We start from the raw sequence: 57,671 nt of genomic DNA on the forward strand, positions 1-57,671 counted from the left end.
ATTGATTTGTAGGTGAAAAGCCCGATTGATGACCGATGTTGGTGACGAAGATCCGGCTTCGGTCGGGTGCAGTCAGGTTTGACATTGAAATGCAGATGTGTTTTAATGGCAGGCTCGACGAGAGGATGAAGATCTTCTGGTCAGATTGCTGGAAGGGTAGAGATTTCACCGGTTTACCGATGTTGATTTTTCCCCGACAGCGATTTGACAAGAACAAAAAACTTCTTCATAATCTCGTTTCTCTGCTTCACGCAGATTTGTTCTTTAAAAACTTAACAGCCGATAAGTGTGGGCGCTTGATAACAGGCAGCACAGCCCGGCAGTACGCTGATTCTCACGAATCGCGCATTGTTCGGAAATGCACACATGTTATACCAAGTGCTCACATAGATAGAAATGAAGAAGTAAGGTTTAAACCAAGCTTAGTCATTTCTTTTGAGTGATGCATAGCGAACGTAGCTTTCCGTCCCTTCGGGGACAAGAAACTACGATTACAGGAATTAAACTGAAGAGTTTGATCCTGGCTCAGATTGAACGCTAGCGGGATGCTTTACACATGCAAGTCGAACGGCAGCACGAGAAAGCTTGCTTTCTTGGTGGCGAGTGGCGAACGGGTGAGTAATATATCGGAACGTGCCCAGTAGCGGGGGATAACTGGCCGAAAGGTCAGCTAATACCGCATACGCCCTACGGGGGAAAGGGGGGGATCGCAAGACCTCTCACTATTGGAGCGGCCGATATCAGATTAGCTAGTTGGTGGGGTAAAGGCCTACCAAGGCGACGATCTGTAGCTGGTTTGAGAGGACGACCAGCCACACTGGGACTGAGACACGGCCCAGACTCCTACGGGAGGCAGCAGTGGGGAATTTTGGACAATGGGGGAAACCCTGATCCAGCCATCCCGCGTGTGCGATGAAGGCCTTCGGGTTGTAAAGCACTTTTGGCAGGGAAGAAACGGCCTGGGATAATACCTTGGGCTAATGACGGTACCTGCAGAATAAGCACCGGCTAACTACGTGCCAGCAGCCGCGGTAATACGTAGGGTGCAAGCGTTAATCGGAATTACTGGGCGTAAAGCGTGCGCAGGCGGTTCGGAAAGAAAGGTGTGAAATCCCAGGGCTTAACCTTGGAACTGCACTTTTAACTACCGGGCTAGAGTACGTCAGAGGGGGGTAGAATTCCACGTGTAGCAGTGAAATGCGTAGAGATGTGGAGGAATACCGATGGCGAAGGCAGCCCCCTGGGATGATACTGACGCTCATGCACGAAAGCGTGGGGAGCAAACAGGATTAGATACCCTGGTAGTCCACGCCCTAAACGATGTCAACTAGCTGTTGGGGTTTATTAACCTTAGTAGCGCAGCTAACGCGTGAAGTTGACCGCCTGGGGAGTACGGTCGCAAGATTAAAACTCAAAGGAATTGACGGGGACCCGCACAAGCGGTGGATGATGTGGATTAATTCGATGCAACGCGAAAAACCTTACCTACCCTTGACATGTCTGGAATCCTTAAGAGATTAGGGAGTGCTCGCAAGAGAACTGGAACACAGGTGCTGCATGGCTGTCGTCAGCTCGTGTCGTGAGATGTTGGGTTAAGTCCCGCAACGAGCGCAACCCTTGCCATTAGTTGCTACATTTAGTTGAGCACTCTAATGGGACTGCCGGTGACAAACCGGAGGAAGGTGGGGATGACGTCAAGTCCTCATGGCCCTTATGGGTAGGGCTTCACACGTCATACAATGGTCGGGACAGAGGGATGCCAAGCCGCGAGGTGGAGCCAATCTCAGAAACCCGATCGTAGTCCGGATCGCAGTCTGCAACTCGACTGCGTGAAGTCGGAATCGCTAGTAATCGCGGATCAGCATGTCGCGGTGAATACGTTCCCGGGTCTTGTACACACCGCCCGTCACACCATGGGAGTGGGTTTCACCAGAAGTAGGTAGCCTAACCGCAAGGAGGGCGCTTACCACGGTGGGATTCATGACTGGGGTGAAGTCGTAACAAGGTAGCCGTATCGGAAGGTGCGGCTGGATCACCTCCTTTAAGAGCAAGCTTGTGTGCTTGTTGTTGTAGCGTCCACGCTTATCGGCTGTTGGTAGTACATGGTCTGAAGTCCAGGCCTGCAGTCACGCAGACTTAAGGGGTCAGTAGCTCAGTCGGTTAGAGCACCGTCTTGATAAGGCGGGGGTCGATGGTTCGAATCCATCTTGACCCACCACGGTTTTGCCGCCGGGCCGCCCCAAGGCAAAAGCGCCCCCTCGGGGGGCAGCAAGCCGCAGGCGCAGCGTGGGGGCATTTTCAGCGATAAGGCTGAAAACGGGGGATTAGCTCAGCTGGGAGAGCACCTGCTTTGCAAGCAGGGGGTCGTCGGTTCGATCCCGTCATCCTCCACCATTGCGGTGGGTCTGATGTGAATGCGGCAGGTGGACACGATCGATCAGTCAAGAATGTCTTGGGGCCTGTTATCAGGTGTTCAGGGCATTGCTGACTGAATGAACATCTTCGGGTGTTCAGGCAGTAGAAGTACCATGTTCTTTAACAATCTGGAAGAAGCACAACAATGTAAATATCATGAATCGGCTTTATTGTCGATGATGGGTAATTTACGGGTTGTGATTGCAAAATCAATTGTTCAAATGTTCTTAAGATTCAAACAGAAGAAAATCCTATGGATTGGATTCTGGTTGGCCTTTAATGGAATTGAACGGCACAAACACGCGAAACTCATATTCCTATAACCTGCAAAGTTATAGGATCAAGCGAATAAGTGCATATGGTGGATGCCTTGGCGATTACAGGCGACGAAGGACGTTGTAGCCTGCGAAAAGCTGCGGGGAGCTGGCAAACAAGCTTTGATCCGCAGATGTCCGAATGGGGAAACCCACAGCAGCGATGCTGTACCGTACACTGAATACATAGGTGTACGGGGCGAACCGGGTGAACTGAAACATCTCAGTAGCTCGAGGAAAAGAAATCAACCGAGATTCCGGTAGTAGCGGCGAGCGAAACCGGATGAGCCTTGACGATTTAGCACTTCAATTAGTCGAATGATCTGGAAAGGTCAGCCGTAGCATGGTGATAGCCCTGTAGACGAAAATTGGAATGTGGAACTAAGCGTCAGACAAGTAGGGCGGGACACGTGAAATCCTGTCTGAACATGGGGGGACCATCCTCCAAGGCTAAATACTCGTAATCGACCGATAGTGAACCAGTACCGTGAGGGAAAGGCGAAAAGAACCCCGGAAGGGGAGTGAAATAGATCCTGAAACCGTATGCATACAAACAGTAGGAGCCTCCTTGTGGGGTGACTGCGTACCTTTTGTATAATGGGTCAGCGACTTACATTCAGTGGCAAGCTTAACCGAATAGGGAAGGCGTAGCGAAAGCGAGTCCGAATAGGGCGATTCAGTCGCTGGGTGTAGACCCGAAACCAGGCGATCTATCCATGGTCAGGTTGAAGGCACGGTAACACGTGCTGGAGGACCGAACCCACTAATGTTGAAAAATTAGGGGATGAACTGTGGATAGGGGTGAAAGGCTAAACAAGCCTGGAGATAGCTGGTTCTCTCCGAAAACTATTTAGGTAGTGCCTCACATGATTACTGCCGGGGGTAGAGCACTGTTATAGCTAGGGGGTCATGGCGACTTACCAACCTATGGCAAACTCCGAATACCGGCAAGTACAGTGTGGGAGACAGAGCACCGGGTGCTAACGTCCGGACTCAAGAGGGAAACAACCCAGACCGCCAGCTAAGGTCCCTAAAACGGGCTAAGTGGGAAACGAAGTGGGAAGGCATAGACAGTCAGGAGGTTGGCTTAGAAGCAGCCACCCTTTAAAGAAAGCGTAATAGCTCACTGATCGAGTCGTCCTGCGCGGAAGATGTAACGGGGCTCAAGCCAGTTACCGAAGCTGCGGGTGTGCAATTTATTGCACGCGGTAGGAGAGCGTTCTGTAAGCCTGCGAAGGCAGATCGAGAGGTCTGCTGGAGGTATCAGAAGTGCGAATGCTGACATGAGTAGCGATAAAGGGGGTGAAAAGCCCCCTCGCCGTAAGTCCAAGGTTTCCTGCGCAACGTTCATCGGCGCAGGGTGAGTCGGCCCCTAAGGCGAGGCAGAGATGCGTAGCTGATGGGAAGCTGGTTAATATTCCAGCACCGTCGTGAGATGCGATGGGGGGACGGATGGCTGCAAGATCATCGGGGTGTTGGATGTCCTCGTTGCTGCATCATAGAAGGCGCTTAGGTAAATCCGGGCGCGTAATTCAAGGGTGTGGCTGGACAGAGACTTAGGTCTCTGGACTGATCGGAAGTTGTCCCAGGAAAAGCCTCTAAGCTTCAGTCTCACGAGACCGTACCGCAAACCGACACAGGTGGACGGGATGAATATTCCAAGGCGCTTGAGAGAACTCAGGAGAAGGAACTCGGCAAATTGATACCGTAACTTCGGGAGAAGGTATGCCCTTGTAGTGTGAAGCGCCTGCGCGCTGAGCATGAAGGGGCCGCAGTGAATCGGTGGCTGCGACTGTTTATTAAAAACACAGCACTCTGCCAAGACGAAAGTCGACGTATAGGGTGTGACGCCTGCCCGGTGCCGGAAGGTTAAGTGATGGGGTGCAAGCTCTTGATCGAAGCCCCGGTAAACGGCGGCCGTAACTATAACGGTCCTAAGGTAGCGAAATTCCTTGTCGGGTAAGTTCCGACCTGCACGAATGGCGTAACGATGGCCACACTGTCTCCTCCTGAGACTCAGCGAAGTTGAAATGTTTGTGATGATGCAATCTACCCGCGGCTAGACGGAAAGACCCCATGAACCTTTACTGTAGCTTTGCATTGGATTGTGAACCGGCCTGTGTAGGATAGGTGGGAGGCGTTGAAACTGTGTCGCTAGATGCAGTGGAGCCAACCTTGAAATACCACCCTGGTCTGTTTGCGGTTCTAACCTTGGCCCGTTATCCGGGTTGGGGACAGTGCATGGTGGGCAGTTTGACTGGGGCGGTCTCCTCCTAAAGTGTAACGGAGGAGTACGAAGGTACGCTAGGTACGGTCGGAAATCGTGCTGATAGTGCAATGGCATAAGCGTGCTTGACTGTGAGACTGACAAGTCGAACAGGTGCGAAAGCAGGTCATAGTGATCCGGTGGTTCTGTATGGAAGGGCCATCGCTCAACGGATAAAAGGTACTCTGGGGATAACAGGCTGATACCGCCCAAGAGTTCATATCGACGGCGGTGTTTGGCACCTCGATGTCGGCTCATCTCATCCTGGGGCTGTAGCCGGTCCCAAGGGTATGGCTGTTCGCCATTTAAAGAGGTACGTGAGCTGGGTTTAAAACGTCGTGAGACAGTTTGGTCCCTATCTGCCGTGGGCGTTGGATACTTGACGGAGCCTGCTCCTAGTACGAGAGGACCGGAGTGGACGTACCGCTGGTGTATCGGTTGTCATGCCAATGGCATTGCCGAGTAGCTATGTACGGAAGAGATAAGCGCTGAAGGCATCTAAGCGCGAAACTCGTCTGAAGATTAGGTATCCCGGGGGCTTGACCCCCCTAAAGGGTCGTCCGAGACCAGGACGTTGATAGGCTGGGTGTGGAAGCGCAGTAATGCGTGCAGCTAACCAGTACTAATTGCCCGTGCGGCTTGATCCTATAACCTTGCAGGTTGGCCAATTGGCTGACTCCAAGCGAATAGAGGATCGTGTGTACGCCGATTTAATTGAAACGCCAAGAACAACCTAAACCGTGTGCCGCAAACCTGCTACAATGCAGCCCGTCCCAAAGACGGCGCATCAACAGCAGCATCGCTGCCACGTGTGCTTCTTCCAAATTGGTGGTCCAGTCCCAGACTGAACCACAACCAGTTATGCTTGACGACCATAGCAAGGTGGCCCCACTCCTTCCCTTCCCGAACAGGACAGTGAAACGCCTTCGCGCCGATGATAGTGGGTGGACACCTGTGAAAGTAGGTCATCGTCAGGCTTCTATACCGCAAAGCCCCTGCAGAGTTCCTCTGCAGGGGCTTTGTCCTTTGATGCGCCGGCTTTTACCGTGTGCCCCGCCGGTTCCAGAACGTCGTCTTGAACCGTGTGCCTCACCGATCCTAGAACGTCGCCTTGAGGAGAGCAGCAGAGCTCCCCGCAGGGAGCTCTGGATGGAGGCTTTGCCTTTATTTAGAACAGCTTGCCAAGCTGATCGCTCAGCAGGTAGAGCGAGAACCCGCCATAGAACAGCACGGCCCACAGGATGGCTACGTAACGTACGCCGGTCAGACCGATGGCGCGGGGCAGCATGCAGCGGTTCAACTGGATCAGCAGGACCGAATACACAAACATCACCAGGCCGTTCAGCGCAGAGGCGATCACCAACAGCAGCAGCGGCTGGCTGACGCCCGACAGCAGGATGATCGATCCGAAGGCCACCATCAGCCAGACCACCAGGAAGTACAGGCGGCTTTCTGACCACGCCTGGCTGTCGCGCAGCCAGTTGTTCTTGGCGATGTCGGCGACGATGCGGCCGATCATGTCCAGTACGGTCAGATTGGTGGAAAGCAGCACCACGACACCGGTGAACCAGAAGGCCGGGCCGGCCCAGCTGCCGACGCTTTCATTCAGCGTTTGACCCAGCAAGCGCACGAAGTCGAAGTTCTTGGCTTCGCCGCCGACACCCAGATAGGTGTAGGCCAGCATCATGAACAGCAGGATGGCGAGCAGGCCCAGCACGAAGAAGGTCAGGAACTGTTCGCGGTCGGCCACACGCCACCAGCCGCGCCAGCGTTTCATATTGGCTTCGTCCTGGGGGAAGAAGTGGCCGATGGCTGCCCCGGTGGTTTCTTCGCCGGTAATGGGCGAGACGATCTTGGGCAATAGCGCCCCCATGCCCATGCCTTTGTCGCGCACCCAGTTGGATTGCGCCAGATTCATGACGCCGCCGGCGCCGGCGAAAGCGATGGCCCCCAGCAGCAAGGCGATGGGCAGCTTGCCGATGGCTTCAGGGATCTGGGGGACTTCAGTGGTGAAGCCGGACACCAGCGCAGACCAGGATTCGCCGGTCAGCAGCCCGAAGACCATATAGAGCATGAAGAGCACGATCAGGGCGACCAGGAAGAACTGGATTTTTTCGACGGTCTTGTAGACCACCGGAGAGACCGTCAGGATGATGCCGATCAGGACCAGGGACGCGATGGTGATCGGAATCACGGCGCCTTCGGACAGGCCGAAAGCATAGGTCAGCGCAGTGGAACTGCCGGTGGCCCATCCCGGCCACATCCAGGGGACGACTGCCATGATGATGAACAGCCAGCTCCAGGGTTTCCATAAGCGGGTAAAGCCGGTGACTGCCGTCTCGCCTGTTGCCAGGGTGTAGCGGGTGATTTCCATATTCAGGAAATACTGGGTCAGGATACCGATCGTGGCCAGCCAGACCAGCGCCAAGCCGGTCTGTGTGGAGATATAGGGCCACAGCACGAATTCGCCGGATCCGATCGAGCCGGCCAACAGCAGGACGCTGGGGCCGACGACTTTTTTGAGGGATAGGGGCTCGGGAAGGTCGCGGTAAGTGACGGGGGGCAGATTGCCGCTGCGAATTTCAGAAGCGGTCTGGCCTGATGCGGTGGAATTGACGGCTGGGTCAACCATGTGCAATACCTCTTTGGAAGGTAGGATGTTTGCAACGATGGCCCTGCATGCAGCCACGGCCATCACCGAGGGCTTGCGATGTTCAGCAAGTTGTCAAAATATGCTAGGGGTCCGGACCAGACTGGTCAAGGATGACAAGAGAAACCAAGGGATAACCCCTGGGAGCCTGGATATTGCCCAAGCTGTCCCTGGATTCAGCGGCTGGCTGGGGCGCTTGCCTGCTGCAGCAAGCGCATGGTGTCGTGGGCGGGCAGACCCATGACGCCGCTATGGCTGCCGGACAGATGTGTGATGAACGCGGCGGCGCGGCCCTGGATGGCATAGCTGCCGGCCTTGCCGAAGGGTTCGCCGGTCGCGCAATACTGCGCGATGTCGGCGGCATGCAGCGCCTGGAAGCGCACTTCGCTGATCTGGCAGGTCTCCAGCAGCCGCCCGCCGGCAGCCAGAACGACGGCGGTGTGTACCTGATGCGTGCGGCCGGATAGCCGGCGCAGCATGGCGGCGGCTTGTACTGCGTCGGCGGGTTTGCCCAGCACATCGTCATCCAGAATGACAGTCGTGTCGGCGCACAGGATGGGCGTTTGTTCCCAGCCCTGGGGCCAGTCGGCGGGGATACTGCCGGGTCGTCCGCCAGCTGCCAGCCAGGCCAGCGCTTGTTGCGCTTTGTCCCGCGCGGTGCGCCGGACGTAGTCTGCAGCAGACTCGTCCGGCAAGCGCGGCTCGTCCTCGCCAGCGGGAGGCGGCACGCGCAGTATGCCGTGCCGGACGCCCAGCTGGTCCAGGATTTCGTGGCGGCGCGGGCTGGCCGAGGCCAGCAGGACGAAGGCCGGGATCATCAGGACACGCGCAGGATCTTCAGGCCGTTGGTGCCGCCGCTGTTGCTGTAGAAATCGCCCTTGGTCAGGATGATCCAGTCGCCTGACTGCAGCAGGCCGCGCTGACGCAGAATATCGATAGCGGCTTCGCTGACCTCGGCCGGCGGCAGCGCAGCTGCGTCAAAGGGCACCGTATACACCCCGCGGAACATCGCGGCCCGTCGTTGGGTGGCGACGTGCCGGGTATAGCAGTAGATGGGCACCCCTGAACGGATGCGCGACATGATCAGCGGCGTGTGGCCGCTTTCGGTCAGGCTGATGATGGCTTTGACACCGGGGAAATGGTTGGCTGCGTACATGCTGGCCAGCGCAATGGTTTCGTCGCAGCGGGTAAAGGTCTCGTTCAGGCGGTGATGAGAACGAATGCTGGTGGGTTCTTGTTCGGCTCCCAGGCAGATGCGGGCCATGGCCTGCACGGCTTCCACCGGATACTGGCCGGATGCCGATTCCGCCGACAGCATCACGGCGTCGGTGTAGTCCAGCACCGCATTGGCGACGTCGGAAACCTCTGCGCGGGTGGGGATGGGGCTGGAGATCATGGATTCCATCATCTGGGTGGCCGTGATCACCACTTTGTTCAGTGTGCGTGCGTGCTGGATGATGCGTTTCTGGATGCCGACCAGGCGGGCATCGCCGATTTCCACCCCCAGGTCGCCTCGGGCGACCATGACGCCGTCGCTGGCACGGATCAGATTGTCCATGGCCTCGTCGTCGGCCACGGCTTCGGCGCGTTCGATCTTGGCGATGATCCAGGCCGCGCTGCCGGTTGCACGAACCAGGCGCCGGGCCTGTTCCATGTCGGCTCCGGAACGAGGGAAGGAGACGGCCACGTAGTCCAGGTCAAGCTCGGCGGCCAGGCGGATGTCCTGGTGGTCTTTGTCGGTCAGGCTGGGAGCCGAGATGCCGCCGCCGCGCCGATTGATGCCCTTGTTGTTGGAGAGCGGCCCGCCCACGGTCACGACGGTATGGACGGCGTCGCTTTCGACGGAGGTCACCTGCAGGATGACGCGGCCGTCGTCCAGCAGCAGCTCGTCACCGGGAGCACAGTCCTGGACCAGCGGCGGGTATTCGATGCCCACGATGGATGTGGTGCCGGCATCCACGGGATGATGGATGGACAGGGTGAAGGGATCGCCGACGTGCAGCTCGATCGGGCCGTCGCGAAAGCGGGCGATGCGGATTTTGGGACCTTGCAGGTCGCCCATGATGGCGACGTGCCGATCAAGACGCGCCGCAATATCACGCACCAGGCGGACGCGTTCCCGGTGGTCTTCTGCCGAGCCGTGCGAAAAATTCAGGCGGGCGACGTCCAGGCCCGCCAGGATCAGCGCCTCGATGCGTTCCGGGCTGGAAGTAGCCGGACCCAGGGTGGCAACAATTTTGGTGCGACGGCGAGCAGTCATGAAATGTCCTTAATCGCGGTGGTAGGGGTGACCGGACAGAATACTCCAGGCACGATATAGTTGTTCGGCCAGCAGCACGCGGACCAGGGGATGCGGCAGTGTCAGCGAGGACAGACGCAGCGTTTGCCGCGCAGTCTGTTTCAGGGTGGGGTCCAGGCCATCAGGGCCGCCGACAATGAGGGCGATGTCCTGACCGCCGGCGCGCCAGTCTTCCAGGTGAGCGGCCAGGTCGCGGGTGCTGAGGTCACGCCCATGCTCATCCAAAATGACACGCCAGGCGGGTTCGTGCAAGGCGGCTTCGATGCGTTGGGCTTCAGCCAACATCAGCTGGGCCGTGGTTTTTCCCTGGGTGCGGGGTTCAGGGCGGATTTCATGCAGTTCGATGGCGCAGTCTCGGGGCATGCGCTTGGCGTAGTCCTGCCAGGCGTCCTGTACCCAGGCGGGCATGCGGGTACCCACCGCGTAGACGCGTAGTTTCATTTCTCGAAGAGATCGTCGTCGAAGCCCGATGCCCGCGCTGGGCCAGTGGACAGCAGTTTGACGCGCACGGGTTTGGCGCCCCAGATTTCTTCCAGGTTGTAATAACTGCGGATGGCCGGCTGCATGCAGTGCACGACAATGTCGCCCAGATCAAGCAGTACCCATTCGCCGGAGTCTTCGCCTTCCAGGGCGATCACTTCCAGACCTTGCTTTTTAGCCTGTTCGGCCACGTGGCTGGCAATGGCCCGGGTCTGGCGGTTGGAGGTGCCGCTGGCGATGACGATGCGGTCGAACAGACTGGTCAGGCCGGTGGTGTTGAAGACCTTGATGTCCTGGGCTTTGATGTCTTCCAGGGCATCGATGATGAGGCGTTGCTGTTTTTGTAGATTCATGGTGTTCGGGAACTGTCCGGGGTAAGGGCCGGGCGTTGATAGAGCTGGTGGGTACGAATGTAACCCAGCACCAGCGGATCGAGTTGTGATTCGGGGAGGCATCCCTGGGTCAGCGCCTGACGGATCGCCGAGGCGGATACATCTTGCGGCGGCAAGGGGATACGCACAAGGCCTTCCGGCGCCAGCGCCTGCGCCAGTTCCATCGGGGGTTCCAGGGGTGAGCCCGGTCGTTGGACGACGGCCAGGCGTACATGCTGCAGAATATCGCGCCAGCGATGCCAGGTGCAGAAATTGGCCAGTTGATCAGACCCCAGAATCCAGGTGTAGCGGGCGGTGCGCGGCAGGGCCGTCAGGGTGTCGATGGTGTAGGTGGCGCCGGGGCGCTGCAGCTCGATGGGGTTGATGCGCAGCTGCGGATCGTCGCCGCAGGCCAGCTTCAGCATGGCCAGACGGTGTTCAGGTGACGCGCTCAGGCGCCCGCGCTGCCAGGGCTGGCCGACGGGCAGCAGTTCGACATAGCTTAGTTGCAGCGCCTGGCAAGCGGCCCTGGCCATGGCGATGTGGGCCAGGTGGACAGGATCGAAACTGCCACCCAGCAGGCCGACCTGAGGCATTACAGCCATGTGCGGGGTTTCAGATAATCCGCCAGAGCGGCTTCGGGGGACCCGGGTTCCGGTGTCCAGTCGTAGCGCCATTGGGCGACCGGCGGCATGGACAGCAGAATGGATTCGGTGCGGCCCCCCGATTGCAGGCCGAATAGCGTGCCGCGGTCGTAGACCAGGTTGAATTCCACGTAGCGCCCGCGGCGGTAGGCCTGGAAGCTGCGCTCACGTTCGCCGTATGAGGTCTGCTGACGAGCCTGGACAATGGGTACGTAGGCGGGGATGAAGCAGTTGCCGACGGACTGGGTCAGGGCGAAGCAGGTATCGAAATCCGGCGCGTTCAGGTCGTCGAAGAACAGGCCGCCCACCCCTCGGGTTTCCTGGCGGTGGCGCAGCAGGAAATAGTCGTCGCACCAGGCCTTGTAGTGCGGGTATTTGTCGGCCCCGAACGGGGCCACGGCATCGTGGCAGATCTGGTGGAAATGGCGCGCGTCGGCTTCGAAGGGATAATAGGGCGTCAGGTCCAGGCCGCCGCCGAACCAGAACACATCCTGATCGCCGCCGCTGCCGTGGGCGACAAACAGGCGCACGTTCATGTGCGTGGTGGGGACGTAGGGGTTGCGCGGATGCAGCACCATGGAGACGCCCATGGCTTCCCAGGCGCGGCCCGCCAGTTCCGGCCGGTGGGCGCTGGCCGACGGCGGCAGGGTATGCCCGTGCACGTGGCTGAACAGCACGCCGGCGCGTTCGAATACGGCGCCGTCCTCGCAGTAGCGGGTCAGCCCGCCGCCGCCTTCGGCGCGGGTCCAGGCATCGTGGCCAAAGGGTGCGCCTTCCAGGTCTTCAAGAGCGCCGACGATGCGCGCCTGCAGGGCGGTAAAGGTCTCGTGGACGAGATCGACGGGAACGTGCATGGGGGCTCCGAGGGCAGGACGTCAGTCCTGCCGTTTGCTGCCGGTCAGGGCGCGCCAGCCGATATCCCGGCGAAACTGACGGCCTTCGAAAAGCGTCTGGTTGACGGCGTCGTAGGCGGCCTGCTGGGCGCGGCGAACGGAATCAGCCAGCGCCGTGACGCACAGGACCCGGCCGCCGCTGGTACGCAACTGGCCGTCCTGGATCACCGTGCCGGCATGAAAAGTGACGCAGGTGTCGGTGTCGGGCGCCAGCTTGGTGATGGCATCGCCCTTGCGCGGGCTGTCGGGATAGCCGGCAGCTGCCAGCACCACGCCGACAGCGGTGCGCCGGTCCCATTCGATCTCTGCTTGATCCAGGGTGCCGTTCAGGGCGTGTTCCAGCGTTTCAGTGAGATCGTTCTTGACGCGCAGCATGATGGGCTGGGTTTCCGGATCACCCATGCGGCAATTGAATTCCAGGACTTTCAGGGGACGGCTGGCATCCGATCCCGAGCCGATCATCAGGCCCGCGTACAGGAACCCGGTATAAGGGATGCCGTCGTGCGCCATGCCCTGGATGGCGGGCTGGATGACTTCGCGCATGATGCGATTGTGTAGCGCCGGCGTGACCAGCGGCGCGGGGGAATAGGCCCCCATGCCGCCCGTGTTCGGACCGGTGTCGGCGTCTTGCAGGCGTTTGTGGTCCTGGCTGGTGGCCAGGGGCAGCACGTGTTGGCCGTCGCACATGACGATGAAGCTGGCTTCTTCGCCATCCAGGAATTCTTCGACGACGACGCGGGCGCCAGCTGCGCCAAAGGCGCCATCGGTTCCCAGCATGTGATCGATGGCCTGCAAGGCTTCGTCCAGCGTCTGGGCGACGACTACGCCTTTGCCGGCGGCCAGGCCGTCGGCCTTGATGACGATGGGTGCGCCCAGCGCTTGGATGTAGGCTTTGGCCTGCAGCGGATCGGTAAAGGTCTGGTAGGCCGCCGTGGGGATGCCGTGGCGCTGCATGAAGGCTTTGGCGTAGTCCTTGGAGCTTTCCAGTTGTGCTGCTGCCTGGGTTGGCCCGAAAATGCGCAGGCCCGCGGCGCGGAAGGCATCGACGATGCCTGCGGCCAGCGGGGCTTCCGGCCCGACGACCGTGAAGGCGATTTTTTCGCTGCGGGCGAAGGCGATCAGGGCCTCGGTGTCCTGCAGCGGCAGGTTTTCCAGCAGCGAGGCATCAGTCGTGCCCCCATTGCCCGGCGCGACATAGATTTTCTGCACCCGGGGGGAATGGGCCAGACGCCATGCCAGAGCGTGTTCGCGGCCTCCCGAGCCGATCACCAGGAGCTTCATTCGACGTCGTCCATGACGGCGGTGGTAAAGACTTCCTGCACGTCGTCCAGGCCCTCGAGCAGATCAATGATTTTCTGCATGCGCTCGGCGTCTTCGCCGGCCAGCTGGACTTCGGACAGGGCTTTCATGACGACGCCATGGACTTCCGCTGCCAGGCCGGCAGCGTCGAAAGCCTGTTTCACGGCCGGGTACTGACCCGGTTCGCAGGTGACTTCGATCACGCCTTCTTCATCAGACTGCACGTCGTCGGCGCCGTTTTCCAGGGCGACGTCCATGACTTGTTCTTCAGGGGTGCCCGGGGCGAAGATGAACTGGCCGCAGTGTTTAAACATGAACACCACGCTGCCGTCCTGTCCCAGGTTGCCGCCGTGTTTGGTCAGAGTATGGCGGACTTCGGAGACCGTGCGCTGGCGATTGTCCGTCATGCAGTCGATGATCAGCGCCGCACCGCCGATGCCGTAGCCTTCGTAGCGGATTTCTTCGTAGTTGGCATCGTCCCCGCCGCCGGCGCCGCGCTGGATGGCGCGCAGGATGTTGTCCTTGGGCATATTGGCGGCGGTCGCTTTGTCCCAGGCCAGGCGCAAGGCCGGATTCGCGTCGGGGTCGGGGCCGCCCGCACGGGCGGCGACGGTGACTTCACGGATGATCTTGGTCCAGAGCTTGCCGCGCTTGGCGTCCTGACGCCCTTTGCGGTGCTGGATATTTGCCCATTTACTGTGTCCGGCCATAATGTGTCAACTAGGATAAAACAGGGAATCCGCCATTTTAACCGCTTGGGGCGGATCAGTCCGCTGGTGGCGTTTTCGGCGCGCTGGGCGCTGTCGCCGCGGGTTCGGATCCGGATCGGCGCAGGCCGGACCAGACGATGGCGCCGATGATCAGGGCGCCGCCGGCCAGCGCGCGGAGAGTCGGATACTGGGCAAAGAGGATGGCGGCGAACAGGATGGCGTAGACGGGTTCCAGTGCGATGACGATACCCGCTGTGCGCGCCTTCAGTCGGGCCAGGCTGGAGACCAGCAAGGCATGCGACAAAGCGGTGCAAAAGACGCCCAGGATGAATATCCACAGCCAGTCCAGCGGACGCAGCGCCGTGAATTCCATGAAGCACCAGGGCAGGGTCAGGGCAGTGACAACCAGATTTTCCCAGCAGGCCAGTTCGCGCCCCGGCATGAGGCTGACCGCCTTGCGGTTGGCCAGGGTGAACAGGGCGAATGCCAGGCCCGACAGCACGCCCCAGGCCAGACCGATGGTGGCCTGGTCGCGGAGATCGAAGGACGGCGTCACCAGAACCAGGCCCAGTGTGACCAGCCCTACGACCGCCCATTCGGATGGCTGGGGGCGTTCGTGAAACAGGACGCCCTCCAGCATGGTGATGAATGCCGGGAAGCTGGCGAACCCCAGGGTGGCGATGGCGATGCCCCCGACCTTGACGGCGACGAAAAAACTGGTCCAGTGGATCGCCAGCAGGATGCCCGCCAGCGCCAGCGCCAGCCAGGACCGGCGTTGCGGCCAGGCGATGCGGTGTCCTGCATGGCCGATGAACAGCAGTAGCGTCACCGTGGCGAACAGGGCGCGTCCGGCGGTGATCAATGTGGCGCTGGCCTGGATCAGTTCGCCGAAGATGCCGGTCAGGCCGAAGAGGAGCGCCGTCAGGTGGATGGCGAGCTGGGCTTGGCGAGAATTCATGCTAGTCTGATCGGATATAGTGATACAGGGCCCGTCGCAGGCCGGAGGAAATTGCAGTGGAAAAGGCACAGATCATTCAAATCAGCCAGCATGGGGGGCCAGAGGTCCTGCAACTGGCGCAGATCGACGTTCCCGCACCTGCGCCTGGTGAAGTGCAGATTCGCCAGAAGGCCATCGGCCTGAATTTCATCGATATCTATTGTCGCACGGGTCTGTATCCGCATGCCTTGCCGCACGGTCTGGGATTCGAGGCATCCGGCGTCGTAGCTGCCGTCGGCGCGGGCGTCAGCCATGTCCGGGTGGGGGATCGCGTGGCCTATGGCCAAGGGCCTATCGGCGCCTACGCCACGTTGCGCAATGTGCCGGGTGACAAGGTCGTGGCCATCCCGGATGCCGTCAGTTTCGAACAGGCCGCCGCGCTGATGCTCAAGGGGCTGACGGTGCAGTATCTGTTTCGCCAGACCTATCGTCTGCAAGGCAACGAGACCATCCTGTTCCACGCCGCGGCGGGCGGCGTCGGCCTGATTGCCTGCCAATGGGCGCGGGCGCTGGGGGTGCGGCTGATCGGCACGACTTCGTCGCCAGAAAAGGCGGCATTGGCGCGTCGCTACGGCGCCTGGGAAATCATCGACTACACGCGGGAAGACGTCCCCGCGCGGGTGCTGGAACTGACCGGCGGCCAAAAGGTGCCGGTGGTGTATGACGGCGTCGGCAAGGCGACCTGGGAAATGTCCCTGGACTGCCTGCAGCCGCGCGGCATGATGGTCAGCTTCGGCAATGCGTCCGGGTCGGTGGAAGGCGTGAACCTGGGGCAGCTGGCGGCCAAAGGATCGCTCTATGTGACGCGCCCGACAGTATCGTCCTACACGGCGACGGCACAGGCCATGCAGGCCGCCGCCGCCGATATCTTCGAGCTGGTGACGGCCGGGAAGCTGGACATCGTGATCGGCCAGCGCTTTGCCCTGAAGGACGCGGGGCTGGCCCATGAAGCCCTGAAGGCGCGCCAAACCACGGGCGCCACCGTGTTGACGCTGGATTGAACCCAGCCTTAGGCGTCCAAGTGGTAGCGTTGCAGACGTTCGACTTCCTGCTTTGATCCCAGGATCACGCCGACGCGCTCGTGCAGGGCCTGGGGCTGGATGTCGAGTACCCGGTGCTTGCCATCCACCGCGCATCCGCCGGCCTGCTCGACCAGAAAGCTCATGGGGTTGGCTTCGTACATCAGGCGCAGCTTGCCCTTGCGCCCGGATGCCCGGGAATCGCGCGGGTACATGAACACGCCGCCGCGTGTCAGGATACGGTGGACATCGGCCACCATGGACGCGATCCAGCGCATGTTGTAGTTCTTGCCCAGCGGTCCGGTCTCGCCCTGCAGGCATTCGCCGATGTAACGCTGCACCGGGGCTTCCCAGTGGCGTGAGTTCGACATGTTGATGGCGAATTCGGCGGTTTCTTCGGGCAGACGGATGTTCTCGTGCGTCAGCAGCCAGGAGCCCATTTCGCGATCCAGCGTGAATCCCATGACGCCTGCGCCGACGGTCAGCACCAGCATGGTTTGCGGGCCGTAGATAGCATAGCCTGCCGCCACCTGGCGCGTGCCGGGTTGCAGGAAATCGGCTTCGGCGATTTCACGCCCAGCGGCTTCGTCCGGGGCCTGCAGGACGGAAAAAATGGTGCCGATCGAGACGTTGACGTCGATATTCGAGGAGCCGTCCAGGGGATCGAACAGCAGCAGATTCTGGCCTTTCGGGTATTGGGTGGGAATGCGGTGGATGGTTTGCATTTCCTCGGATGCCATGGCAGCTAGGTTGCCGCCCCATTCGTTGGCCTCGAGCAGGATTTCGTTGGACAGGACGTCGAGTTTCTTTTGGATTTCACCCTGCACGTTTTCTGTGCCTTGGCTGCCCAGCACGCCGCCCAAGGCGCCCTTGCTGACCGTGTGGCCGATGGCCTTGCAGGCCCGAGAGACGGTTTCGATCAGCAGGCGGACGTCAGGTGACACCGCCTTGTGTTCTCTTTGCTGCTCGACCAGGTACTGGGTCAATGTTTTGAATTTCAAAGTGTTCCCCATTGAAAAAATAAAGCAGGTCCGGGCGCCGGCATGAGTCTCAGGATGCCAGCGCCTTGGAAATGATTTCGTGCACGTTGCGCGACAGGCCTGGGCTGGCCAGCACCTGCTGCAAGGCGGCTTGCATGCCGCTGCGGCTGGCGGGTTCGAAGCGCGCCCAGTTGTCGAAAGCGCGCGCCAGGCGTGCCGCCACTTCCGGATTGAGTCCATTCAGGGCCAGCACCTGTTCGGCCCAGAAGTCATAGCCTTCCGGCGTGTGCAGATTGGCCGGATTATCCATGACGAAGCGGAAAATCACGGCGCGCGCGCGGTTGGGGGTGCGCATCGTGAAGTCGGGCAGGGCCATCAGCGCCCGGACCTTGGCGACCGAGGCGGACGGCGCGCTGGCCTGTACGCTGAACCAGCTGTCCAGGACCAGGGGGGCGTGTTGCCAGCGGGTATGGAAATCCTGCAGCAGGTCGGCGCAGTCCTGGGGCGCATGCTGCAGCAAGGCGCTCAGGGCTCCCAGGCTTTCCGTCATGTTGCGCGCCTGGGTGTATTGATGCCGAGCGCTCTGGATGGCCTGGGTTTCCTGGCCGGCCAGCAGATAGGCCAGCGCCAGATTGCGCAGTGCGCGGCGGCCAGAGGCCACCGGGTCGGGAGAATACGGGCTGCCATCGTCGGCCAGCGCATCGTATAGGGTGCGCCAAGCGGCGGCCAGATGCTTTCCCAGCGCTGCCTGGGTGCGGTTCCAGACGGCTACGGCGGCCTGAGGATCCATGGGCGTGCTGCGTTCGATCAGCTCGCGCAGCGCCGGCAGGGCCAGCAAGCGGGCGCGATAGGCGGGCGACAGACTGTCGTCTTCCAGGGCGGCCTGCCACAGCGCCTGCAGCGGGGCGGTATCCAGAGAGGGCGCTTGTGTCTGATGGGCGTGGATGCCGGCCAGCAGGTGGCGCAGCGCCGTTTCCTGAGTGGCATCCCAGCGGGCGAAGGGATCCGGGTCGCAGCGAGCCAGCAGGGCCAATTCTGCCGCGGGGCGTTCGGTGTCGATGATGACGGGGGCTGAATATCCGCGCAGCAGCGACAGGACAGGGGCCTGGGGGACATCGTCCAGCGTCCAGGATTGGCTGGGCTGGCGCAGTTCGAGGACCAAGGTGTCTCGGGTCTGGCCGTTCAGGACAATCGGCAGCGGCTGGCCGTTTTGATCGAGCAGGCCGATGGCGACGGGAATGTGCAGCGGGGGTTTCTCGGCAGGCGGTTGCTGGCGGGCTTCCAGGCCTACCGGCGCGCAGTGCTGGCTCAGCGTCAGGTGCAGCTGGCGTGCGGCGGGATCGTAGCGTTGTTCGATGTGTACGCGCGGGGTGCCGGCCTGCTCATACCAACGGCGGAAAATCCGGAAATCCTGCCCAGGGTGCTGGCGGGTGTAGACCGATTCCATGGCGTTGACGAAATCATCGCAGGTGACGGCCTGGCCATCGTGGCGGCGGAAGTATTCGTCGATGCCCGCCCGAAAGCCGGCTTCGCCCAGCAGCGTGTGCTGCATGCGGATGACTTCGGCGCCCTTTTCGTAAATGGTGGCGGTGTAGAAATTGCCGATTTCCTGATAGCTGTCAGGGCGGATGGGGTGGGCCATGGGGCCTGCATCTTCGGGAAACTGCATCATGCGCAGCAGATGTACATCGTCGATACGTTTGACGGCGCGAGCGCTGGCGGCGGCTTGTGCCGGCAGGCCCTGGGCCAGCATGTCGGCGGAAAATTCCTGTTCGCGAAATACCGTCAGGCCCTCTTTCAGGGATAGCTGGAACCAATCGCGGCAGGTGACGCGGTTGCCGGTCCAGTTGTGGAAGTACTCGTGGCCGATGACGGCCTCGATGTGGCGGTAGGTCCCATCGGTGGCGCTGGCCGGGTCGGCCAGAACATAGGCGGCGTTGAAGACGTTCAGGCCCTTGTTTTCCATGGCGCCCATATTGAAGTCGCGGGCAGCCACCACCATGAAGCGATCCAGGTCGAGTTCCAGACCAAAGCGCTGTTCGTCCCAGTGCAGCGCGTGCGCCAAGCAGTCCAGCGCCCACCGGGTCTGTTCGAGGCAGCCCCGGTCGCTATAGACCTGCAGCAGGACGGATCGGCCGCTGCGGGTGGTTTCCGTGCGCTCGAGGCAGTCGAAATCGCCCGCCACCAGGGCAAAGAGATAGCAGGGCTTGGGGTGTGGATCGCGCCAGAGCGTCTGCAGGCGGCCATCGGGCAATACGGTCTGCTCGATCAGGTTGCCGTTGGACAGCAGTGCGGGATAGATCGCCGGGTCGGCGCGCAGAACCACGTCGTAGCAGGACATGACGTCGGGGCGGTCGGGAAACCAGGTGATGCGCCGGAAGCCCTGGGCTTCGCACTGGGTAAAGAGTTTTCCGCCCGATACGTACAGGCCCATCAACGTCGTGTTTTGCGCTGGGTGGCAGCGGCTGGTGATGTCGATGACAAAGGGCTTGCCGTGGGCTGGCGGCGTCAATTGCAGCGTGGACTCGTCCAGCCGGTAATCTGTGGCGCCCATGAGTTGCCCGTCGATGCGAACGGCGACCAGTTCCAGGTCTTCGCCCTGCAGGATCAGCGCGGCGCCAGGGGGCGTGTGTTGGCCAGGTTCGAAATGCAGTGTGGAATGGACTTGTGTCGCGTTGGCATCCAGATCGAATTCCAGCCGGACCTGGGACAGGCGGTAGGGAAACGGGGTGTAATCGTGGCGGTAGATCGTCTGGGCAATGTCGGTGCGCATGGTTCCTTCCCTGAAGCCTTCATCAAGGCATCATTGTAGTCGGCTGAATAGGTCTTGGCGGGCGTGCGACTGCCTGGAACCGCTTGTGTCGGAGTGCAACCGACGGCTTCCACCGGACAGGGGCAGCGCCTATGATGAAGCACTTATTGTTTGCAGATGTCGGGTGTCATGAAACGCTTGTCGGTTTGGGCGCGTGTGCTCCGGTTCTGGCTGGGACCGGTATTCGTGATGATGGCCCTGGGCGGTTGCGCCAGCGTCTTTTCCGCGCAGGTGACGCGCTATCAGCAATGGCCGGCGCAGACTGAGGGCGCTCATTACTGGATCGAGCCTGCGGCGGCCCAGCAAAATAACCTGCAGTTCCAGACATTCGCCGATACCGTGCGTGCGGCGCTGGGGCCTACCGGGCTGGTCGAGGCGCAATCTGCCGCGCAGGCGCGGTTCATTGTGCATGTGGATTATGGCAGCCGCCAGGAACAGGAATGGCGCCAGCGTGTCGTGGACCCGTATTTCTATAGCGGATTTCCGGGGCCGGGATTCGGCTACCGCCATGCTTGGGGGGTATGGGGGCCGGGGCCGGTGGTGGAAACCGTGCCGGTCGTCGTCAGCCGCCTGCATCTGTCCGTGCGGATCGACGATCAGACCCAACAGGGGCGTGAAGTCTATCGGGCGACGGCCATGACGACGGGGCGGGATAGCCAGCTGGATGCCGCCATGCCCTATCTGGCACGTGCCTTGTTTGATCATTTTCCCGGCCGCAACGGCCAGGTCGTGCCGGTGCGCTACCCTTTGGAATAGCGCACCAGTCAGGAATTGATCAGGCGGCTGTTTGATCAATCAGGAATGCCGTGCGCGGGGTGCCAGCGGCTTCGGCGTCGGAGATCCAACGCGGCGGTTTGCCACGACCGGTCCATTCTGCCTTGGTGTCGGGATGGCGGTATTTCGGCGCAATGACGCGCTTGGCGCCAGCGGCCTTGCGGGGCGCTGCGGTGCCGCGGGTGGCGGATTTGCGGTCAAAGACGGCGGAGATTTCTTCCGGAGTAATGCCATAATCACGCATGGACCGGACGATGGACGTAATGACCGGTTTGCGTTGTTTGGCTTGCAGGGTTTGCAGCTGTTTTTCGATTTTGGCTTTTTCTTTTTCCAGCCGGGTTTTTTGCGAGGCGTAACTGGTACGGGCCATTCGATGCTCCGAGGGTAGGGATTTAGGCCTGGCCGATATTCAGGGATGCCGTATCCAAAGATACCCGGCAGTCCTTATCCAGGGCAACTTGGGATTTTAATCGGATTTTGATCTGTGTGTGCAAGATAAATCATTATGGATTATGTATCAGATATTGAATCCCTCTTTCTGAAGGTCAGGAATCATTGAATATGCAGGATATTTCTCTTTCAGTCGCCGCCGTGCAGATGGTGTCGGGTTTGTCGGTGCAGGATAATCTGCAGCAGGCTGCGCATGGGATCGCTCAGGCGGCTCAGGGCGGCGCCCGTTTGATTGCCTTGCCTGAATATTTTTGTTTCATGGGGCGGCACGATCAAGACAAACTGGCGCTCGCGGAAACCCCCGGCGATGGGCCGATTCAGGATTTTTTAGCGCAACAGGCCCAGCAGCACGGAGTTTGGCTGGTGGGCGGGACCTTGCCTTTGCGTAGTCCGGACGCCCATCGCATTTACAATGCCTGCCTGGTCTATGGGCCGCAGGGCGATTTATGCGCCCGCTACGACAAGATTCATTTATTCGGCTTTCAGAAAGGGGCGGAATCCTACGATGAATCGGTCGCTATCCGGCCAGGCGATGCACCGCCCCAGGTATTTGAACTCCCGTTCGGGCGGGTGGCGCTGGGCATTTGCTACGACCTGCGATTTCCGGAATTTTTCCGGGCCCAGGGAGAAGTGCGTTTGATGGTGCTGCCCGCCGCTTTCACGTACACCACGGGTTCTGTACACTGGGAAGTGCTGCTGCGTGCGCGCGCGATCGAGAATCAGTGCTACGTGTTGGCCAGCGCTCAGGGTGGCGTTCATGAAAACGGGCGTCGCACCTGGGGGCATTCGATGCTGATCGACCCCTGGGGGGATGTGCTCAGCCGTCTGCCCGAAGGCCCCGGTATTGCTGCGGGGGTGCTGGATGCCGCTCGTCTGGCGTCTGTGCGCCAGTCGCTGCCGGCCTTGCGCCATCGGGTCATGTGATGTTGTATATGGATTGTTTCTGATGAAAGTGATTGAACCGGGCCTGGATGCCCTGAATACTGCGCGCTCCCTGTTGTTGGACCCCTGGGGGCTGGATGAATCCCATCTCGCCCGTGCGCTGTCCGAAATTCACACCCATCGGGTCGATTATGCCGATCTGTATTTTCAATACAGCTGCTCCGAGGGCTGGAGCCTTGAAGAAGGCATCGTCAAAACAGGCAGTTTCTCGATCGATCAAGGCGTCGGGGTGCGGGCCGTCAGCGGTGAAAAGACCGCTTTCGCCTATTCCGACAGCCTGTCCCCGGCTGCCTTGCTGTCTTCGGCCCAGGCGGTGCGCACCATTGCTCGTCAGGGGGCAGGGCGCCGCCGCGTGGATGGCGGGCTGGAGTCGCCCCATCATTTATATCCGGCAGTCAATCCTGTGGATTCCCTGTCCGCGCCCGATAAGGTCGCCCTGCTGGAACGCGTCGAGTCCATGGCGCGCGCGGCGGATCCGGAAATCATTCAGGTCATGGCGGGCCTGGCGGCAGAATATGACGTCATCCTGGTGGCCGGCAGTGACGGTCGCCTGGTGGCCGACGTGCGTCCGCTGGTGCGGCTGTCCCTGACGGTCATCGCCGAGCGCAAGGGCCGGCGCGAAATGGGTCATGGCGGCGGGGGCGGTCGTACCGGCCTGGCCTACTTTACGGACGACATTCTGCGCGGCTATGTGGACCGTGCCGTGCACGAAGCCCGGGTCAATCTGCAGGCGCGCCCGGCCCCGGCAGGGCAGATGACGGTGGTGCTGGGGTCTGGCTGGCCCGGCATATTGCTGCACGAAGCCGTCGGCCACGGTCTGGAAGGCGATTTCAATCGCAAGGGGTCCAGCGTGTTTTCCGGGCGTATCGGAGAACGCGTCGCCTCGCGTGGGGTCACGGTGGTCGATGACGGTACATTGGCGGATCGGCGCGGCTCTCTGAATGTGGACGACGAGGGTCATCCCACTCAGCATAACGTGCTGATCGAAGACGGCGTATTGCGCGGCTATATGCAGGATTCTTTGAATGCGCGGCTGATGAAACAGGCGCCTACCGGCAATGGCCGGCGCGAATCCTATGCGCACCTGCCCATGCCTCGCATGACCAATACCTATATGCTGGCAGGCAAGGCCGACCCGCAGGAAATCATCGCATCCGTCGATCGAGGGCTATATGCCGCCAATTTCGGCGGCGGTCAGGTAGACATCACCAGCGGGAAATTCGTGTTTTCCGCCTCCGAGGCCTATCTGATCGAAAAGGGCAAGATCACCCACCCGGTCAAGGGCGCTACGCTGATCGGCAGCGGTCCGGAAGCCATGCGCCGCATCGGCATGATCGGCCATGATCTGGCGCTGGATTCGGGGGTCGGCACGTGCGGCAAGGAAGGCCAAAGCGTCCCTGTCGGGGTTGGCATGCCGACGCTGCGTATCGACGGTCTGACAGTAGGGGGCACGGCCTCCTGATCTTGCCGGCACGGCGGCAGGCGCGGGCCCCGATCGGGCCCGCTGTGCATTCAGCTTGCGAGCTGCGGGTTCCGGCCGAATACCTGTCGCAGATAAGCCAGGAAAGTCGCATCTGTGCAGTGTTCCTTGCCGGGGCTGTCGGGTAGTTTCGCGGTAGGCATGCCATTGCATTCAAACAGCTTCATGACGATATTCAAGGGGCGGGGACCCAGGTCGTTCGTCAGGTTCGTGCCGATGCCGAATCCCAGTTGAACCTGATCTGCAAAGTGATGGTAGATATCCAACGTTCGCGGTAGATCCAGGCCGTCGGAAAAGACGAATCGCTTGCTGGCGGGGTCGATACGCAAGGTTCGATAATGCGCCAACGCCTTTTCGCCCCAGGCGATCGGGTCGCCTGAATCATGGCGCAAGCCGTCAAACAGCTTGGCGAAATACAGGTCGAAATCCGCCAGGAATGCGTCCATGCCCACCACGTCGGTCAGAGCGATGCCCAGATCCCCCCGATATTCCTGCACCCAGTCTTCCAGGGCGCTGCGTTGAAAATCCCGCAGGCGGACCTTGCCGAAAGCTTGGTAGGACTGCAGATATTCATGCGCCATGGTACCCACCGGCACCAGTTCGTGGGATTTTGCCAGCGCGACATTCGAGGTGGCAGTGACGATATGCGGGACGGCGGCTCGGAGTTGTTCCACGACCTCGATCTGCCAGGCGCGGGAAAAGCGCCGCCGCAGGCCGAAATCGGAAATCTGCAGCGGGAAACGGCGGGCGGGCTGTGTGGAAAAATCCTGCAGCAAGGCGATTTTTTCCTGCAAGCGGCGGCGGCCTTCGGCCATGACGTCAGGTGTCTGGTGACGACGGAAATACAGTTCGTTGACGATGGCCAGTATGAATATTTCAAACGCCATGACATGAACCTGCGGGCCTCTGGCAACGATATCCAAGGTATCGCCTTGCGTGCTGACCTGGATGAAGCGCCGCTGAAAATGAAAGAGCGAGAGAAAATCGACAAAATCGGATTTGATATAGCGCAGCCGGCCCAGATAATCCAGTTCCGCCTGACTGAACCGCAGGCTGCATAGGTGGTCGATCTGGGCTTCGATGGCTGGCGCCAGATCGGCCAGCGGGTGCTCGGGCGCTTGGCGGCAGATGAAGCGGTATTCCGCCTGGGCCGCCGGATGGCGATGCAGCATGGCCTGCCACATCGTGAACTTGTATAGGTCGGTATCCAGCAGGGATTCGATCACAGGCTGGAAAGCAGCGGAATTCATGGGTGTCGCCGGAAAAATAGGGATAGGTTCATCTTAGCGGATTTCAAACGCGGGCCTGGGGTATAAACCCATAACACACGTGTTATCCACCAGGAGGCCTGTCCATGATCGCTGATTCCCCGATGGCCGCATCGTCGGCCTACGGCTATCCTTTGCTGATCAAGCAACTCTTTGAGTCGGCTCGGGCGACTGCCAGCCAGAATGAAATCGTGTATCAGGGCCGCCGTTTGCGCTATGCGGATTTCTTCGACCGGGTGGTGCGCCTGGCCCGCGCGTTGGGCAATATGGGGGTGCGCCAGGGCGATACCGTGGCGATCATGGATTGGGACAGCCATCGCTATCTCGAGGCATTCTTTGCGGTGCCCATGATGGGTGCGATCCTGCAGACCGTCAATGTCCGCCTTTCGCCCGATCAGATCGCCTATACCCTGAATGATGCCGGAGCCGGCGTGCTGTTGATCCACGACGATTTCGTTCCCATTCTCGGCGCGATCCGGCCGCAGCTGCAGACGGTGCGTCATTATCTTTCCTTGACCGATCAGCCGGATGGCGGTCGCTCGGGCCCCGATGGTGAATACGAAGCCCTCTTGTCGCAGGCTGGGGCGGATTTTGAGTTTCCCGAGCTGGATGAGCAGACCCGCGCCACCACTTTCTATACGACCGGGACCACCGGTCGTCCCAAAGGGGTGTTCTTCAGCCATCGGCAGTTGGTCCTGCACACCTTGTCCGTTGCGGCGGTGCTGGGCAGCCCGCTGGCGCAGGGGCGGTTGCATCGGGACGATGTCTATATGCCCATGACGCCCATGTTTCACGTGCATGCCTGGGGACTGCCGTATGTCGCCACGATGCTGGGACTGCAGCAGATCTATCCGGGGCGTTATCTGCCTGAAGCGCTGTTGCGCCTGATCCGGGATGAACGGGTCACTTTTTCCCATTCGGTGCCGACCATCCTGCATATGCTGCTGGGTCATGCCGATGCGGCAGACATGGATTTTTCCGCTCTCAAGATGATCATCGGCGGCTCCGCCCTGCCTCAGGGGCTGGCGCAGGCGGCGTTGGATCGCGGCATGGATGTGTTCACCGGATACGGCATGTCCGAAACCTGCCCGATCCTGACGCTGGTGCAATTGCGGGATGCGGCGGCGGATGCGCAGACGCAGTTGCGTGACCGCACGCGCACGGGGTATGCCATTCCCCTGGTGGCGCTGCGGGTGGTGGATGAGCGGATGCAGGATGTGGCGCACGATGGTTTCAGCGTGGGGGAAATCGTGGTCCGCGCGCCCTGGTTGACGCAAGGCTACCTGCACAATCCGCAGGCCTCTGAGGCCCTGTGGCAGGGCGGCTGGCTGCACACAGGAGACATCGGCATGCTGGATGCCCGGGGCATGTTGACGGTCACGGATCGCCTGAAGGACGTCATCAAGACCGGCGGCGAATGGGTGTCGTCCCTGGCGCTGGAAGATACGATTTCCCGCCACCCCGCCGTCAGTGAAGTCGCCGTGGTGGCTGCGCCCGATGAGCGGTGGGGGGAACGTCCTCTGGCTCTGGTGGTGCTGCGGCCCGGACAGTCCGCCGATGCGGCGCAGATCCGGGCGCTGGTGCAGGCGGAAGTCGATGCGGGCCGATTGTCCCGCTATGCCGTGCCTGAGCAGGTGCGTTTCATGGATGCCTTGCCGCGCACCAGCGTCGGCAAACTTAATAAGCGCGTCATGCGCGAAGGGCTGTAGGCAAAGGGCAGGGGGCGCGGTGCTTGCCGCCCCCCGCGCCGTCGCTCAGTCCTTCAAGCGGTCCCGCTGTACGCGGACGCGCTCCAGGGTTTCACCGAACTGGACCATCCGGGCCTTTTCCTGCTCGACGACGGCTGCTGGGGCGCGTTCGACGAAGCTGGCATTGGACAGTTTGTGCTCGGCCTTGGCGATTTCCTTTTCCAGGCGGTCGATTTCCTTGTCCAGGCGGGCGCGTTCGGCCGCCACGTCGATTTCCACGTGCAGCATCAGCTGGGTCGTGCCCACGACCTGCACCGGGGCGCCCAGGTCAGGCAGGCTGTCCACGGCCTGGACGTTGTCCAGTCTGGCCAGCGCCATCAGGTAGGGGCTCAGCTCGTCCAGACCGGCGTCGGCTCCCTGGACCAGCAGGGGCACGCGCTGACCCGGCGCCAGGTTCATTTCTCCGCGTAGCGCCCGGATCGCGTCGGTCAGCGACTTGAAGGTCGCCATGCGGCGGGTGGCGTCGGCGTCCAGCAGCGTGTCGCGGGTTTGCGGATAGGCCTGCGTGCTGATGCTGGCGGTGTCGTCGTCGCGGCGCACGCCCGCCGCCACCGAGACTTTCTGCCAGAGCTCTTCGGTGATGAAGGGCATGATCGGGTGCGCCAGGCGCAGCAGGGTTTCCAGCACATGGATCAGGGTGCGGCGCGTCGCCGCCTGCTGGATGGCGTCACCGGTTTGCAGGCGGACTTTGGCCAGTTCCAGGTACCAGTCGCAGTATTCGTCCCAGATGAAGTGGTACAGGCGGTCGGCCACCTGATCGAAGCGGTATTGATCGAATCCTGCGTGGACGTCGCGGATCAGTTGCTGCAGGCCGTCGATGATCCAGCGATCGGCAAAGGACAGATCGCCTGCCTGAGGCTGGCCCAGGTCGTGGCCCTCGACGTTCATCAGCACAAAGCGGGTGGCGTTCCAGAGCTTGTTGCAGAAATTTCGATAGCCTTCGCAACGCTTCAGGTCGAAGTTGATGTTGCGCCCCAGGGTGGCGTAGGCGGCCATGGTGAAGCGCAGCGCATCGGCGCCATAGGCGGGGATGCCATCGGGGTAGTCCTTGCGGGTGCGTTTGCGGATCGCGTCGGCCTGCTTGGGGTTCATCAGGCCCGCCGTACGCTTGGCCAGCAGCGGGTCCAGCGAAATGCCGTCGATCAAGTCCACCGGGTCGATGGTGTTGCCCTTGGATTTGGACATTTTCTTGCCTTCCATGTCGCAGACCAGGCCGTGCACGTAGACCGTGTGGAAAGGCACCTGGCCGGTTTGGTGCATGCTCATCATGATCATGCGCGCGACCCAGAAGAAAATGATGTCGAAGCCCGTCACCAGCACGCTGGAGGGCAGGTAGCGGGCCAGGTCAGGGGTCTGTTCGGGCCAGCCCAGGTCGGTGAAGGGCACCAGCGCCGACGAGAACCAGGTGTCCAGCACGTCCGGGTCGCGGATGAGCGGGCCGGTGACGCCGGCGGCGCGGGCCTGCCGTTCGGCGTCTTCGGCCGAGCGGGCGACGAAGATGCGGCCGTCTTCAGCGTGCCAGGCGGGGATTTGGTGGCCCCACCACAGCTGTCGGGAAATGCACCAGTCCTGGATTTTTTCCAGCCACTGGTTATAGGTGGTCGTCCAGTTTTCGGGGACGAAGCGCACGCGGCCATCGGCCACGACGTCCAGGGCGACCTCGGTGATGCTCTTGCCGGGGTGCAGGCTGTCCTCGGGAGCGGCTTTGCTCATGGCGACGAACCATTGGTCCGTCAGCATGGGTTCGATGATGCTGTTGGTGCGATCGCCGCGCGGTACCATCAGTTTATGGTCGCGCACCTGTTGCAGCAGGCCTTGGGATTCCAGGTCGGCCACGATGCGTTTGCGGGCCTCGTAGCGGTCCAGGCCGCGGTAGGCGGCAGGGGCGTCGTCGTTGATCCTGGCATCCAGGGTCAGCACGCTGATCATGGGCAGGCCGTGCCGCTGACCCACGGCATAGTCGTTGAAATCGTGCGCCGGCGTGACTTTGACGACGCCGGTGCCGAATTCACGGTCGACGTAGTCGTCGGCGATGATGGGGATTTCCCGCCCGACCAGGGGCAGGGTGACGGTGCGTCCGACCAGGCGGGCGTAGCGTTCGTCGTCGGGGTGCACCATGACGGCCACGTCGCCCAGCATGGTTTCCGGCCGCGTGGTGGCGACGACCAGATGGGTCAGGCCATCGGCCGGAGTGGTCAGCGGATAGCGGATTTCCCACATGTGGCCGTTTTCTTCGGCGCTGACGACTTCCAGATCGGAGACGGCGGTACCCAGTACCGGATCCCAGTTCACCAGGCGCTTGCCTCGGTAGATCAGGCCCTGTTCATATAGACGCACAAAGGTCTCGACGACTCCGCGCGACAGGCGGTCGTCCATGGTGAAGTATTCACGCGACCAGTCGCACGACGAGCCCAGGCGGCGAAACTGACCGGTGATGGTGCTGCCGGATTTTTCCTTCCAGGCCCAGACGCGTTCCAGGAATTTTTCCCGCCCCAGGTCGTGGCGTGAAATGCCTTCGGCATCCAATTGACGTTCGACCACGATCTGGGTGGCGATGCCCGCGTGGTCGGTGCCGGGAATAAAGACCGTGTCGTCGCCGTTCATCCGATGGTAGCGGATCAGGCCGTCCATGACGGTCTGGTTGAAGGCGTGGCCCATGTGCAGGGTGCCGGTGACGTTGGGCGGCGGAAACTGGATGGCAAAGGGCGTGGACGCGCGCCCAGCAGCCGGTTCGACATGCCGTCCCCCGGCGAACAGCCCCCGTCGATTCCATTCGTCATACCAGCGGGATTCGATATCCTGGGGTTCAAAGCTTTTGGGAAGGGAGTGTGAATCGCTCATGGGTTCTGACGACGAAAAAACGATCATTGTAGGCGGATGTGGTGGAAATCGCGCATGGTAAAATGCGCGGTTGACCGTTAGCATCCGCAACGCCTGCTTTTTGGCTGGCTGCGCGTCGCGCGGGATTCATTCTACCTTTGCATCGGGAAAATCCCTTTTCCCGTTTCTTTACCGGAAATCTTTTCATGGCTATCGAACGCACTCTTTCCATCATCAAGCCCGACGCCGTAGCGAAAAACGTCATCGGCCAGATCGTCGCCCGCTTCGAGCAGGCCGATCTGAAGGTCATCGCCGCTCGTTTGCAGCAGCTGTCGCGCAGCGAAGCCGAGCGCTTCTATGCGGTTCACAGCGCGCGCCCCTTCTTCAAGGATCTGGTGGACTTCATGGTATCCGGCCCGGTATTTGTCCAGGTGCTGGAAGGTGAATCTGCGATTGCCAAGAACCGTGACCTGATGGGCGCCACCGATCCGAAAAAAGCGGCTCCCGGCACCATTCGCGCCGACTTCGCCGACAGCATCGACGCCAATGCCGTGCATGGTTCCGATGCGGCGGAAACGGCTGCGGTTGAAATCGCGTTTTTCTTTCCCGAAAGCAATGTGTTCAGCCGCTGATGCCGGCTGACGGGGCACGGATATCCGGGCCCTGGGTGCCCTGCTGAAAGGGCATCGGTTTTTATTGGTTGATCGTTCATGTCTGGCACCGAATCCGTCAATGTCCTGGGTCTTGACCCGGCCGCCCTGGAAGCGCTGGTCGCACAATGGGGCGGCAAGCCCTTTCGTGCGCGGCAGCTGTCCCAATGGGTACACCAGCGCGGTGTGGATCGGTTTGCCGACATGAGCGATCTGGCCAAGGATTTTCGTGCGCAATTGGATGCGCACTGCGTCGTGCAGGCGCCCCCCCTGAATCTGGAAAAACGCTCCAGCGACGGTACGCGCAAATGGCTGTTCGACATGGGAGCCGGCAATGCCATCGAAACGGTGTTCATTCCCGAAGACGATCGCGGCACGCTCTGTATTTCCAGTCAGGCCGGCTGCACGGTGGCCTGTCCTTTCTGCTCGACTGGCTATCAGGGCTTCAGCCGCAACCTGACGAGCGCCGAGATCATCGGCCAGCTCTGGTACGCCAATCGCGCTTTGCGCGATGACCCGCATGCAGCCCGTCTGAACGGTCCTGCCGAAGACGCGCAGCGGGCCGTCAGCAATGTGGTCATGATGGGCATGGGCGAACCCCTGCTGAATTATGACCAGGTATTGGGAGCCTTGCGCTTGATGGTCAGCGATCATGCCTATGGCTTGTCGCGCCGCCGCGTCACGGTCTCGACATCGGGTGTTGTGCCCATGATCGACCGGCTGGCTCAGGATTGCCCGGTGGCCCTGGCCGTGTCGCTGCATGCCCCCAATGACACGCTGCGTGACCGGCTGGTGCCGCTGAACCGCAAATACCCCTTGGCGGAACTGCTGGCTGCCTGCAACCGTTATCTGGATCACGCGCCCCGCGACTTCATTACATTCGAGTACATTATGCTCGATGGAGTCAATGATGCGGATGAACAAGCGCGAGAGCTGATCGACATCGCCCGGCAGGTGCGCTGCAAATTCAATCTGATTCCTTTCAATCCGTTCCCACAGTCCGGCCTGCGGCGTTCGCCGGCGGCGCGCATCCGTCTGTTTGCCCAGCAACTGCTGGATGCAGGACTGGTGGTGACGGTACGCAAGACACGGGGCGACGATATCGACGCCGCCTGTGGCCAATTGGCGGGCGAGGTCCGAGACCGCACCCGCATCGATGAACGCTTGCCGGATCGCGCCCGGATCGTCATACGCAAAAAGGAGCATGGATGAGTGAATCCCTGAGGGACAGCCTGATGCGGCAGGAATCACCTGGCATGGAAACTCTATCCGTCGGGGATTCGCTGAAGCAATTGCGCGAGACGCGCGGGCTGACGCTGTCTGAAGTCTCTGCGCGGATCAAGTATTCCGCCATTCAGCTGGGCTACCTGGAAGCCGATGATTGGGCGCGCTTGCCCGATGGCGTGCCTCTGCGCGGCCTGGTGCGCAATTACGCCCGCTTCCTGGATGGCGACGTAGATGCCGTCTTGCGCCTGCTGGATCAGGCGGTGGGTCCTACCCGGCCGCAACCTACCGTGACGGCGCTGGGTGCACGACGCGCTTTGCAGCAGGCCGACATGAATCCCAAGGGCGAGCCTGCCCACCGGACCTGGGCCTGGCTGCTGCTGCTGTTGGTCTTGTTCGGCGTGGTCGGCGTCTATGCCGTTAATCGGGGCTGGGTTCCCGAACAGTGGTTGGTTTTTGATTGGTTGAAGGCTTTGCGTCCATGACGTCTGCAGTGAATACCGAACCCTCGACGGCCGCCCGCCGTCCCACGCGCGCCGTTGCGGTGCGCTGGGGCGGCCATGTGGTGCAGGTCGGGGGCGATGCTCCGGTCGTGGTGCAGTCCATGACCAATACCGATACGGCTGATCCCGAAGCCACCGCCCTTCAGGTGCGTGAATTGTGGCAGGCAGGATCGGAACTGGTGCGGATTACGGTCAATACCCCCGAGGCTGCCGCCCGGGTCGGCGATCTGCGCAATGCCTTGGACCGCATGGATGTACCGGTCCCTCTGGTGGGCGATTTTCATTACAACGGCCACAAGCTGCTGACGCAGTTCCCGGATTGCGCTCAGGCCCTGTCCAAATACCGCATCAATCCGGGCAATATGGGCGGCGGAAAGCGCCGCGACGACAACTTCGCGCAGATGATCGAAGTCGCCTGCCGCTATGACAAGCCCATCCGCATCGGGGTGAACTGGGGCAGTCTGGATCACGAACTGCTGGCGCGGATGATGGACGACAATGCGGCGCAGGCCGCACCCCGGACCGCCAATGCCGTGATGCGCGACGCCCTGGTGGTCTCGGCTATCAGCAATGCGGAACGCGCCCAGGAATTGGGTTTGCCGGGCAATGCCATCGTGCTGTCTTGCAAGGTCAGCCATGTGCAGGATCTGATCGCTGTCTATCAGGATCTTTCGCGCCGCTGCGACTACCCGCTGCACCTGGGGCTGACCGAGGCCGGCATGGGGTCCAAGGGCATCGTGGCCTCGACGGCAGCGCTGGCTGTCTTGTTGCAACAAGGCATCGGCGACACGATCCGGATTTCCCTGACACCGGAACCCGGCGGCGACCGCAGCCGTGAAGTCATCGTGGCCCAGGAAATCCTGCAGACCATGGGCCTGCGCGCCTTTACGCCGATGGTGGTGGCCTGCCCCGGTTGCGGACGCACCAGCAGCACCGTCTTTCAGGAACTTGCCGCCAGCATCCAGACCTATCTGCGCACGCAGATGCCGGTCTGGAAAAATCAGTATCCTGGCGTCGAAAACATGCACGTCGCCGTCATGGGCTGCGTGGTCAATGGGCCGGGTGAAAGCCGTCATGCCGACATCGGTATCAGTCTGCCGGGCACCGGCGAAATTCCCGCCGCGCCGGTCTATGTCGATGGGCAACGGACGGTGACCCTGAAGGGCGATGCCATCGCCGAGGAATTCAAGCAGATCGTGGAAGATTATGTGGCGCAGCGCTACGGGCAAACGGCCGGCGAACAGCCCGCCCATCGTCCGGGTGTCGTGCCGCGTCAAGCAGGTTGATGCATGTCCGAATTCAAGAAAGTCGCCGGCCTGACCGGCATGAAAGATACCCTGCCGCCTGAATCCGCGTGCTGGGAACAGTTGGAATCCCTGGTGCGCGACTGGCTGGCCGGCTATGGCTACCAGAACATGCGCACGCCCGTGCTGGAACAGACGCATTTGTTCACCCGGGGCATCGGCGAGGTCACCGATATCGTCGAAAAAGAGATGTATTCCTTTGTCGATCCCTTGAATGACGAGCGTCTGACGATGCGTCCGGAATTCACGGCGGGCATCGTGCGCGCGGCGATCGAACACAACTTCCTATATGATCGGCCGCGTCGCATCTACGCCATGGGGCCGGTGTTTCGGCACGAACGCCCTCAGCGCGGCCGGTATCGCCAGTTCCACCAGATCGATGTCGAGGCCTTGGGTTTCCCGGGGCCGGATGTGGATGCGGAACTGATCCTCATGCTGGCGCGACTGTGGCGTCTGCTGGGGCTGAATGATATGCGCCTGGAGCTGAACTCCTTGGGACAGCCAGCGGAGCGCGCCGCGCATCGCGCTGCACTGATCGCTCACTTGGAACAGCACAGGGATGTGCTTGACGACGAAGCCCAGCGTCGCATGCATAGCAATCCCCTGCGGGTGCTGGATACAAAAAATCCCGCCATGCAGGAGATGGCCAATGCCGCGCCGCGCCTGTTCGATTTCCTGGGGGACGAGTCCCTGGCGCATTATCAGGGCCTCTGCGCCCGTCTGGATGATGCCGGCATTGTCTATACCCTGAATCCCCGCCTGGTGCGCGGGCTGGACTACTACAATCTAACCGTCTTTGAATGGGTGACGGATCGCCTGGGCGCTCAGGGGACCGTGTGCGGCGGCGGGCGCTATGATGGCCTGATCGAACTGCTGGGCGGCAAACCCGCTCCGGCAGTAGGTTTCGCCATCGGCATGGAACGCCTGCTGGATCTTTGGCAGCAGGATGCGCAGGTATCGGCGCCAGCTGAATGCCAGGTGTATCTGGTGCATCAGGGTGATGACGCCCAGCGGCAAGCTGCCCAGCTGGCCGAATCCCTGCGGGATGCGGGCATGCGGGCACTTGTCCACGCCGGCTCGACTGGGTTTAAATCACAATTTCGCCGGGCGGATGCCAGCGGGGCGATTGCCGCCGTGATCATCGGAGGTGACGAGCTGACCGCAAGGGCCGCCACGGTGAAATGGCTGCGGGGCGATGCCCAGGGCGACTCGCAGCAGGAATCGGTCGCTTTCGACCAGCTGGTGCATCATCTCAAGCAAAGGATCTGATTACAGGCATGGCATACGATCTCGAAGAACAGGAAAAAATTGACGCGCTGAAGGCCTGGTGGGAACGCTATGGCACTTTTGGCATGGTGCTGGTGCTGGCGGTCGTGGCCGCCTTTGCCGGCTGGCGCGGCTGGCAGTGGTATGCCTCGCATCAAGCCTCGCAGGCCATGGGCTACTACGAGGCCCTGGAAACTGCAGCCAGTCAACAGGGCGATGACGCCGTGACCCGCATCAAGGCGGCCAGCACGGCGCTGCGTCATGACTATGCCGGTTCCGGCTATGCCGCCCGCGGCGTGCTGGTGGCCGCCTGGGCGCTGCAGGAGCGCAATGATCTGGATGGCGCGCGCGAACAACTGGAATGGCTGGTGAGCGATGGATCGGCGTCCGCCGTGCAAGCGGTTGCCCGCTTGCGCCTGGCCGGGGTGCTGCTGACGCAGAAACACTATGATCTGGCGCTGGCTCAGTTGCAAGGCACGGCGCCTGACGGCTTTGCAGGCCTGTATGCGGATCGGCGCGGCGATGTGCTGGCAGCCCAAGGGCATGCAGATCAGGCGATCCAGGCCTGGGGCGAGGCGCTCAAGGCCTTCGGCGCAGATCCTGCCGCCCAGATCGTCCAGCTGAAAATCGATGCTTTGAACGGAGCCTGAGCCCCATGCGTATTCCTGTTCGTCTGTTTCGCGCTGCCATCCTCGGTCTGATGGCGGCGGGACTGTCCGGCTGCGGTCTGTTTTCCAGCCCGGACGCCCGCTTTGATCCTGCACCGCTCACGGATTACACGCCAACATTGTCGGTCGCGACCCGCTGGTCGGTTTCCATCGGCAGCGGCGGGGATTACGGCTTTGAGCCCCAGTTGGTCGGGGATACGGTCTATGCGGCTACGCCTTCAGGGGCCGTGGCGGCGGTCGATCTGTCTTCTGGCGCCTTGCGTTGGCGGGCAGGCGACGAACCCCTGCAAGCCGGAGCGGGCAGCGATGGCCGCACGACAGCGGTCGTCACCCGTCAGGGTATGGTGGTGGCTTATGATGCTCAGGGCAAGGAAATCTGGCGCAGCCAGGCGGCCAGCGCCGTCAATGTGCCGCCGACAGTGGGTAACGGTATCGTTGTCGTGCGCACGACCGATTACCGCATCCAGGCGTTCGACGAGTCGACCGGCAAGCTGCGCTGGAATGTGCAACGGCCTGGCCCTGCGCTGGCCTTGCGCACCAGTATTCGTATGGCGATGGTGCCCAATCTGCTGATTGCGGGCATGCCCAATGGTCGTTTGCTGGCTGTCGATACGGCCTCAGGGACGGTGCGTTGGGAGGGCTCGGTGTCGGCCTCGCGGGGGGCGTCCGACCTAGAGCGCATCAGCGACGTGGTCGGCGAACCGTTGACGATCGGGCCCTTGCTGTGCGGCGTCAGCTATCAGGGCCGCACCAGTTGCTTTGATGTGTCGCAGGGCGGCCGCGCCGTCTGGGGGCAGGATGTTGCGTCGGCTACCGGCATGGCGACAGACGGTCAGCGCCTGTATATACCGGACATGCGCGATGTCGTCCGGGCATTGGATCTGAAAGACGGTCAAGAACAATGGCAGCAGCCTGCGCTGCTGAATCGGCGCCTGAGCGCACCTGCCGTGGCAGGGCGCGCGGTCGCCGTCGGCGACTATCAGGGCTATCTGCATTTTCTATCCCGTGTCGACGGCAGCCTGATGGCTCGCTTGCAGGTCGGCGGCGGGCCGATCACGTCCGCACTGCTGGCGACGCCCCGAGGCGTCGTGGTGCAGACGGGCAGCGGCAATCTGATGCTGGTAGGTGTGAGTGACTGATTTGCATTTCAAACCGGTGGTGTCCCTGGTCGGGCGCACCAATGTCGGTAAGTCGACCCTGTTCAATCGCCTGACGCGATCGCGTGCAGCCCTGGTAGCGAATATCTCGGGCCTGACACGCGACCGCCACTATGGGGAAGGCCGGGTCGGGGACTTTCCCTTCATCGTGGTCGATACCGGCGGTTTCGAGCCGGTCGCCACGCGCGGTATCCTGGTCGAGATGGCCCGCCAGACGGCGCAGGCGATTGCCGAATCCGATGTGGTGCTGTTTCTGGTGGATGGGCGCGAAGGCATCAACGCCCACGATCATGAAATCGCCCGCCTGTTGCGCAAGACCGGGCAGCGTGTGCTGCTGGCCGTGAACAAGGCCGAAGGCATGCGCGATCATGCGGCCTTGGCCCAGTTTCACGAACTGGGTCTGGGCGAGCCGCATCCGATTTCAGCGGCGCACGGCGACGGGGTGCCTGCTCTGGTCGACGAGGCGCTGGCCGCCCTGCTGGCGCAGGCGCGCCAGTCGGCGGTTGACGCACCGGCGGACGAACTGGCCCCGGATGGCGAGGGCGCGCCGGTCGATCATCGGATCAAATTGGCTATCGCCGGGCGCCCGAATGTCGGCAAGTCCACGCTCATCAATACCTTGGTGGGTGAAGAGCGCGTGATCGCCTATGATCTGCCGGGCACGACGCGCGATGCCATCGAAATCGAATTCGAACGCGGAGATCGCCGCTATACCTTGATCGATACGGCGGGGCTGCGCCGCCGGGGCAAGGTCTTCGAAACCATAGAGAAATTCTCTGTCATCAAGACCTTGCAGGCCATCGAGGCCGCCAATGTCGTGCTGCTGCTGATTGATGCCCAGGACGGGATTTCCGATCAGGACGCCCACATCGCCGGGTTCGCCACCGAAGCCGGTCGTGCGTTGGTGGTCGGGCTGAACAAATGGGATGCCATCGACAGCGAACAGCGGGAATGGGTGCAGCGCGAATATGATCGCAAGCTGCGGTTCCTGTCTTTTGCCCGCGTGCTGCACCTGTCTGCCCTGAAGGGGCAGGGGGTGGGGCCGGTGCTCAAAGCCGTCGAGGCCGCTCATGCGGCGGCCTTTGCCAAACTGTCCACGCCCAAGCTGACGCGGGTGCTGCAGACCGCCGTCGAGCAGCAGCCGCCGCCGCGCAAAGGCATTTTTCGGCCGAAGATGCGCTACGCCCATCAGGGCGGGCAGAATCCGCCGCGCATCATCATCCACGGCAATGCCCTGGATGCTGTGCCGGATTCCTATCGACGCTACCTGGAAGGCCAGTTCCGCGAGGCATTCAAGCTGGCCGGGACGCCATTGAGCGTTGAATTCAAGTCCTCGCACAATCCCTATCTGAAGGACAACAATTCGTGAGCACGCTCTGGAGCGATCATGTCGCCGGTCTGATTCCGTATGTGCCAGGTGAGCAGGCCCGGATTCCAGATCTGCTCAAGCTGAATACCAACGAGAATCCCTACGGCCCGTCTCCCAAGGCGATCGAGGCCATGCAGGCGGCGCTGGGCGATGATCTGCGCCTGTATCCGGACTACCAGGCCCTGGGTTTGCGCCAGGCGATTGCGCGACGCTATCGTTTGCAGGCCGATCAGGTGTTTCTGGGCAATGGGTCAGACGAGATCCTGGCCCATGTATTCAATGCCTTGTTCCTGCGCGGCGGGCGGCTGTTGTGGTTGCCGGACGTGACCTACAGCTTTTATCGCACGTATTGTCGTTTTTACGATGTGCCGCATCGTCTGATTCCGTTGGCCGATGATTTCAGTCTGCGGGTGTCGGATTACACGCAGGCCGTCGAACAAGAGCCGGCCGGTATCATCTTTGCCAACCCGAACGCCCCGACCGGTCGCGCGCTGGGGCTGGACGCCATTGCGGCCATTGCCAAAGCCCATCCGGACAGCGCTGTGGTGGTAGACGAAGCCTATGTGGATTTCGGCGCCGAATCCGCCGCTGCCTTGCTGAGAGAGTTTCCCAATCTGCTGGTGGTGCATACGCTGTCCAAATCCCGCTCTCTGGCTGGTTTGCGGGTCGGCTATGCGCTGGCGTCCAGCGACCTGGTAGCAGGGCTGCTGCGGGTTAAGGATAGTTTCAATTCTTACCCTCTGGATCGTGTGGCGCTGGCTGGCGCTCAAGCCTCGATCGAGGACGAGGCCTGGTTCGAACGCACCCGGCACGCCGTCATCGACGCCCGGGAACAACTGGCGCAGGATTTGCAGGCGTTGGGTTTTGATGTGCTGCCTTCGCAGACGAATTTTCTCTTTGCCCGCCACCGTCGGCAGGATGCGGGCGAGATCGCCCAGGGCCTGCGTCATCAGGGCATCCTGGTGCGGCATTTCCAGGCGCCGCGCATCGAACAATACCTGCGCATCACGGTGGGGACGCCGGAACAGTGCGTCCGCTTGTGTGATACGCTGAAAGCCGTTTTATCCGCCTGATGAATTCACCATGCTGCAGCACGGTCACGACCGTGCTGCAGTGCATGAATCGCATTAAAATGTCCCAGTACTATAACTTCAATAACCGGAGCCTCGTTCATGAGCAATAAAGGGCAAATTCTTCAAGACCCCTTCCTAAACGCCTTGCGCAAGGACCACGTGCCTGTCTCTATCTATCTGGTCAATGGGATCAAGCTGCAGGGCCAGGTCGAGTCCTTCGATCAGTATGTTGTGCTGCTGCGTAACACGGTTACGCAGATGGTCTACAAACATGCCATTTCCACCGTCGTCCCCGCGCGTCCCGTCGCCTTCCAGGTGGATGACTCTGCTGAATAAATCCGCAGTAGGTCCCGCCGTGCCATCGCCCGCCATGCAGCTTGCCCTGGCGGGCATTCCTTTTGTACCCGTTGCCGGCATACAGACCTCGTGGGAGGCCTTTGGGGCGCCGGGCCGCCCCAAGCCCCAAGGCGCTTCCCTAGAGGGACAGCAAGCGGGTGATAGCCTGCGCGGCGTGGGGGGCTCTATGAAATCCCTGATCATCAGCGTTGATCTGGGCGATCCGGACTACACGGCGCATGCTGAAGAATTCCTGATGTTGGCGCGAGGAGCGGGGGCGGATGTTGCCGAAGTCCTGACGGTACGGCGTAGCCGGCCGGATGCGGCGGGATTCATCGGCTCCGGCAAAATCGAGGAAGCCGCCGCTCTGGTCGAGGCGACAGAGGCGGAAGTCGTTCTGTTCGATCAGCCGCTCAGTCCGGCGCAGCAGCGTAACCTGGAACGCCATTTCCAGGTGCGCGTCGTCGATCGCGTCGCCCTGATTCTGGATATTTTTGCCCTCAGGGCCAAAAGCCACGAAGGCAAGCTGCAGGTGGAATTGGCGCAGCTGCAGCATCTGTCCACTCGCCTGACGCGCATGTGGACCCACCTGGAACGCCAGCGGGGCGGGATCGGCGTGCGCGGGCCGGGCGAATCCCAGCTGGAAACCGATCGGCGCTTGATCGGCGTCCGGGTCAAGGCCCTGCGTGAACGGCTGGATCGCGTGCAGCGCCAGCGCCTGACGCAGCGCCGGGCGCGGGTGCGGGGGCAGACGCTGTCCGTGTCTTTGGTGGGGTATACCAATGCCGGAAAGTCGACGCTGTTCAATGCCCTGACCCGGGCCGACGCCTATGCCGCCGACCAGCTCTTCGCCACGCTGGACACCACTACGCGGCGGGTCTGGATCCAGGGGGCCGGGCAGGTCGTGGTATCGGATACGGTGGGATTTATCCGTTCCTTGCCGCCGCTGCTGGTGGCGGCGTTTCGGGCAACCCTGGAAGAAACCGTGCATGCCGATTTGCTGCTGCATGTCATCGATGCGGCCAGTCCACAGCGTGACGAGCAGGCCGGCGCGGTCAATCAGGTCTTGAAGGACATCGGTGCGGACGATATTCCGCAGATCCGGGTCTATAACAAAATCGACACGGCTGGGTATGATCCCCGGGTCGAGCGAAATGAACATGGTACGATTGCGCGAGTCTTTGTCAGTGCGCTGCAGCGCAGCGGTCTGGACGGCTTGCGGCAGTCGATTGCAGAATTTGGGGAGCCTACGGGAAACAATGCGTGGAATGAAACTGTTCAACCTGAATGATCCGGGCTGGGGGCGCGGTCAGCAGAATCAGGATAACGAGCCTTCCAATAAGCCCAATCCTGCCGGCGGGCCTCCCGACCTGGACGAGGTCTGGCGCGATTTCAACAAGCGCCTGACCGGCCTGTTCGGCAAACGGGGTGGCGGGCGTGGCCCGCGCGGACCCTCGGGCGGCGGACTGCCGTCCCTGCCGGGACCTTCGCCGCGCTTCGTGCTGCTGCTGGTCATCCTGGGTGTGTTGCTGTGGCTGGCCAGCGGGTTCATGATCGTGCAAGAAGGTCAGGTGGCCGTGGTCACGCGTTTCGGGAAATACACCCATACGCTGAACCCTGGCCTGCAGTGGCGTTTGCCGTACCCCATCGAAAACTCTCAGGACGTCAATATTGCGCAGTTGCGCACCTTTGAAGTCGGTTTCCGGGGGTCGTCGCGCAATAAGGTCCTGTCTGAATCCCTGATGCTGACCAACGATGAAAACATCGTCGATGTGCAGTTCGTGGTCCAGTATCGCCTGCGTCCTGACGGGGCGCCGGCTTATCTATTCAATACCAGCCAGCCGGACGAATCTGTGCGTCAGGCGGCGGAAACCGGCATGCGCGAGATCGTCGGGCGCAAACCCATGGACTTCGTCCTGTATTCCGGGCGTACCGAGGTCGCGACCGAAGTCCAGGCCTTGGCGCAAAGCATTCTGGACCGCTACGATACCGGCATCCAGATTTCCACGGTCGCTATCCAGAACGTGCAGCCGCCGGAACAGGTCCAGGCAGCCTTTGACGACGCCGTAAAGGCCGGCCAGGATCGCGAACGCCAGATCAACGAAGGTAATGCCTACGCCAGTCAGGTCCTGCCCGAGGCCGAAGGCCAATCGGCGCGGATGGTCCAGGAAGCCGAAGGCTACAGTGCCAAGGTCATCGGCCAGGCTCAGGGTAATACCTCGCGCTTTGACAGCGTGGCGGCCGAATATGCCAAGGCGCCGGCCATCACGCGTGAGCGCATCTATCTGGAAACCATGCAGGAACTCCTGAGCGACACCGCCAAGGTCATGATCGATGCGCCGGTAGGCAACAATATGCTGTACCTGCCGCTGGACAAGATCATGAATCAGGCCGCTCGCGGCGGGGCGGGCGCCCACTCGGCTGGTGATGCTTCTTCGGGATCTTCATCCTCCAGCAGTTCCCCGGTCAGTGCGGCAGGCGCCGGCGGCGCCCAGGCAGCCTCAAAGGCAGCCTCGTCGTCCAGCCAGTCCGCGGCGCGAGGCGTGCCCTCGGGTCTGGATTCGCTGATGCGCAGCCCGTATTCGAACTAGGAGCTCAAGATGCAACGTTTTTTCCCTGCCCTGGTCGGACTGGTCTTGCTGGTCGCCGCTTTGTCCTCGTGCCTGTTCGTGGTGCGGGAACGGGATTCGGCGCTCTTGTTCGCCTTGGGCGAAGTGCGTGAAACCATCACGGAACCCGGCCTGTATTTCAAGTATCCGCCGCCTTTTGAAAATGTGGTCTATCTGGACAAGCGCCTGCAGACCATCGAAACCCGCGACCCGGAACGCATCCAGACCGCCGAAAAGAAGAATCTGCTGATCGATTCCTTCGTCAAGTGGCGCATTGCCGACCCGCGTCTGTACTACGTGACATTCGGCGCCAATAGCGGCGCGGCGGTCGAGCGTCTGCAAGCCCAGATCCGCGATGCGCTGAATGCGGCGGTGAACTTGCGCACGGTCAAGCAGGTCGTCTCCAGCGACCGCGATACCATCATGAAGGAAATCCAGTCCTCGGTCGCCCAGCGGGCCAAGCCCTTTGGCGTGGACGTGGTGGACGTGCGCTTGCGCCGCATCGACTTTGCGCCGGAAATTTCCGAATCGGTCTACCGGCGCATGGAGGCCGAGCGCAAGCAGGAAGCCAACCGCCTGCGCGCCAGCGGCGCAGCCGACAGCGAGCGCATCCGCGCCGAGGCCGACCGCAAGCGTCAGGAAATCCTGGCCAAGGCCTATGCCGAATCGCAGGCCAAGCGCGGTGAAGGCGATGCCACGGCGGCGGCGATCTATGCACAGTCGTACGGCAAGGATCCCGAGTTCTACAGCTTCTACAAGAGCATGGACGCCTACCGTTCGGCCTTCTCCGAATCCGGCAGCACCCTGGTGCTCAGCCCTGATTCAGACTTCTTCCGCTATTGGGACCGCACCAAGGGCGATAAGCCGGCTGCACGCTAAGTCAACCCGGCAAACGGCCTGGCCGGGCGCCGGGCCGTTTTCTTTTGGCTGTGATTTTGGAATGAACCACTCATGATGTCAAACTGGCTATTGCCGGAAAATCTGTCGGACATCCTGCCCGCCGAGGCGCGGCGCATCGAGGAATTGCGCCGGGAATTGCTGGATCTGTACCGCACCTACGGTTTTGAACTCGTGGCGCCGCCGATGGTGGAATACCTGGACTCCCTGATGCTGGCCGATGACGAGGCGCTGCGCCTGCGCACCTGCAAGCTGGTGGATCAGCTCTCGGGCTTGACCATGGGCGTGCGGGCGGACATGACGGTGCAAGTCTCGCGCATCGATGCGCATCTGCTCAATCGTCCGGGGGTGACGCGGCTGTGCTATTGCGGGCCGGTGGTCCATACCCGCCCGGCGGGCCTGACCTCGGATCGCGAGTTGCTGCAGATCGGCGCGGAGATCTTCGGCCATGCCGGTGTGCAGGCCGATATCGAATGCGTGCGCCTGGCCTTGGAGTCGGTGCGCCGCGCAGGCGTCTTGCAGCCGCGCCTGGACCTGAATCATCCCGGAGTAGGGCGAGCGTTGGTGGATGCCGATCCGGCCCTGGCTGATGTGGCCGATATGGTCTTTGATCTGCTCAGCGCCAAAGATGCGCCGGGCCTGGAGGCCTTGTGCCAGGATGTCCACGCCCGCGCCGATACGCTGCAGGCCTTGCGGACGCTGACGACGTTGTACGGGGACCTGTCTGTGGTCGATCACGCCCGTCAGGTGTTGCCGCGCCTGCCCGCCGTGCATGCGGCGCTGGATGCCTTGCACACTTTGTGCACGTCCTTGTCGGATGCGCCCATTGCCATCGATCTGGCGGATATGGGCGGCAGCTACGGCTATCACTCGGGCGTGGTCTTTTCGATTTATGCCGCCGGCTGGCATGACGCGCTGGTGCGCGGCGGGCGCTACGATGGGATCGGCCGCAAATTCGGCCGCGCGCGTCCGGCGACGGGATTCAGTCTGGATCTGCGCAAGCTGTCGGCCGGTCTGCCGGATGCGCAGCGGGCCCGGGCCATTTGCGCACCCTGGTCGGATGACCCGGCCTTGGCTCAGGCGATCAGTGTCTTGCGCATGCAAGGCCATATCGTCATCCAGAGTCTGCCGGGCGAGCCGCAACAGTATGATGAATTCCAGGTGGATCAGGAATTGATCTTGGCAGACGGCAGTTGGGTCCTGCGGCCCGTCGGCGTCTGATGGTATAAACTTACTCGTTTCACAAGGCGGCATGGTGCTGCCACAAGCAAGGCTTATGAGCAAGAACATCGTCGTGATTGGCACCCAGTGGGGTGACGAAGGCAAGGGCAAGATCGTGGATTGGCTCGCCGAGTCAGCCCAGGGAGTCGTGCGCTTTCAGGGCGGGCACAATGCCGGCCATACGCTGTGGATCAATGGTCGCAAAACCATTTTGCGCTTGATCCCGTCTGGCATCATGCATCCGCACGTCACCTGCTATGTGGGTAATGGCGTCGTGCTGTCGCCCGAAGCCTTGCTGGCGGAAATCGGCGAACTGGAATCTGCAGGGCTGGACGTGCGTTCGCGGCTGCAGATTTCTTCGGCCTGCCCGTTGATCCTGCCGTATCACGTGGCGCTGGATCAGGCCCGTGAAGCCCGCAAGGGCGAAGGCAAGATCGGCACGACGGGGCGCGGTATCGGCCCGGCTTACGAAGACAAGGTCGCACGCCGCGCCTTGCGCGTCCAGGATCTGTACGATCCGGCCGTGTTCGATGAAAAGCTGGCTGAAGTGCTGGATTATCACAATTTCGTCCTGACCCAGTATCTAGGGGCCAAGGCAGTGGCGGCCAGCCAGGTGCGTGACCAGGTCATGGCGCTGGCGCCGCAGATCGAGCCCATGGTGGCTGACGTCTCCAGCAATATCCATATCGCGCGCAAAGCCGGCCATAATCTGTTGTTCGAAGGCGCCCAGGGCACTTTGCTGGACATCGATCACGGGACTTATCCCTTTGTGACCAGCAGCAATTGCGTGGCGGGTGCTGCTGCCGCCGGTACGGGCGTCGGGCCGCAAGCGCTGGATTATGTGCTGGGCATTGCCAAGGCCTATACCACGCGTGTCGGTTCCGGGCCATTCCCCACCGAACTGCTGGATGACACTGGCTTGCGCCTGGCCACCGTCGGCAAGGAATTCGGTTCCGTGACAGGCCGCCCGCGCCGTTGCGGCTGGTTCGATGGCGCCGCCATGAAACGCTCGGTCATGATCAATGGCCTGACGGGCCTGTGCATTACCAAACTCGATGTGCTGGATGGCGTGGAGCAGATCAAGATCGGTGTGGGCTATCGCTACAAGGGCCAATTCCTGGATGTGCTGCCCTATGGCGCTCATGCTGCGGCCGAAGCGGAACCCGTTCTGGAAGAAATGGCCGGCTGGTCGGAATCCACGGTAGGCGTCACCGAATACGATAAACTGCCCATCAATGCGCGGCGTTATCTGGAACGCATCGCCGAAGTCTGCGATGTGCCGATCGATATGGTGTCGACCGGCCCCGACCGGCTGGAAACCATCGTGTTGCGTCACCCGTTCCAGGGCTAAAGATTGATGGCCCCTGGTGACGCGGGCCGGTGTCCGCTGAATTGCCCCCCTCAAAGGGGGCTTTTGCCTTGAGGCGGCCCGGCAGCGAAAAGACGCCTGGCCAGTTGCAGTGCTTGATCCTATTTCATACGCATACCACAGGAAAGAAACATGAGTATTCCGCCGAGCACCGACCGCGATCTCTGGATCAGCTGGGAACAGTATCACGCCTTGATCGAGCGTCTGGCTCTGCAGGTGCATGAATCGGGCTGGGCCTTTGACAAAATCCTGTGTCTGGCGCGCGGCGGCGTTCGGGTAGGCGATGTGCTGTCACGTATTTTCGACCTGCCGCTGGGCATTCTGGCAACCAGCAGCTACCGCGAAGCAGCCGGCACGGTGCAGGGGCAGCTGGATATCGCCCAGTTCATCACCATCACGCGCGGCACGCTGGACGGCAAGGTCTTGCTGGTGGACGACATGGTCGATACCGGGCTGACCTTCAGCCGGGTGCGTGATCATCTGGTCAAACAGTTTCCGGGCATCACCGAATTGCGCACGGCCGTGCTGTGGCAAAAGGGTCATGCGCAGGTCCAGCCCGATTACTATGTGGAACAGCTGCCCACCAATCCCTGGATCCATCAGCCCTTCGAGGATTACGACAGCCTGCGTCCGCATCAGCTCGAATCCTGGATCCGCAAGGGTGTGCGCTCGGCATATCCTGATTCAAAGGCATAGATTCCAGCCCTGAAACGTGTTAGAATCTTCTGCTGTCTTATATGATTATTTTTCGGGTTGATTTTCAACCCTAATCCAACCGTGGATGCACCGGTCGCTTTTGTAGTTGCCGACATTCATGATTTTTACAGGCTTTCAAGGATTTACATGCCGATTGTCCGCCTCAAAGAAAACGAGCCCTTCGAGGCTGCCCTGCGGCGCTTTAAGCGCACCATCGAAAAGACTGGTCTTTTGACCGAGCTGCGTTCGCGTGAATTCTACGAGAAACCCACTTCCGAACGTAAGCGTAAGCTGGCTGCTGCCGTCAAGCGCCATTACAAACGCATTCGCAGCCAACAACTGCCGCCGCGACTCTATTGATTGATTCCTGAATCCTTCATCCAGGAACTGCTCGCGCGCGTTGATATCGTCGACGTCGTCGGTCGGTATGTACAGCTGCGCAAAGGGGGCGCAAACCTGCTGGGTTTGTGCCCCTTTCATAATGAAAAAACGCCGTCCTTTACGGTCAGCCCCACCAAACAGTTCTATCACTGCTTTGGTTGCGGCGCACATGGCAGCGCTGTCCATTTCCTGACTGAACACACGGGGGCTCCGTTTCCGGAAGCGGTGCGTACGTTGGCCGCCAGCGTGGGTCTCACGGTTCCCGAGGAGCCCCGCAGCCCGCGCCAGCGGGCCGCCGAACGCGAACGCCGCGAAGAAGGATCTCGTCAGCGCGATGTCCTGCAGCAGGCGCAAGCCCATTATCGGGCGTCGCTGAAGCAGTCGCCCCAGGCGATCTCCTATCTGAAAAAACGCGGACTCAGCGGCGAAATCGCCGCGCGCTACGGCTTGGGGTGGGCGAGCGCCGATCGGCGCGGTCTGGCGAGCGTGTTCGAACACTACGAAGAATCTGCGCTGATCGAGTCCGGGCTGGTCATCGAGGCCGAGGACGGTCGCCGCCATGATCGTTTCCGTAGCCGGGTGATGTTTCCCATCCTGAATACCCGCGGACAGCTGATCGGCTTTGGCGGGCGTCTGATCGAGGCTGGCGAGCCCAAGTACCTGAACTCGCCAGAGACCAGCCTGTTTTCCAAGGGGCACGAGCTCTATGGCCTGTACGAGGCGCGCGCGGGCATACGCAGCGAAGGCTGTGTCCTGGTCGTCGAAGGCTATATGGATGTGGTCGCGCTGGCCCAGTTCGGTTTGAACAATGCGGTGGCGACACTGGGTACGTCCACGACCAGCGCCCACTTGCAAAAGCTGTGCCGCGCCAGTGATCGCGTCATTTTCAGTTTCGACGGCGATGGGGCGGGGCGCAAAGCCGCCTGGCGGGCTTTGCAGGCCTGCCTGCCGTGGGTGGCCGAAGATGTCTCGATGCGTTTCCTGTTTCTGCCCGAGGGGCAGGACCCGGATTCCTATGTAAGGGCTTACGGTGTGCAGGCTTTGCGGGCGTGCCTGGATGAAGCCTTGCCACTGTCGCGTTTCATGCTGGACGAGCTGGGCGCCCGTCACGATCTGCGTGAGGCTGAAGGCCGCGCCGCCTGCGTCCACGAGGCGCGGCCTCTGTTTGCACAGATGCCGGAAGGCGGGTTCCGCCTGCAGGTCGAGCGTGAATTCGCCCAGCAGGTGCGCCTGACGCCGGAAGAACTCAGCCAAATGCTGGCCAGCGGGCAGCCGGCGGCGGCAGCGCCGATTTCTGGGGATGTCCGTCGCGCAGATGGATCGGCTGCCGGTGCGCCGGATCGTCCGGCTCGCCGGCCCTCAGGTGACTGGCAGGCCGGCGCAGCGTCCGGTGAAGAGCCGCCCTGGCTGGCCGAGGGTTTTGCTCAGGGGGGAACGCCTGCGGGTCGTGCCGCTACGGGCCGGGGGCGTCGCTCCCGCGCCAGCCAGCCGCGCACGGTCACGCCCATGGCGCGGCGTTTGTTGCGTCTGCTGTTGGCGCATCCGGCGCTGGTGGACGAGCTGGGCGATCAGCAGCTTGAATTATTGGCCCATCACCCCCATCTGCACATGGTCCGGGAATTGATCGGCCTGGCCAGTGCCTGTGGCGGACGGCATGCCGGCGCTTTGCTGGAAGCGGCTGATCCTGATTCAGACTTGGCTGCGGCGATCCGCGACCTGTCCACCGAAATCCTGACGCAGGAACTGCCAGACCCCCAAGCGGAATGGCGCGACGCTCTGCGGCATATTGAATTGCAGGCGGTGCAGGAACAATGTGATCGTCTGATCGAGGCCGGGCTGACCGATGAAACGCAGCGGCGGCGGTATCAGGACCTCAGCCGCCGGCTGGCCCGCTTGAAGGCCCCGGTGGGATGAATCTTCCTGGCAAGTGCAGTAAACTACATGGTTTTCAATGAGTTGAGCGCCTTCAACGGAATTGTCGACCCGGAATGTTGCCCGACCCGGCAACTGAACTGAGAACGGAAAGAGCACATGACCCAAGCAACTGGCAAAACCCCTGCGGCTGCCAAAAAAACGGCAGCCAAGAAAACCAAGGCCCAGAGCGCCGAGCTCGAGTCCGTGGTCAAGGCGGCCAGTGTGACGGCGGCAGCGCCGGCGACGGCGACGGCGAAAAAGGCCAGCAAGCCCGCAGCCAAGAAAACCGCCGCTAAAAAGGCGGTGGCCGCCACGACGCCGCGCGCGCCCAAGGTCGCCAGCGGGCGTAAACCAGGCCGCCCGGCGAAAAATGCCGGCGGTGATGGCGCCGATTACGCGGATGACGATGCGGATGATGGCGAGGTCATTCCTGATCTGAAGCCCCTGCCCAAACGCGGCGGCAAGCGTGCCAAGGGCGAAAAAGAAAGTCCTTCGCGCAGCCAGATGACCCCCGAAGAACAGGAAGCGCGGCGCAATCGCCTGAAGATCCTGATCAAGCTGGGCAAGGAACGCGGCTACCTGACGTACGGCGAAATCAACGACCATCTGCCCGATGATCTGGTGGATGCCGAAGCCATCGACGGCATCATCAGCACCTTCAATGACATGGGGATCAAGGTCTATGACCAGGCCCCCGATGCCGAAACCCTGCTGATGAGCGACAACGTGCCTTCGGCCACCAGCGACGACGACGTCGAGGACGAGGCCGAAGCCGCCCTGACCACGGTGGATTCCGATTTTGGTCGCACGACGGACCCGGTGCGCATGTATATGCGCGAAATGGGGACAGTCGAACTGCTGACGCGCGAAGGCGAAATCGAAATCGCCAAACGCATCGAAGACGGTCTGAAGCACATGGTCATGGCGATTGCCGCCTGCCCGACCACCGTCAATGAAATCCTCGACCATATCCGCCGCGTGCGCGATGGCTCCGCTCAGATCGACGAAGTCGTCGATGGCCTGATCGACGAGGAAGGCGAAGACTACGCGGGTTCCGGGGTGACGTCGGATGATGATGACGGCCCGGCCGGCGGCATGAGCAGCAAGCAGCTGGAATACCTGCGCACCAAGGCCTTGAAAAAATTCGACGTGGTGGAATCCTGGTTCGACAAGATGCGCTTGGCGTTCGAGGGCGAGGGCTACAAGTCCCCGGCCTACATCGAGGCCCGCGAAGCCATTCATGCTGAGTTGATGGGTGTGCGCTTTACCGCGAAAATGGTCGAGCGTCTGGCTGATGCGCTGCGCGTCCAGGTCGCCGAGGTCCGTTCCCACGAACGTGCCGCCATGTCCATCTGTGTCACCCGTGCCGGCATGCCCCGGGCGTATTTCATCAAGTCCTTTCCGGGCAATGAAACGAATCTGGACTGGGTCACCCAGGAAATCGCCGCTGCCCATCAGTATTCTGAAACCCTGGAACGCCACGCCCCCGCCGTGCTGGAAGTTCAGCAGAAATTGATCGAGCTGCAGCGCAGCGTCGTATTGCCGCTGAAGGACCTGAAAGACGTCAACAAGCGCATGGCCACTGGCGAGGCGAAAGCCCGCAAGGCCAAGCGCGAAATGACGGAAGCCAACCTGCGGCTGGTGATTTCCATCGCCAAGAAATATACGAATCGCGGCTTGCAGTTCCTGGACCTGATCCAGGAAGGCAATATCGGCCTGATGAAGGCCGTGGATAAATTCGAATACCGGCGCGGCTATAAATTTTCCACGTATGCCACGTGGTGGATTCGTCAGGCCATCACGCGATCCATCGCCGATCAGGCCCGTACGATCCGGATTCCGGTCCATATGATCGAAACGATCAACAAGATGAACCGGATCAATCGCCAGATCCTGCAGGAAACCGGCGCTGAACCCGATCCCGCGACCTTGGCGCAAAAAATGGACATGCCGGAAGACAAGGTCCGCAAGATCCTGAAAATCGCCAAAGAACCGATTTCCATGGAAACGCCCATCGGCGACGATGACGATTCCCACCTGGGCGATTTCATCGAGGATACCGGCACGGTGTCGCCGTCGGATTCGGCGCTGCATGGCTCCATGCGCGACGTGGTCAAGGAAGTGCTGGATTCGCTGACGCCGCGCGAGGCCAAGGTCCTGCGCATGCGCTTCGGTATCGAAATGAGTACCGACCAGACTCTGGAAGAAGTCGGCAAGCAGTTCGATGTCACACGTGAACGTATCCGCCAGATCGAGGCCAAGGCTCTGCGCAAGCTGCGCCATCCCAGCCGGGCGGACAAGCTGAAGTCCTTCCTGGAAGGTCAGTAAACCGTCTGCTGGTAGAGCGTTGACACGGGCCGCCCTTTGGGGCGGCCTGTGTCATTTCAATCGGCGATACAGGGTGCTGCGGTGGATGCCCAGCCGGCGCGCAGCCTGAGCCATATTGCCGGCGCATTCCTGCAGCACCTGCCGGATCGTGGCCTGTTGCACATCCTGCAGCCGCCGCGAGCCGGAAGAGCTTGTCGGCGTGAGTGTTGCGAGGGCCACCGCCGTCGCCGTCGCGGCGCTGCATGGTTCAAGCGCTTCGTTGGCTGTCAGATCAGCCGGCAAGTGGGCAGGCAGGACGGGTTCCTGCGTGGGATATTGGCAGCGCAGCCGCCGCAGGACGCTGCGCAGTTCGCGGTAATTGCCTGGCCAGGCGTGCGCCGCCAGCAGGGCGGCGGCGTCGGGGGCCAGCTGCCCGCCCAGCGCCTGGTATTGCGTATCGATGAACCAGGCCAGATCGGGCCGCTGGCGCAGGGGCGGCAAGGTCAGTGGCATGTCTTGCAGCCGGTAATACAGATCTGCGCGGAACCGGCCCTGATCGACCAGGGCTTTCAGGTCTTGGTGGCTGGCGCTGACCAGGCCGAAGTCCAGCGGAATGCGTTTTTCCGACCCCAGCGGCTGGACCTCGCGTTCTTGCAGTACCCGCAACAGGCGGGTCTGCAGGCCCAGCGGCATGTCGCCGATCTCGTCCAGGAACAGAATGCCTTGATGCGCCTGCCGCAGCAGACCGCGAGCGCCTTCCCGGCGGGCGCCGGTGAAGGCGCCGCCTTCGTAGCCGAACAGTTCGGACTCGATCAGGTGTTCAGGCAGTGCCGCGCAGTTGATGGCGATAAAGGCGCCTTGTCGACGGCCGCTGTGGGTGTGGATGTGCCGCGCCAGGACTTCCTTGCCCGTACCGGTTTCGCCTTGCAGCAGTACGGCCAGACCGCTGTCGATCGCCCGGACGCCCTGTTGCAGCAAGGGCGCGTGGAGGGCATCCGGCTGGGGCAGTGTATCGGGAAGAGGAGGATGAGCCGGGCGATGGCTGTCGGCATTCAAAGACACCAGGGGCCGGGCAGGCGCGTGCAGGCGAGCGTTCAGGGGCTGGCCGTCATGGCGGTGCAGGCGGGCGTTGCGGGTTTGCCAGGCCCCGTCTATCCATTGATTGCAAGGCGTGCCGATCAGCTGCCAGTCGGCGCCAAGCGCGCGTAGTGCGGCCTCGTTGGCGCCTGCGATGCGGGCATCGTCGTCCAGCAGCAGAATGGCGAGTGCGCTGTCGGGCCCTGCTTGTTCGCCAAGGTGGAAGTCAAGCCGCCGCAGCGGGCTGCTGAACAAGATCTGATTGCTGATGCCTTGGGCCAGGCTCTGCACCAGCGGTAGCGCGTAATGGCATAGCGCATCGGCGGGGCCGGAGAGATCCAGGATGCCCAGGATTTCCCCTGTGGCGGAAAAGATCGGCGCGGCATGGCAACTGAGGATGCTGTTGCGGGCCAGGAAGTGTTCGGCGCCGTGCACGCGCACGGCGTGGCCGTCATGCAGCGCGGTGCCGATGGCGTTGGTGCCGCGCCGGGATTCGGCCCAGCTGACCCCTGCCTGCAAGGCGATGCGCTGCGCCTTGTCGAGGAAGCCCGGGTTGCCGCGTTCGTGCAGGATCAGACCGCTGGGGTCGGCCAGGACGGCGATGCCGTTGGTCGATCCGACCAGGGCGCCCAGAGCGCTCAGGCTGGGTTCTGCGTATTGCAGCAGCGGTTGGTGGGTTTCGATCTTCAGGCTGAGGTCCGCGCGGGGCAAGGGGTCTGGATCGACCAGCAAGCGCGGGTCCAGGTCGGCGCAGCGGGACCAGGACTGATGAATGCGGGCAGCCGCCTGAGCGCGGTTGTCGGGAGCGAGAACAAGTGGCGGTGAATGCTGCATAGGGGCGTCTCCGTCCGGATTGCGGCGCATGTGATGCATGATGACGCACCGCTGTCGCAAAATGCAGGGGAAATTGTCGCAATATGCGACAAACCCCTGTTTTTAAAGCAGGTTCTGATTCAGTATGCCACTGCTGGCAGCGTAAGGAAAGCCCGACGTCCTGCCGTGATCAGCGGGGCTGCCACTGATCGGTACGGTGTGCCGATGCGTACTTGGCATGGTCCTTGCTTGAAGAAGATCAGGCGCTGGTGCATGGTGCACCGGACAGGGCAAGGCCCCGGCAACGGGACGAGGGCCCCGGATCAAGGAGACAGACATGGACATGACCGACCTGAAACACTTTGGGATCGACATCGGCTTCCCTTATAAAAAACACTACGAGAACTACATCGGTGGACGCTGGGTGGCGCCGGCTGCTGGCAACTATTTCGATAATCTGTCGCCGATCACCGGCCAGGTGTTCTGCGAGGTGCCACGATCCGATGCCGCCGACGTCGAAGCGGCGCTGGACGCAGCCCATGCCGCCCGCAAGGCCTGGGGCGAAACATCGGCGGCCGAGCGCGCCGGCGTGTTGCTGCGCATTGCCGATCGCATGGAACAGAACCTGCGTTTGCTGGCGGTTGCCGAAACCATCGACAACGGCAAGCCCTTGCGCGAAACCATGGCGGCGGATTTGCCGCTGGCCATTGATCACATGCGCTATTTCGCCGGCTGCATTCGCGCCCAGGAAGGCGGTATTTCCCAGATCGACAACACCACCGTGGCCTATCATTTCCATGAACCCATGGGCGTGGTCGGCCAGATCATCCCCTGGAACTTCCCTCTGTTGATGGCTGCCTGGAAACTGGGGCCGGCATTGGCGGCGGGCAACTGCGTGGTCATGAAACCCGCCGAACAGACACCGGCCTCCATTCTGGTGCTGATGGAGTTGATCGGCGATCTGTTGCCGCCGGGCGTCTTGAATATCGTCAACGGTTTCGGCAAGGAGGCCGGAGAGGCGCTGGCGTCCAGCAAGCGCATCGCCAAGATCGCTTTTACGGGTTCCACGCCGACGGGCAAGCACATCCTGCATGCGGCTGCCGACAATCTGATCCCCAGCACGGTGGAACTGGGCGGCAAGAGCCCGAACATCTTCTTTGCCAATATCATGGATCAGGACGACGCCTTTTTCGACAAGGCGCTGGAAGGCCTGAGCATGTTCGCCCTGAATCAAGGCGAAATCTGCACCTGCCCGTCGCGCATCCTGATCCAGGAATCCATCTATGAGCGTTTCATCGAGCGAGCCGTCAAACGGGTGGAATCCATGAAGGCCGGCCATCCCCTGGATGCAGGCACCATGCTGGGCGCCCAGGTGTCCAAAGCGCAGATGGACAAGATCCTGGGCTATATCGACATCGGGCGCGGCGAGGGCGCCCGTTGCCTGACCGGAGGGGCGCGCAATGCGCCGGGAGCGGGGCTGGACCAGGGCTTTTATGTCAAACCGACGCTGCTGTTCGGTGAGAACAGCATGCGGGTGTTCCAGGAAGAAATCTTCGGCCCCGTCGCAGCGGTGACGACCTTCAAGGACGAGGACGAAGCCATCGCCATCGCCAACGACACCGATTACGGCTTAGGGGCGGGAGTCTGGACGCGCGACGGATCGCAGGCCTATCGCGTGGGGCGCCAGGTGCAGGCCGGCCGGGTGTGGACGAACTGCTTCCACTTGTATCCCGCACACGCGGCTTTCGGTGGCTACAAGCAGTCCGGTATCGGGCGCGAAACCCACAAGATGGCGCTGGGCGCGTATCAGCAGACCAAGTGTCTGCTGGTCAGCTACAGCCCGAATGCCTTGGGTTTCTTCTGATCGAGGCACTTGCTGCTTGCTGCGTTGCGCACGACCCCGCCCTTTGGGCGGGGTTTTTTGTCTATGCCGCCTGAGCGGTATCGGTGGCCTGGGCGGTCTGCCCGATGGCATGGGCGTGTGCGCCGGTGTCCAGCGGGATTGAGCTGTCCGCCAACGCGACATCCAACTGATGCTTGTCCAGTTCGCCTTCCCAGCGCGCCACCACGATGGTTGCCGTGGCGTTACCGACCAGGTTGGTCAGGGCGCGGCATTCGGACATGAAGCGGTCCACGCCCAGAATCAGCGCCATGCCGGCCACCGGGACCGAAGGAACGACCGACAGCGTGGCCGCCAGCGTGATGAAGCCGGCGCCGGTCACCCCGGCGGCGCCCTTGGAACTGAGCATGGCGACCAGCAGCAGCAGGATCTGGTCTCCCAGCGTGAGCGGAATGTCGCATGCCTGGGCGATGAACAGCGCCGCCATGGTCATGTAGATGTTGGTGCCGTCCAGATTGAAGGAATACCCGGTAGGGATCACCAGGCCGACCACGGATTTCGAACAGCCGGCGCGCTCCATCTTTTGCATCAGAGTGGGCAGGCCGGGGCGCAGCTGAGTCTGGCCGCCTTGGGACACAAGTTGGCAAAATTCCAGGCTATCCCCCAGGTGCTGGCCCAGGATACGGCGTTGATAGCCACGCTGCAGGCGCCGTCGCTGGCGGCCCAGGATAGGCTGAGCCAGCGGCTGGCTGTGTTGGCCGAAGACCTGGGGGCGGCCGCCCTGTACGTCATGCAAGCTGATGGCGAGACGGTGGCGGCCAGCAACTGGCGGCAGCCGGACTCCTTCGTGGGTCATGATTACCGATTCAGGCCGTACTATCGGGATGCGCTGGCGTTTGGCGAAGCGGCGCATTTTGCCCTGGGCACCGTCAGCCGCGAGCCCGGGCTGTATCTGTCCAAACGGGTCGATGGCCCGGGCGGACCCTTGGGTGTGGTGGTGCTTAAAGTGGGCTTTCAGGATCTGGAAGCCGCCTGGGCGCGTAGCGGCGTACCGCAGTTCGTGACGGATGCCCGGCAGGTGGTGCTGCTGGGCTATCCGCAGGATTGGCGCTATCGCGTGATGCGCGTCTTGCCGGCGGCTCAGCTTGCCCAGGTGCGAGAAAGCTTGCAGTTCGGCGAGGCGCCGCTAAGCCCCTTGCCGCTGGACCCGCCGTTGCCGGACGGCATTGAATATCCGGCATTGATCGTGCGCCTGACGACCGCGGCGGCTGGATTGGATCGTGGCACCCTGTTGTTGCAGGTCAGCCAGGCCGTCCCGCGCATGGCAGGATGGCGCCTGCATCTGTTGCGCCCCGTCTCGGTCCCTCTCAGGCAGGCTGCCTGGATGGCTCAGGCGCTGGTGCTGTTGGCGCTTGTCTTGTCGGCGGCGGCGGTCTGGGGGTTGATTCGTTGGCGCCGTCGTGCCGCCCGTTCGCAGGCTGCGCGCCAGGCGCTGGAAGCCCAGGTGGCGTCGCGTACGCGCGCATTGCGCGACAGCCATGCACGGTTGCAGGCGGAAATGGATGAGCATCGCCGCACCGAGTCCCGGTTGCACGAGATGCAGGATGAGCTCGTCCAGGCCAATCGCCTGTCGCTATTGGGGCAGGTGGCGGCGGGCGTGGCGCACGAAGTCAATCAACCCTTGGGGGCGATCCGTACCTATGCGGACAATACGGCGGAATTCCTGCGGCGCGGTCAGCTGGACCGGGTGCAGAGTAATCTGGCATCCATCATCCGGTTGACGGAACGGATCGATGGGATCACGCAGGAACTGCGCGCTTTTTCCCGCAAGCGGGCTACGCATGTCCAAGCCGTGTCCCTGGATGATGTTCTGGCGGGCGCGCTGATGCTGATCGGTCCGCGTCTGGGGCGTCAGGGAGTCGTTCTGCAGGATCTTCGGGCGGGGCCGTCCCCGTGGGTGCGGGCCGATGCCATGCGGCTGGAACAGGTTTTCGTGAATTTGCTGCATAACGCGCTAGAGGCGCTGGACCTGCAGGGTGTCGTCGTGCGGGCTTTTGACCGGGCGCAGGCGGCACTGGATTATCTGACGCCTGACTTTGCCGGCGTGCTGGTGACGGATGTGCGCATGGGCGATATGGATGGCCTGACGCTGTTTCGCCATGTGCGGCGGCTGGATGCCGATATTCCGGTGATCCTGATCACCGGGCATGGCGATATTGAAATGGCGGTTGGGGCGATGCGGGAAGGCGCCTACGATTTCTTGTCCAAGCCCTATCCGCCCGAGCGACTTCTGGCGGCTATCCGGCACGGTGTGGCTCAGCGCCGCCTGGTGCTGGAAAACCGCCAGCTCCGGGCCCGCGCGGTGCCGCCCGATGCGACGTCGATGCTGATGGGCAATGCGCCTGCGATCATGCAGATCCGCGACTTGCTGCGCCAGGTGGCGCAGGCCGATGTCGATGTCCTGGTGCAGGGTGAAACGGGCAGTGGCAAAGAAGTGGTTGCCCAGGTGTTGCATCAACTCAGCCATCGGCGTCCAGCGCCTTTCACCGCCATCAATTGCGGCGCACTGCCCGAAGCAGTGATCGAAAGCGAACTGTTCGGCCACGAGGCGGGGGCCTTTACCGGGGCGCAGAAGCGCCGGATCGGGCGGATCGAACATACCGATGGCGGGACGCTGTTTCTGGATGAAATCGAGAGCATGTCGCCAGCCATGCAGGTGCGCCTGTTGCGTGTGCTGGAAACCCGTCAGGTCACTCCCTTGGGGACCAATGAGCAGCGGCCGGTGGATGTGCGGGTGGTGGCGGCCAGCAAGGCGGACCTGGCGGCGCCTGCTTTGCAGTCACCATTCCGTCAGGATCTGTATTACCGGCTCAATGTCGTGACGGTCCGGATTCCGCCGCTGCGCGAACGCCGCGAGGACATCCCCTTGTTGTTTACCCATTTTGCAGCGCGCGCTGCCGCCCGCTTCGGTTGCGTGGCGCCGTCGGCGGATGCCGATGTGTGGCGGCGCTTGATGCGCCACGACTGGCCGGGCAATGTGCGGGAACTGGCCCATGCGGCGGATCGTTTCGTTTTGGGCGTGCCTCTGCTGTCGGCGGATGCCGCTCCGGGCTTGGACGATATGACCGGCAGCTTGCCGGATCGCATGGACCGCTACGAGGCGGCCTTGATTCGCGATACCTTGCTGGAGCAAGGGGGCGACATCAAAGGGACGCTGGCGGCTTTGGGTCTGCCGCGCAAGACGCTGTATGACAAGCTGCGTCGCTACGGGATAGACCGTCAGGCTTATGTGCGTTCCTGCGCCGCCGAGGCGCAGCCGAGCGGCGAACACTTGGATGGTTCGGTTGCGGCATCCTGATGGGCGTT

Annotated in this window: 43 protein-coding genes, 2 tRNA genes, 3 rRNA genes and 1 pseudogene (1 of these 49 running past the window's edge); 31 read left to right on the plus strand and 18 right to left on the minus strand. The window is 61.8% G+C overall.

The genetic code is table 11. The features are described 5' to 3' along the window. Window positions 1–502: 502 nt before the first annotated feature. From VDP79_RS05695 to rrf, 5 genes are all read left to right on the plus strand, one after another. Window positions 503–2,043 (plus strand): 16S ribosomal RNA (locus VDP79_RS05695). Between the two features lie 98 nt (window positions 2,044–2,141). Beyond that, window positions 2,142–2,218 (plus strand) — tRNA-Ile (locus VDP79_RS05700). Between the two features lie 100 nt (window positions 2,219–2,318). Continuing rightward, a tRNA-Ala gene (locus VDP79_RS05705) sits at window positions 2,319–2,394 on the plus strand. Window positions 2,395–2,753: 359 nt separating this feature from the next. Next, window positions 2,754–5,642, plus strand: a 23S ribosomal RNA gene (locus VDP79_RS05710). A 217-nt stretch (window positions 5,643–5,859) separates the two neighbouring features. Beyond that, a 5S ribosomal RNA gene (rrf, locus tag VDP79_RS05715) occupies window positions 5,860–5,972 on the plus strand. Together the 16S, 23S and 5S rRNA genes with 2 tRNA genes alongside form the textbook arrangement of a ribosomal RNA operon. 191 nt (window positions 5,973–6,163) lie before the next feature. Here rrf and VDP79_RS05720 read toward each other — a convergent pair. The 10 genes from VDP79_RS05720 to VDP79_RS05765 all read right to left on the minus strand — a co-directional run bounded on the left by VDP79_RS05720 (window position 6,164) and on the right by VDP79_RS05765 (window position 15,299). Then, window positions 6,164–7,627, minus strand: a complete 1,464-nt coding sequence (locus VDP79_RS05720) for an Nramp family divalent metal transporter (RefSeq protein ID WP_323017261.1) — start codon at window positions 7,625–7,627, stop codon at window positions 6,164–6,166. Between the two features lie 194 nt (window positions 7,628–7,821). Continuing rightward, complete coding sequence (locus VDP79_RS05725; protein WP_323017262.1) at window positions 7,822–8,463, minus strand: Maf family protein; 642 nt, start codon at window positions 8,461–8,463, stop codon at window positions 7,822–7,824. Next, window positions 8,463–9,905 (minus strand): pyruvate kinase, encoded by a 1,443-nt coding sequence (gene pyk, locus VDP79_RS05730; RefSeq protein WP_323017263.1) that lies wholly within the window; start codon window positions 9,903–9,905, stop codon window positions 8,463–8,465. Before pyk ends, VDP79_RS05725 begins: the two co-directional genes overlap by 1 nt. A 9-nt stretch (window positions 9,906–9,914) precedes the next feature. Then, the gene (gene rlmH, locus VDP79_RS05735) at window positions 9,915–10,385 is read right to left on the minus strand and encodes a 23S rRNA (pseudouridine(1915)-N(3))-methyltransferase RlmH (protein ID WP_323017264.1); all 471 of its coding nucleotides are present in this window, start codon (window positions 10,383–10,385) and stop codon (window positions 9,915–9,917) included. Further along, window positions 10,382–10,777, minus strand: coding sequence for a ribosome silencing factor (gene rsfS / locus VDP79_RS05740; protein WP_323017265.1), 396 nt, complete (start codon window positions 10,775–10,777; stop codon window positions 10,382–10,384). Before rsfS ends, rlmH begins: the two co-directional genes overlap by 4 nt. Beyond that, the gene (nadD, locus tag VDP79_RS05745; RefSeq protein ID WP_416233061.1) at window positions 10,774–11,391 is read right to left on the minus strand and encodes a nicotinate (nicotinamide) nucleotide adenylyltransferase; all 618 of its coding nucleotides are present in this window, start codon (window positions 11,389–11,391) and stop codon (window positions 10,774–10,776) included. The genes rsfS and nadD overlap by 4 nt, the downstream gene beginning before the upstream one ends. Continuing rightward, the gene (gene hemF, locus VDP79_RS05750; protein WP_323017267.1) at window positions 11,391–12,293 is read right to left on the minus strand and encodes an oxygen-dependent coproporphyrinogen oxidase; all 903 of its coding nucleotides are present in this window, start codon (window positions 12,291–12,293) and stop codon (window positions 11,391–11,393) included. The genes nadD and hemF overlap by 1 nt, the downstream gene beginning before the upstream one ends. Before the next feature lie 21 nt (window positions 12,294–12,314). Further along, a complete protein-coding gene (gene purD / locus VDP79_RS05755; protein WP_323017268.1) occupies window positions 12,315–13,613 on the minus strand; it encodes a phosphoribosylamine--glycine ligase in 1,299 nt (432 codons plus the stop codon). Next, window positions 13,610–14,341, minus strand: coding sequence for a YebC/PmpR family DNA-binding transcriptional regulator (locus VDP79_RS05760; RefSeq protein WP_323017269.1), 732 nt, complete (start codon window positions 14,339–14,341; stop codon window positions 13,610–13,612). The genes purD and VDP79_RS05760 overlap by 4 nt, the downstream gene beginning before the upstream one ends. Window positions 14,342–14,396: 55 nt before the next feature. Further along, window positions 14,397–15,299, minus strand: a complete 903-nt coding sequence (locus VDP79_RS05765; protein WP_323017270.1) for a DMT family transporter — start codon at window positions 15,297–15,299, stop codon at window positions 14,397–14,399. A 50-nt stretch (window positions 15,300–15,349) separates the two neighbouring features. Here VDP79_RS05765 and VDP79_RS05770 point away from each other — a divergent pair, with 50 nt between their 5' ends. Next, window positions 15,350–16,339 (plus strand): quinone oxidoreductase, encoded by a 990-nt coding sequence (locus VDP79_RS05770; protein ID WP_323017581.1) that lies wholly within the window; start codon window positions 15,350–15,352, stop codon window positions 16,337–16,339. Between the two features lie 8 nt (window positions 16,340–16,347). Here VDP79_RS05770 and VDP79_RS05775 read toward each other — a convergent pair whose 3' ends face one another. Both VDP79_RS05775 and pepN read right to left on the minus strand, forming a co-directional pair. Next, a complete protein-coding gene (locus VDP79_RS05775) occupies window positions 16,348–17,358 on the minus strand; it encodes a class 1 fructose-bisphosphatase (protein ID WP_323017271.1) in 1,011 nt (336 codons plus the stop codon). A 49-nt stretch (window positions 17,359–17,407) separates the two neighbouring features. Continuing rightward, a complete protein-coding gene (pepN, locus tag VDP79_RS05780; RefSeq protein ID WP_323017272.1) occupies window positions 17,408–20,110 on the minus strand; it encodes an aminopeptidase N in 2,703 nt (900 codons plus the stop codon). A gap of 168 nt (window positions 20,111–20,278) precedes the next feature. Here pepN and VDP79_RS05785 point away from each other — a divergent pair, with 168 nt between their 5' ends. Further along, window positions 20,279–20,905 carry a DUF4136 domain-containing protein gene (locus VDP79_RS05785; RefSeq protein WP_323017273.1) on the plus strand — a complete coding sequence of 209 codons (627 nt, stop codon included), beginning with the start codon at window positions 20,279–20,281 and terminating at the stop codon, window positions 20,903–20,905. Between the two features lie 19 nt (window positions 20,906–20,924). On the opposite strand, the gene VDP79_RS05790 is transcribed toward VDP79_RS05785, so the two are convergent. Then, window positions 20,925–21,293, minus strand: a complete 369-nt coding sequence (locus VDP79_RS05790) for an H-NS histone family protein (protein ID WP_323017274.1) — start codon at window positions 21,291–21,293, stop codon at window positions 20,925–20,927. 191 nt (window positions 21,294–21,484) lie between these two features. On the opposite strand from VDP79_RS05790, the gene VDP79_RS05795 reads away from it, so the two are divergent. Then, window positions 21,485–22,297 carry a carbon-nitrogen hydrolase family protein gene (locus VDP79_RS05795; protein WP_323017275.1) on the plus strand — a complete coding sequence of 271 codons (813 nt, stop codon included), beginning with the start codon at window positions 21,485–21,487 and terminating at the stop codon, window positions 22,295–22,297. 22 nt (window positions 22,298–22,319) lie between these two features. Next, a complete protein-coding gene (gene tldD / locus VDP79_RS05800; protein ID WP_323017276.1) occupies window positions 22,320–23,777 on the plus strand; it encodes a metalloprotease TldD in 1,458 nt (485 codons plus the stop codon). 50 nt (window positions 23,778–23,827) lie between these two features. Here tldD and pncB read toward each other — a convergent pair whose 3' ends face one another. After that, complete coding sequence (gene pncB / locus VDP79_RS05805; protein ID WP_323017277.1) at window positions 23,828–25,045, minus strand: nicotinate phosphoribosyltransferase; 1,218 nt, start codon at window positions 25,043–25,045, stop codon at window positions 23,828–23,830. A gap of 104 nt (window positions 25,046–25,149) precedes the next feature. On the opposite strand from pncB, the gene VDP79_RS05810 reads away from it, so the two are divergent. Next, window positions 25,150–26,772 (plus strand): fatty acid--CoA ligase, encoded by a 1,623-nt coding sequence (locus VDP79_RS05810; protein WP_323017278.1) that lies wholly within the window; start codon window positions 25,150–25,152, stop codon window positions 26,770–26,772. A 45-nt stretch (window positions 26,773–26,817) separates the two neighbouring features. Here VDP79_RS05810 and VDP79_RS05815 read toward each other — a convergent pair whose 3' ends face one another. Next, complete coding sequence (locus tag VDP79_RS05815) at window positions 26,818–29,679, minus strand: valine--tRNA ligase (protein ID WP_323017279.1); 2,862 nt, start codon at window positions 29,677–29,679, stop codon at window positions 26,818–26,820. A gap of 158 nt (window positions 29,680–29,837) precedes the next feature. Between VDP79_RS05815 and ndk the strand changes: the two genes are divergently transcribed. The 19 genes from ndk (at window position 29,838) to rpoD (ending at window position 50,596) form a co-directional block, all read left to right on the plus strand. Further along, entirely contained in the window at window positions 29,838–30,263 is a 426-nt protein-coding gene (gene ndk, locus VDP79_RS05820; RefSeq protein ID WP_323017280.1) for a nucleoside-diphosphate kinase, read from the plus strand. A gap of 78 nt (window positions 30,264–30,341) precedes the next feature. Next, the gene (gene rlmN / locus VDP79_RS05825; protein ID WP_323017281.1) at window positions 30,342–31,493 is read left to right on the plus strand and encodes a 23S rRNA (adenine(2503)-C(2))-methyltransferase RlmN; all 1,152 of its coding nucleotides are present in this window, start codon (window positions 30,342–30,344) and stop codon (window positions 31,491–31,493) included. A gap of 44 nt (window positions 31,494–31,537) precedes the next feature. Further along, window positions 31,538–31,990 (plus strand): helix-turn-helix transcriptional regulator, encoded by a 453-nt coding sequence (locus tag VDP79_RS05830; protein WP_323017282.1) that lies wholly within the window; start codon window positions 31,538–31,540, stop codon window positions 31,988–31,990. After that, on the plus strand, window positions 31,987–33,294 hold the full coding sequence (gene ispG, locus VDP79_RS05835; RefSeq protein ID WP_323017283.1) for a flavodoxin-dependent (E)-4-hydroxy-3-methylbut-2-enyl-diphosphate synthase: 1,308 nt from the start codon (window positions 31,987–31,989) through the stop codon (window positions 33,292–33,294). Before VDP79_RS05830 ends, ispG begins: the two co-directional genes overlap by 4 nt. Before the next feature lie 3 nt (window positions 33,295–33,297). Continuing rightward, complete coding sequence (hisS, locus tag VDP79_RS05840; RefSeq protein ID WP_323017284.1) at window positions 33,298–34,581, plus strand: histidine--tRNA ligase; 1,284 nt, start codon at window positions 33,298–33,300, stop codon at window positions 34,579–34,581. 8 nt (window positions 34,582–34,589) lie between these two features. Continuing rightward, window positions 34,590–35,228 carry a tetratricopeptide repeat protein gene (locus VDP79_RS05845; RefSeq protein WP_323017285.1) on the plus strand — a complete coding sequence of 213 codons (639 nt, stop codon included), beginning with the start codon at window positions 34,590–34,592 and terminating at the stop codon, window positions 35,226–35,228. Between the two features lie 5 nt (window positions 35,229–35,233). Continuing rightward, window positions 35,234–36,385, plus strand: coding sequence for an outer membrane protein assembly factor BamB (gene bamB / locus VDP79_RS05850; protein WP_323017286.1), 1,152 nt, complete (start codon window positions 35,234–35,236; stop codon window positions 36,383–36,385). 1 nt (window position 36,386) lies between these two features. Then, entirely contained in the window at window positions 36,387–37,772 is a 1,386-nt protein-coding gene (gene der, locus VDP79_RS05855; protein WP_323017582.1) for a ribosome biogenesis GTPase Der, read from the plus strand. Beyond that, window positions 37,769–38,845 carry a histidinol-phosphate transaminase gene (gene hisC / locus VDP79_RS05860; protein ID WP_323017287.1) on the plus strand — a complete coding sequence of 359 codons (1,077 nt, stop codon included), beginning with the start codon at window positions 37,769–37,771 and terminating at the stop codon, window positions 38,843–38,845. The genes der and hisC overlap by 4 nt, the downstream gene beginning before the upstream one ends. Window positions 38,846–38,944: 99 nt before the next feature. Next, entirely contained in the window at window positions 38,945–39,181 is a 237-nt protein-coding gene (gene hfq, locus VDP79_RS05865) for an RNA chaperone Hfq (protein ID WP_322995321.1), read from the plus strand. A gap of 187 nt (window positions 39,182–39,368) precedes the next feature. Further along, on the plus strand, window positions 39,369–40,472 hold the full coding sequence (gene hflX / locus VDP79_RS05870; RefSeq protein WP_323017583.1) for a GTPase HflX: 1,104 nt from the start codon (window positions 39,369–39,371) through the stop codon (window positions 40,470–40,472). After that, window positions 40,450–41,772: an FtsH protease activity modulator HflK gene (hflK, locus tag VDP79_RS05875; protein WP_416233055.1), complete on the plus strand. Its 1,323-nt coding sequence runs from the start codon at window positions 40,450–40,452 to the stop codon at window positions 41,770–41,772. The genes hflX and hflK overlap by 23 nt, the downstream gene beginning before the upstream one ends. Before the next feature lie 9 nt (window positions 41,773–41,781). Further along, complete coding sequence (hflC, locus tag VDP79_RS05880) at window positions 41,782–42,669, plus strand: protease modulator HflC (RefSeq protein WP_323017289.1); 888 nt, start codon at window positions 41,782–41,784, stop codon at window positions 42,667–42,669. A gap of 75 nt (window positions 42,670–42,744) precedes the next feature. After that, window positions 42,745–43,908 carry an ATP phosphoribosyltransferase regulatory subunit gene (locus VDP79_RS05885; RefSeq protein WP_323017584.1) on the plus strand — a complete coding sequence of 388 codons (1,164 nt, stop codon included), beginning with the start codon at window positions 42,745–42,747 and terminating at the stop codon, window positions 43,906–43,908. A 55-nt stretch (window positions 43,909–43,963) separates the two neighbouring features. Beyond that, complete coding sequence (locus VDP79_RS05890; RefSeq protein WP_323017290.1) at window positions 43,964–45,259, plus strand: adenylosuccinate synthase; 1,296 nt, start codon at window positions 43,964–43,966, stop codon at window positions 45,257–45,259. 150 nt (window positions 45,260–45,409) lie between these two features. Beyond that, window positions 45,410–45,973 carry a phosphoribosyltransferase gene (locus VDP79_RS05895; RefSeq protein WP_323017291.1) on the plus strand — a complete coding sequence of 188 codons (564 nt, stop codon included), beginning with the start codon at window positions 45,410–45,412 and terminating at the stop codon, window positions 45,971–45,973. A 147-nt stretch (window positions 45,974–46,120) separates the two neighbouring features. Beyond that, entirely contained in the window at window positions 46,121–46,333 is a 213-nt protein-coding gene (gene rpsU, locus VDP79_RS05900) for a 30S ribosomal protein S21 (protein WP_323017585.1), read from the plus strand. After that, window positions 46,334–48,268 (plus strand): DNA primase, encoded by a 1,935-nt coding sequence (gene dnaG, locus VDP79_RS05905; RefSeq protein ID WP_323017292.1) that lies wholly within the window; start codon window positions 46,334–46,336, stop codon window positions 48,266–48,268. Window positions 48,269–48,385: 117 nt separating this feature from the next. Further along, on the plus strand, window positions 48,386–50,596 hold the full coding sequence (gene rpoD / locus VDP79_RS05910) for an RNA polymerase sigma factor RpoD (RefSeq protein ID WP_323017293.1): 2,211 nt from the start codon (window positions 48,386–48,388) through the stop codon (window positions 50,594–50,596). A 51-nt stretch (window positions 50,597–50,647) separates the two neighbouring features. On the opposite strand, the gene VDP79_RS05915 is transcribed toward rpoD, so the two are convergent. Further along, complete coding sequence (locus tag VDP79_RS05915; RefSeq protein WP_323017294.1) at window positions 50,648–52,486, minus strand: sigma-54-dependent Fis family transcriptional regulator; 1,839 nt, start codon at window positions 52,484–52,486, stop codon at window positions 50,648–50,650. A 316-nt stretch (window positions 52,487–52,802) separates the two neighbouring features. Here VDP79_RS05915 and VDP79_RS05920 point away from each other — a divergent pair, with 316 nt between their 5' ends. Further along, the gene (locus VDP79_RS05920) at window positions 52,803–54,329 is read left to right on the plus strand and encodes an aldehyde dehydrogenase family protein (protein WP_323017295.1); all 1,527 of its coding nucleotides are present in this window, start codon (window positions 52,803–52,805) and stop codon (window positions 54,327–54,329) included. 61 nt (window positions 54,330–54,390) lie between these two features. On the opposite strand, the pseudogene VDP79_RS05925 reads toward VDP79_RS05920, so the two are convergent. Continuing rightward, window positions 54,391–54,909 (minus strand): annotated as a pseudogene (locus VDP79_RS05925) (cation:dicarboxylate symporter family transporter); the annotation flags it as partial. A 36-nt stretch (window positions 54,910–54,945) separates the two neighbouring features. Between VDP79_RS05925 and VDP79_RS05930 the strand changes: the two are divergent. Continuing rightward, window positions 54,946–57,663 carry a sigma 54-interacting transcriptional regulator gene (locus VDP79_RS05930; protein ID WP_323017296.1) on the plus strand — a complete coding sequence of 906 codons (2,718 nt, stop codon included), beginning with the start codon at window positions 54,946–54,948 and terminating at the stop codon, window positions 57,661–57,663. Here VDP79_RS05930 and VDP79_RS05935 read toward each other — a convergent pair. Continuing rightward, window positions 57,591–57,671, minus strand: the end of a protein-coding gene (locus VDP79_RS05935; protein WP_323017297.1) for a helix-turn-helix domain-containing protein. The gene runs 885 nt beyond the window's last position; the window shows 81 of its 966 coding nt (coding positions 886–966); its start codon lies off the right edge, out of view; the stop codon is at window positions 57,591–57,593. The genes VDP79_RS05930 and VDP79_RS05935 overlap by 73 nt on opposite strands.

This window comes from Castellaniella sp., from assembly GCF_034675905.1.
Lineage (GTDB): Bacteria > Pseudomonadota > Gammaproteobacteria > Burkholderiales > Burkholderiaceae_B > Castellaniella.

Bases quoted from the DNA above. Each gene is read 5' to 3' on its own strand.
- rlmN (WP_323017281.1), top strand. From the start codon at position 30,342: ATGTCTGGCACCGAATCCGTCAATGTCCTGGGTCTTGACCCGGCCGCC.
- VDP79_RS05720 (WP_323017261.1), bottom strand. From the start codon at position 7,627: ATGGTTGACCCAGCCGTCAATTCCACCGCATCAGGCCAGACCGCTTCT.
- VDP79_RS05830 (WP_323017282.1), top strand. From the start codon at position 31,538: ATGGAAACTCTATCCGTCGGGGATTCGCTGAAGCAATTGCGCGAGACG.
- pncB (WP_323017277.1), bottom strand. From the start codon at position 25,045: ATGAATTCCGCTGCTTTCCAGCCTGTGATCGAATCCCTGCTGGATACC.
- purD (WP_323017268.1), bottom strand. From the start codon at position 13,613: ATGAAGCTCCTGGTGATCGGCTCGGGAGGCCGCGAACACGCTCTGGCA.
- pepN (WP_323017272.1), bottom strand. From the start codon at position 20,110: ATGCGCACCGACATTGCCCAGACGATCTACCGCCACGATTACACCCCG.
- VDP79_RS05760 (WP_323017269.1), bottom strand. From the start codon at position 14,341: ATGGCCGGACACAGTAAATGGGCAAATATCCAGCACCGCAAAGGGCGT.
- nadD (WP_416233061.1), bottom strand. From the start codon at position 11,391: ATGCCTCAGGTCGGCCTGCTGGGTGGCAGTTTCGATCCTGTCCACCTG.
- VDP79_RS05885 (WP_323017584.1), top strand. From the start codon at position 42,745: ATGTCAAACTGGCTATTGCCGGAAAATCTGTCGGACATCCTGCCCGCC.
- bamB (WP_323017286.1), top strand. From the start codon at position 35,234: ATGCGTATTCCTGTTCGTCTGTTTCGCGCTGCCATCCTCGGTCTGATG.
- hfq (WP_322995321.1), top strand. From the start codon at position 38,945: ATGAGCAATAAAGGGCAAATTCTTCAAGACCCCTTCCTAAACGCCTTG.
- VDP79_RS05725 (WP_323017262.1), bottom strand. From the start codon at position 8,463: ATGATCCCGGCCTTCGTCCTGCTGGCCTCGGCCAGCCCGCGCCGCCAC.
- VDP79_RS05790 (WP_323017274.1), bottom strand. From the start codon at position 21,293: ATGGCCCGTACCAGTTACGCCTCGCAAAAAACCCGGCTGGAAAAAGAA.
- VDP79_RS05845 (WP_323017285.1), top strand. From the start codon at position 34,590: ATGGCATACGATCTCGAAGAACAGGAAAAAATTGACGCGCTGAAGGCC.
- hisS (WP_323017284.1), top strand. From the start codon at position 33,298: ATGTCCGAATTCAAGAAAGTCGCCGGCCTGACCGGCATGAAAGATACC.
- ispG (WP_323017283.1), top strand. From the start codon at position 31,987: ATGACGTCTGCAGTGAATACCGAACCCTCGACGGCCGCCCGCCGTCCC.
- VDP79_RS05795 (WP_323017275.1), top strand. From the start codon at position 21,485: ATGCAGGATATTTCTCTTTCAGTCGCCGCCGTGCAGATGGTGTCGGGT.
- hflX (WP_323017583.1), top strand. From the start codon at position 39,369: ATGAAATCCCTGATCATCAGCGTTGATCTGGGCGATCCGGACTACACG.
- hflK (WP_416233055.1), top strand. From the start codon at position 40,450: ATGAAACTGTTCAACCTGAATGATCCGGGCTGGGGGCGCGGTCAGCAG.
- VDP79_RS05765 (WP_323017270.1), bottom strand. From the start codon at position 15,299: ATGAATTCTCGCCAAGCCCAGCTCGCCATCCACCTGACGGCGCTCCTC.
- rlmH (WP_323017264.1), bottom strand. From the start codon at position 10,385: ATGAAACTACGCGTCTACGCGGTGGGTACCCGCATGCCCGCCTGGGTA.
- hemF (WP_323017267.1), bottom strand. From the start codon at position 12,293: ATGCACGTTCCCGTCGATCTCGTCCACGAGACCTTTACCGCCCTGCAG.
- VDP79_RS05895 (WP_323017291.1), top strand. From the start codon at position 45,410: ATGAGTATTCCGCCGAGCACCGACCGCGATCTCTGGATCAGCTGGGAA.
- VDP79_RS05915 (WP_323017294.1), bottom strand. From the start codon at position 52,486: ATGCAGCATTCACCGCCACTTGTTCTCGCTCCCGACAACCGCGCTCAG.
- hflC (WP_323017289.1), top strand. From the start codon at position 41,782: ATGCAACGTTTTTTCCCTGCCCTGGTCGGACTGGTCTTGCTGGTCGCC.
- rpsU (WP_323017585.1), top strand. From the start codon at position 46,121: ATGCCGATTGTCCGCCTCAAAGAAAACGAGCCCTTCGAGGCTGCCCTG.
- VDP79_RS05920 (WP_323017295.1), top strand. From the start codon at position 52,803: ATGGACATGACCGACCTGAAACACTTTGGGATCGACATCGGCTTCCCT.
- rpoD (WP_323017293.1), top strand. From the start codon at position 48,386: ATGACCCAAGCAACTGGCAAAACCCCTGCGGCTGCCAAAAAAACGGCA.
- pyk (WP_323017263.1), bottom strand. From the start codon at position 9,905: ATGACTGCTCGCCGTCGCACCAAAATTGTTGCCACCCTGGGTCCGGCT.
- VDP79_RS05785 (WP_323017273.1), top strand. From the start codon at position 20,279: ATGAAACGCTTGTCGGTTTGGGCGCGTGTGCTCCGGTTCTGGCTGGGA.
- VDP79_RS05890 (WP_323017290.1), top strand. From the start codon at position 43,964: ATGAGCAAGAACATCGTCGTGATTGGCACCCAGTGGGGTGACGAAGGC.
- VDP79_RS05815 (WP_323017279.1), bottom strand. From the start codon at position 29,679: ATGATCGTTTTTTCGTCGTCAGAACCCATGAGCGATTCACACTCCCTT.
- ndk (WP_323017280.1), top strand. From the start codon at position 29,838: ATGGCTATCGAACGCACTCTTTCCATCATCAAGCCCGACGCCGTAGCG.
- VDP79_RS05810 (WP_323017278.1), top strand. From the start codon at position 25,150: ATGATCGCTGATTCCCCGATGGCCGCATCGTCGGCCTACGGCTATCCT.
- rsfS (WP_323017265.1), bottom strand. From the start codon at position 10,777: ATGAATCTACAAAAACAGCAACGCCTCATCATCGATGCCCTGGAAGAC.
- tldD (WP_323017276.1), top strand. From the start codon at position 22,320: ATGAAAGTGATTGAACCGGGCCTGGATGCCCTGAATACTGCGCGCTCC.